The following is a 57,671-nucleotide window of genomic DNA, read 5'->3' as shown; positions in this document are numbered from 1 at the left end:
CTTCGAGGGCTTCGCGAAGATCGCCGCCGAGGTCGACGCGATCCTCATGGCCGACATCGCCCACATCGCCGGCCTCGTCGCCGGCGGCGCGCACCCGAGCCCGGTGGGGCACGCGCCGGTCATCACGACCACGACGCACAAGACGCTGCGCGGGCCGCGGGGCGCGATGATCATGACCGACGCCGACCACGCGAAGGCCATCGACAAGGCGGTCTTCCCCGGGCTCCAGGGCGGCCCGCACAACCACACCACCGCGGCGATCGCGGTGGCGCTGCGCGAGGCGGCCCGCGAGTCGTTCCGCGGTTACGCGGCCCAGATCGTCAAGAACGCGCAGGCGCTCGCGACGGCCTTGAGCGACCGGGGCTACGACCTGGTCTCGGGCGGCACGGACAACCACCTGATCCTGGTCGACCTGACCAGCAAGGAGATCGGTGGGAAGCCCGCGGCGAAGGCCCTGGACGTCGCCGGCATCGAGCTGAACTTCAACACGGTTCCGTTCGACCAGCGCAAGCCGTTCGACCCGTCGGGTCTGCGCATCGGCACCGCCGCCGTGACGACGCGCGGCATGACCGAGGGCGACATGGAGCTCGTGGCGAACTGGATCGACCGAGCGATCAACGCCGCGAAGGCCGAGAAGGACCCCGAGCTGGACGCGATCGCCGGCGAGATCCGCGAGTTCTGCAAGGCCTACCCGATCCCGGGCTGGCACGCCTAGAACTTCTGCGACTGAGGGGACCGGCCTGCGGCCGGTCCCCTTCACTCTCTCCGGCGCGGACCGATCGGTCCGCTCCCGCGACGTGGTCCTCCATGCGGGACGGTTTCGGCGACTCGGCCGCGGCGACCGGTGCGGCGGTCTACCGTGGTGCCATGTGCACTCGCGTCCTGTGGTCCGGCGATGAGCGGGCGGTCCTGGTCGGTCGCAATATGGACTGGGGTATCGAGATGGACACCCGGCTATGGGTCATGCCGCGGGGAGCCGCTCGGACCGGACTGCCGGGGGACGCGAATCCGCTGCGCTGGACCGCCTCTTATGGATCGGTCATCGCCTCCAGCTACGACCTGGCGACGAGCGACGGGGTCAACGAGGCGGGACTGGCCGCCCACCTGCTGTGGCTGGCGGAATCCGACTTCGGGCCGCGTGAAGCCGATCTACCGGCGCTCGCGGTGTCGCTGTGGGCCCAGTACCTGCTCGACACCTGCGCGACCGTCGCCGAAGCGGTCGAACTGATGCGCTCTTCGCCCTTCCAGCCGCGCCCGGTCTTCGACGACCAGACCAGCAGGTACGCGACAGTTCACCTCGCGCTCGACGACGCGAGCGGCGATTCGGCGATCGTCGAGTACCTGGACGGTCGGCCCAGCGTCCATCACGGCGAGCGGCATCGGGTCATGACCAACTCGCCGCCGTTCGACGAGCAGCTGACCCACCTCGAACGCTACGTGGGTTTCGGTGGCGAGCTGCCGCTGCCGGGAACCACCGATGCCGCCGACCGGTTCGTCCGCGCCAGCTACTACCTGGACCGGCTGCCTCGGCCCGAGACCCTGCCGTCGGCATACGCCGCGCTGCTCAGCGTCATGCGCAACGCCGCGCAGCCGTTCGGCGCGCCGGATCCGGACAGTCCCAACATCTCCAAGACGATCTGGCGGACGCTGACCGACCTGACCAACCTGGTGTACGCCTTCGAATCGTCGACGCGCCCGGACATCGTCTGGGTCGAGCTGCGAAGCCTCGACTTCTCTCGGACGATGTGCATGGACCCGGCCTCGCTGCCGATCGGCGGCGCGATCAACGACCGGTTCGCTCCCGCGGAGCCGTTCGAGTTCGCCACCGCCTGACAGGAGGGTTCGCCCTCCCGGCCCCGGACAAGGCGAAACGCGCCGGCCCTTGTCGGCTCAGCGCGTCGCGTCTTCTGCTTTTGAGTTGTCCAGTCACGGCCGGCACCTTGTGGGTGCGCTTACACCGTCGCCTTGTCAGGCGGCGCGGGTCAGGGCGCCGCGCTCGACCCGGTCGGCCACGCGGCGGAGGACGCCGGCGGTCGAGAAGCGGACCTTGTCCTGCGCCGTGGCGCCGGCAACGTACAGCTTGTTCTCGCGGCCGTCGTCGACGACCGGAGCGTTCGGCAGGGCCGAGGTGGCGTTGGTGTTGGCGGCGTCGACTGCGAGGTATGCACCTACGAACTCGTTCATGATCTGTTCCTTCCCGGCATGGTGTGCCGGATAGTGAATTTCTCAGGGGATGAACCGCCCGTCGATGACGCCTTTGTCGACGGCGGCGGGCCAATGCTTCGCATTGGACCGGGGGTTCGAGCCTTCGATCGGGATTGCCGCTTCGTTGCTGTCGCCTCCCGGCTTCACTGACAATGCTATGGCCTCCACGTCCGAGAAATCCAGGGATTTCGCGTGGGTCACATGTATCCCGCACCACTGTCCACTGAGATCTGATCATCCGTTCGGTTACAAGGACGGCCGGGGGGTTGCCGCCAGATGGCGGTAGTCTGTCGGCATGCGGGACTTGGGCGTCCGGGTAGGCCATTGGACCGGTGAGCGCACCGGCTGCACGGTGCTGCTGTTCGAGCGGGCGGCCCTCGCCTCCGGCGAGGTCCGGGGCGGGGCGCCGGCCACCCGGGAGATCGAACTGCTCGATCCGATCAGGTCGAACGCCGGGATCGACGCGGTCCTGCTCACCGGCGGTTCGGCGTTCGGGCTGGCCGCCGCAGACGGGGTCATGCGCTGGCTCGCCGAGCGCGGCCGCGGGGTCGGCACTCCCGGCGGCGTGGTGCCGATCGTGCCCGCGCTCGGGCTGTACGACCTCGACGGCTCGGAAATCGTTCCCGAAGCGGCGCACGGTTATGCGGCATGCGAGGTCGCGAGCGGGGATACACCCCTCGACGGTGCCGTCGGCGCCGGTAGGGGCGCGACGGTAGGGCAGTGGCGCGGGGTGACGCTGCCGTCCGGACTCGCGTCGGCGACCCTGCGGAGCGGAGAGCTCGTCGTGAGCGTCGTCGCGGCCGTCAACGCCTTCGGCGAGCCCGGGCCGCTCGACCGGGCTCGACTCAGGCCGGAGGGCTTCCCGGTCGCATTCGGACGCAACACCACCATCGGAGTCGTCGCGACGAACGCCAGGCTCGACAAGGTCGAGTGCAAGCTGCTCGCCGAGGGCGCGCACGACGGTCTGGCGCGGGCGGTGAGCCCCGTCCACACGCGGATGGACGGCGACGCGTTCATCGCCGCCGCGACCGGGACGGTGGAGGCGTCTGCCGACGTCGCCAGGGCGCTCGCCCTCGAGGCGGTCGCCGATGCGATAGGCGCGATGCGGTTACCGATCCTTCGCGGCGCACTGGGCGGCCGAGCGGTGGCGGGACCCCCGCGGCTCGACCAGGCGGTGGCGGCCGAGCCCTGGACGAGCCGGACCGATCTGGCCGCCGCCTGCGCGCTACGGCGACGGAGGCTCCTCGGTTTTGTCACGACTGTGCAACTTGATGGAGCCGGCCGTCCCCGTGAGTTACTTTCAGTGTCACAATCAATCCATAGCGTTGATTTTGGGGGTCCTCAGGGGCGCGATATGCGGAGACGCTTCTGATCCTCTTTGGAATTGGTTGCAATCCCATCGCAGAGAACACCCCCAGGATCAGCATCGATATAACGAGTGTCCCTTTTTGCGAAGGGCGCTGACAACAGCCAATCGAACAGGAATGCCGCAAACTTCCGGCCGCGTGCCCACGGCCGATGGATTCAGGGGTTCTATTGCGACTCCAGCCACTGTATGATCAGCGTCATTGCCCGAAAACCTTCGATTGTGAGGTACTCACATGGTCGATCTATCGGCCCCGATCATCACGACCTTCATCTTCTATCTGCTGGTCATGGTCGCGATCGGCGTATGGGTCTACAGCCGCACCAAGACGCTCTCCGACTTCGCGCTCGGCGGCCGCACCCTGAATGCTCCGACCGCCGCCTTGTCCGCCCAGGCCTCCGACATGTCCGGTTGGCTCCTCCTCGGCCTTCCCGGCGCCGTCTACGCGTTCGGCATCGGTGAAGCCTGGATCGCCGTCGGCCTCGCCATCGGCACCTACCTGAACTGGCTCTTCGTCGCTCCGCGCCTGCGTACCTACACCGAGCGCGCGCACAATTCGATCAGCCTCTCGGCCTACTTCGAGTCCCGGTTCGAAGACAAGACGAACCTGCTGCGGATCGTCTCGGCGCTCATCATCGGCGTGTTCTTCACCCTGTACGTCGCCTCCGGCCTCGTCGCCGGCGGCCTGCTGTTCGAGACCATCTTCGGCGTCGAGCCGACGGTCGCCATCACCGTGGCAGTCGTCGTCATCGTCGTCTACACGTTCCTCGGCGGCTTCCTGGCGGTGTCCTTCACCGACTTCATCCAGGGCGTGCTCATGTTCCTGGCCCTCGTGATCGTCCCGATCCTGGCCATCGGCGCGGTCGGCGGCTTCGACGCCGTGTTCGGCGACGTCCGGAACACCAGCCCGAACCTGCTCAACTGGATCGACGAATCCGGCTTCACGCCCGGCGAAGGCTGGGCCGGTTCCAACACGCTGAGCTTCGTCGCGATCGCCGGGCTCCTCGCCTGGGGCCTCGGCTACTTCGGCCAGCCGCACATCCTCGCCCGCTTCATGGGCATCCGGTCCGCGAAGGATGTTCCCGTCGCCCGCCGCATCGGCGTCACCTGGGTGCTCGTGACCCTCGCCGCCGCCGTTCTCATCGGCCTGGTCGGCATCTCCTACATCGACGCGCCGCTGGAGAACCAGGAGACGGTGTTCCTCGTCCTCGTGCAGGACCTGTTCAACCCGTGGATCGCCGGCATCCTGCTCGCGGCCGTCCTGGCCGCGGTCATGTCCACCGCCGACTCCCAGCTGCTGGTCGCCTCGACCGCCGTCACCGAGGACTTCTACCGCCGCTACTTCCACCGCGAAGCCCGCGACGCCGAACTCGTGTGGATCGGCCGCGCCGCGGTCGTCGCGGTCGCGATCGTCGCCTACTACTTCGCGCTGCAGGGCGGCACGGTGCTGGAGATCGTCGCCTACGCCTGGGCCGGCTTCGGCTCGGCGTTCGGACCGATCGTCATCCTGTCGCTGTACTGGTCCCGCATGACGTGGCTGGGCGCGCTCGCCGGCATGGTCACCGGCGCGACCGTCGTGGTCACGTGGGAGCAGCTCGGCTCTCCCGGCGGCGTCTACTCGATGCTGCCCGGCTTCGCCGCCGGTCTGCTCGCCGCCTGGATCTTCGGCATGATCGGCAAGCGCCCCGAACGCGAATGGGTCGGCAAGTACCGCCCCGAAGAGGAGGTCGAGCCCGCGGCTCAGTAAGACTTCCGATCCCGCTTCATCTGGTACATGGCCTGGTCGGCAGCCCACAGCGTTTGCGCGGGGTCGCCGCCGGGCACCAGCCGGGCCCAACCGATCGAGACGTCGACCGGCGTGCCGGGAACTGAGTACTCCCAGTTCTCGGCCGCCACGGCCACCCGGATCCGCTCCGAGACCGCGTCGGCGTCGAACTCGGTGGCGCCCGGCAGCACGAGGATGAACTCGTCGCCCCCGGTGCGCGCCAACAGGTCCCCTGAGCGCACCACGCTCGACAGCAGCGCGGCCACCCGCTGGAGGATCGCATCCCCGGCCTGGTGGCCGTGCGTGTCGTTCACGGCCTTGAAGCCGTCGAGGTCGAGCACCGCGATCATCCCGTCCCCGACGACCTCGACCAGGAACGCATCCAGCCTGCGCCGGTTCGGCAGACCCGTCAGATCGTCGGTGTTCGCCTGGTCCGCCCAGCCCGCCACCGCGCGGCGCAACTGGTCGTGGTCGACCAACGCCGCCGCCGAGTCCAGGTAGATCGTGTGGAACTCGTTGATCTGCTTGTAGAGCGCGTACGTGGTCTGGTGCGCCGCCAGAATCGACTCGGCGTGGTCGCCCTTCGCCACCAGCGCCAACGAGCGCAGGTGCTGCGGCTCCATCACTCCGATCGTCTCGCTCCCGATCACGCGCGTATCCAGCGTCTCCAGTGCCTCGTTGCCCCGCCCCTGGGCGATGAGCCGCGAGGCGAGCGCCAGCGCGCGCAGGTCGAGCGCCTCGGCAGAGGAGGTCGTCTCCGGCAGCATCTGCTCGACCGACCACTGCTCTGAGAAGCCGAGCAGCATGAGGCGCCCGAGCGCGTAGTGGACCCATTCGAGCTCGCGCTTGTCGAGCACGTGAAGGTGCGGTTTGACGCGCCGCAGCTCCTTGCGGAGCAGGCCTATGCAGGCGTGCGGGTCGCCCGTGTAGTAGCGGAGCAGGGCGTCGCGGACGAGGATCTCCACGCCCTCGACCGAGGAGCGCGGGACGCCGATCCGCTCGGCGAGCATGTGGCACTCTTCGAGCGCCGCGGTGGACTGCTGCTGGTAGCCGCAGTTGCTCATGACCACTGCCAGGTCGTACCAGGAGTCGACGGCGGCCTGGCTCGCCTCCTGCATCGAGCGCAGGGCGCGGGAGGCGAGGACGAGGTGCTGGGCGGTGAAGTGGAGGGATTTGACGTGGTGGTGGTGGTACCAGGCGGCGAGGGCGTGGAACTCGCCGGTGAGCCGGTAGTCGCGGCAGCGGCGCACGGCCGAGTCGGACTGGTCGAGGGTCGTGGGGATCTCGGCGATGGCGCGCTGGTTGATCTGGCCTTGGAGGATGAACAGCCAGGCCTGGGCACGCCGCTGCGCGGTCGGTGCATTATACGCGATGGTGGTGGCGTTGTCGACGGCCTCGGCTACCCGCCCCGATCCCATCAGCCTACGCAGGCGCCGGTACTCATCGGCATAATCACACGCAGGTGTGGTCTCCCTCCGTGGCGTCACAGCACTATCCTGCCACCCCGAAGCGGATATATCCAGAGGAGGCCTCGGCTTTCGCGCCACACCGGCGGCTCGATGCGTTTGAGCGCGAAGCGTTCTCCGCGCTGGTCGTCGCCCGTGCCGGGCGGGGCCCGCGGGACCGGCGCCCGTCGCGAGCCCTGCGGCGCGCGGCGCGGCGCTAGAGTGGATCGGGGCCCGATCAGAAGGAAGGTGTGGAGGACTTGTTCTCGAAACTGCGCGGCGAGTTCGTCGACATCGTCGAATGGCTCGACGATTCTCGCGACACCATGGTGTGGCGGTTCCCCCGCTACGACAATGAGATCAAGATGGGCGCCCGGCTCGTCGTGCGCGAGTCCCAGACGGCGGCGTTCGTCAACGAGGGTCGGCTCGCGGACGTGTTCGGCCCGGGCACCTACACGCTTGAAACCCAGAACCTGCCGATCCTGTCGACCCTCAAGGGCTGGCGGCACGGGTTCAACTCGCCGTTCAAGGCCGAGGTGTACTTCGTCAACTCCCGGCAGTTCACCGACTTCAAATGGGGCACGAAGAACCCCGTGATGGTGCGCGACCCCGAGTTCGGGCCGGTGCGCATCCGCGCGTTCGGCGCCTACAGCGTGCGCGTCACCGATCCGGCGAAGCTGCTGCGCGAGGCAGCCGGGACCGACGGGCGATTCCGCACCGAGGAGATCGAGAGCTGGCTGCGTGAAAAGGTCGTCGCGGCGTTCGCGCCCGCGATCGCCTCGTCGGGCATCCCCGTGCTCGACATGGCCGTCCACCAGGACCAGATCGGCGAGCAGCTGCGCGGCACCGTCGCGAGGCAGCTGTCGTCGCTGGGCCTGGACGTGCCGGCCTTCACGATCTCGAACATCTCCCTGCCGAAGGAGGTCGAGGAGGCGCTGGACAAGCGCACGTCCATCGGCGTCGTCGGCGATCTGAACCAGTACACGCAGTTCCAGGCTGCGAACGCGCTGGAGGAGTCCGCCGGCCACGGCGGCGGGGCCGCCGACGGCCTCGGCCTCGGCGCGGGCATGGCCGTCGGTCAGCAGATGGCCCAGAACATGAACAGCTCGCAGCCGGCCGCCGCGGCGGCCCCGCCGCCGCTGCCGAGCACCGGCCAGTGGTATCTCGGGATCGGCGGCAGCCAGGCGGGGCCGTTCGACGAGCAGGCCCTGCGGCAGAAGGCGGCCTCCGGCGAGCTGACGCGCGAGACCCTCGCATGGCGGGCTGGGCAGGACGGCTGGAGGGCCGCCGGCGAGATCCCCGAGCTCGCGAGCGTCCTCGGGGCGGTGCCCCCTCCCCTGCCCCCTCAATAGGAGCCCCCAGTGACCGAACAGTCCGCCGGCCAGACCTACCCCTGCAACACCTGCGGCGCCCAGCTCGAGTTCAAGCCCGGTTCGAGCGCCCTGACCTGCCCTTACTGCGGAACCCATCAGCAGATCGAGCTGAAGCGGCGCCGCGTCGTCGACCGGGACTGGGCCTCGCTCGCCTCCAAGCCGAGGCGGCCGCGGTCCGAGGTGCCGGCGAACCTGTTCGTGTGCACGCAGTGCGGGGCCCACACCGAGTCCGACACGTGGTCGGACGTGTGCCAGTTCTGCGACGCGCCCGTCGTCGCCGACGAGTTCAACCCGGACCTGGTGCCGCCGGAGGGCGTGCTGCCGTTCCAGGTCGACCGGGCCGCGGCCCGCGAGCGGCTGCGCGAGTGGGTGCGCAGCCGGTGGTTCGCGCCGAACAGGTTCAAGCACGTCGACGAGGCCGAGTCGCTCAAGAGCACCTACCTGCCGCACTGGACGTGGGACGCCGATACGCGTTCGCGGTACACCGGCCAGCGCGGGGAGCACTACTACGTCGAGGACTCCAACGGGAACCGGTCGCGGCGCACCCGCTGGCACCTGGCGAGGGGCACCGTCTCGCGGTCCTTCGACGATGTGGTCGTGCCGGCCACGAACCACGTCTCGCACGCGTACCTGGAGAAGCTCGGCGAGGACTGGCCGACGGGGCAGGCGCTCGCCTACCAGCCGGAGTTCCTGTCCGGGCACCACACGCAGCGCTACGACATCGAGCCCGAGCAGGGGCTCGGGCACGCCAAGGAGAGGATGGCGCGCGTGATCGAGCGGGACGTGCGCCGCGACATCGGCGGTGACGAGCAGCGCGTCCACTCGATCGACACGTCGTACTCGAACATCAAGTACAAGCTGCTCCTGCTGCCGGTGTGGCTGGTGGTGTACCTGTTCGGGGGCAAGTCGTGGCAGGTGCTGGTGAGCGGCCAGACGGGGCGGGTCACCGGCGAGCGGCCGTGGAGCGCGTGGAAGATCGCGTTCGCGGTGGTCATCGGGCTTGTAGTGGCGGCCGTCGCGGTGTATTTCATTGTTCTGTCCGATTCTTCGGGCGGATCCCCCACGACCGGCGGAGGGGTCGGCGGATACTGATCTTCGGTGTTCTAGGGTGCTGCTAGCACCCCCTGACGCAACCCCGCCAGTGAGCTGCGCGTGTGAGTCGCAGACAACGGATTTCCCCTGGGAGCAGTAGTGAGCGAGCGGATGAGCCATGCGGCGAAGGCGTCGTCCCCGTGGTGGGCGAAGGCGATGGTCATCTCCGGTGCGATGGTGATGGTCGTATCCGGCGGTGCCGCGATCGCGACGCAGGTGAGTCTCAGCCTGGTCAACAGCGCCGTCGAGACGCAGGACCTCCTCGGCGACCAGCGCGTGGAGACCGAGGGCGAGGATATCGAGGGGCCGCTGAACTTCCTGGTCCTCGGCACCGACGAGCGGGTGGGCGCGGGCGGTCTGGCCCGCACCGACGCCGACATCATCGTCCACGTCAACGAGGACCTCTCGCAGGTCACGATGGTCTCGCTGCCGCGGGACCTGCTGGTGAGCGTCCCCAGCGGCGTGCCGGCTCAGCAGACGAAGCTCACCGAGGCTTTCGCGTTCTCGGAGGACTGGGGCGAGTCGTTCGGGAACACCGCCGAGACCGTCACGCATCTGACGGGCGTCAACTTCGACGGCGGCGCGATCGCGAACTTCGAGGGCTTCCTGGACATGGTCGAGGAGCTGGGCACGATCGAGCTGTGCCCGTGGCACGAGATCACCTCGATTCACACGAACGTGACCTATCCGGGCGGGTGCGCCGAGTACGACAAGGACGGGGCACTGGACATCGTCCGGCAGCGGTACGTGTGGGACTGGGACGAGGACTACGCGAACGGCACGTGGGGCGACTTCGGGCGCCAGAAGATGCAGCAGCAGGCGATCAAGAAGATCCTGGAGCGCGCCAAGGAGGAGGGCTACGCCACGAACCCGACGAAGGCCGTGGACCTGCTCAACAGCTTCGGTGAGGCGCTCACGCTCGACGTGGGCAACTACTCGCTGATCGACATGATCACGCAGATGAGGGACATCGACCCGGGCGGGATCATCTCGATCGGCGTGCCGTCGTCGGCCGAGGAGATCAACGGGACGTCGTACGTGGTCACGCACGAGGGCGAGGAGCAGATCGCGGCCGAGTCGCTGTACCAGGCGATCCGTGACGACACGCTCGAGGAGTGGATCTGCCGGTACCCGGAGTGGACCAACGGAGACGCCGACCCCGACTGCGGCGGGGCGGGATCCGAGGTCGCGGACGAGGCCACTGAGCCCGCCGAGGACTGACGCGGCGTCCTCTGCAACCGCGCGGCTTCCCCGAAGCGTCATGTCTAGCGGAATGAGCTGACGGACCTCGTAGGAGCGCCGATGACCGGCAAGACCCATGCCCCCTGGTGGGCGCACGTGATGCTGTACGCGGGCGGGCTGACGACGGTGGTCGCCGGGGGCGCGGCGGCCGTCGCGCAGTACGGGCTCGACACAGCGAACGGCGCTGTCGAGCACGAGGACATCCTCGGTGACAACCGCGCCGAGGTCGACGTGGAGAACCTCGCCGGGCCCCTCGACATCCTGGTGCTCGGCGTCGACGAGCAGGGCGGGTCGACCCGGTCGGACACGATGATCATGGTTCATGTCAACGAGGACCTGACCGACGTGGCGATGGTGTCACTGCCCCGCGACCTGCTCGTGCCGATCCCCGACTGCGGGCCGGACTGGGGGAACGGCCCCTGCGAATACAAGCTCAACCACGCCGCCTCCATCAGCGACGACTGGGACGTCACGCGCTCGAACGTGGTGGAGACGATCGACGACTTGACGGGCGTGCAGTTCCACCTCGGGGCGACGGTGAACTTCGAGGGATTCCTCGACCTGGTGGACATGGTCGGGGAGATCGAGTTGTGCCCGTGGCACGAGATCACCTCGATCCACGGCGACCGGCGGACCTTCCCCGAGGGCTGCGCCTACTACGACAAGGACGAGTCGCTCGACCTGGTGCGCCAGCGCAAGGCCTGGGGCCGGCCCTCTGACTGGGAGAGCGGCCGAGGCGGCGACTACGGGCGCCAGGCGATGCAGCAGCAGGCCATCAAGTCGCTCCTGCGCGAGGCTAAGGCGCAGGGCTTCCACAAGGACCCGACGAAGCTGACCGGACTGCTCGACGGCTTCGGCAGCTCGCTGAAACTGGACCTGCCTCCGGGGCTGGAGGTGACGGACCTGGTGGTCAACCTCCGCGATCTCGACCCCGACCACATCGACTCCATCCGCGTTCCCGCGTCCGGCGAGAAGATCGACGGGATCGACTACGAGGTCACCCATGTCGGGACCGAGGAGCAGATCGCGGCCGACGCGCTGTGGGAAGCGCTGCGGAACGACACCGTGGACCAGTGGATGCTCCAGTATCCTGAATGGGTCAAGTCCGACACCTGATTCTCAACGTTCCCTCAAGATCTTCCCAGATCGGGTTCGGACGCGGTCGATACTCCTGAGGCATGATCGATGCGTCTTCGGACAAGCCCCGGATCCTCGTCGTGGACGACGAGGGGAACAACGGCGTACTGCTGTCGGCCGCGCTGCGGCTGACAGGCTTCGAGGCGGTGTTCGCGCGAGACGGGGCCGAGGCCCTGCGCTACGCCGAAGACTTCGCTCCCGACCTCGTGGTCCTGGACGTGGCGCTGCCCGACATCGACGGCCCCGAACTCGTGGAGCGGCTCCGCGCCGGCGGCCGGGACCTCCCGGCCCTGTACCTGGCCTCGCCGGGTGCCGCGCGCGACCGGTTCGCGGGGCACGAATGCGTCGCCAAGCCGTTCGACCTCGAAGCTGTGGTGCTGCGGATCCAGGCGGTCTTGCGGCGTGCCGGGGCCGACATGCCGACCGAGGAGCAGTTGCTGCGGTACGCGGACCTGGAGCTCGACGAGGCCCGTTACGAGGTGCGGCGGGCGGGGCGGGCGATCGAGCTGTCCCCCGTCGAGTTCCGGCTGCTGCGGTACCTGATGATCAATGCGGGCAAGGTGGTCAGCAGGGACCAGATCCTCGACCGGGTCTGGCAGTACGACTTCGGCGGCAACAACCGCGTCGTAGAGGCGTGCGTTCACTATCTGCGCAGGAAGATCGACGTGATGGACCCCCCGCTGATCCAGACGGTCCGCGGCTTCGGCTACGCGCTGCGCCGGCCGGGTCCCGCTCGTTGAGGCAGCGCGCGGGCAGGGCCGGAACGCCCGGGGAACCGATGGCTACTGGTCGGTAGCCCCGGACCCCGCGGGCGTCCGAATCCGCGTACGATTTCGCAACGCGCACACATTCGGGCGTTATACCGTGCCCCGCCTGCCGCGAACACAGAGAGGTGATCGGAATGCGCACTCCCGCAAGAAGGTCGGCCGTCGCGGCCATGACTACGGCGACGGTCTTCGGGCTGGCCGCGTGCACCGAACCGAGCGACGAGGGCACCCCCGGGGTCACCGACGACACGGTGACGATCGGCACTCACCATCCCCTGACCGGCCCGGCCGCGGCCGGATACTCGACGATCTCGGCGGCGACCTCGGCCTACTTCGAGTACGTCAACGACAACGGCGGCATCCACGGCCGCAGCATCGAGTACCTGGTCGAGGACGACGAGTACGACCCCTTCAACACATTGAATTCGGTGACCGAGCTCGTGAGCGAGGACGAGGTCTTCGCCATCGTCAACGGCCTGGGCACGCCCACCCACTCGGCGGTGCTCGACTACCTCGACGAGGAGGGCGTGCCTGACCTGTTCATCTCCTCGGGGTCCCGCATCTGGAACGATCCGAGGGTCTACCCGAACACGTTCGGCTTCAACGCCGAGTACGTGACCGAGGGAGCCGCGCTCGCCCAGTACGCGGTCGACCAGGACCCGGACGCGTCGATCTGCGTGCTCGGGCAGGACGACGACTACGGCGAGGGCATCCTGGAGGGCGTCGAGAGTGTCGTCGGCGGCAACGAGATCACCGAGATCCAGATCTACTCGACCTCCAAGGAGGACGTGACCCCGCAGATCGCCGCGATGATGGAGGCCGGCTGCGAGGTGAACATCCTCGGCACGATCAACGGGTTCACCGCATTGTCGGTCGGCACGGCCGCGCAGCTCGAATGGTTCCCCCGGTGGTACGTCTCTTCCTCCGGCGCCGACTACCCGACGCTGGTGGAGTACCTCGGCGCCGAGAACGGCCCGGCGCTGCTGCAGGGCATGGTCAGCGTGAACTACCTGCCGTTCAGCCCCGACGGCGAGTGGGTCGAGCTGTTCAAGCAGATCAACGACGAGTACAACGGCGGCGCGCCGTTCACCGCCAACACCGTGTTCGGCATGAGCGTGGGCTACCTGTTCGCCGAGGCGCTCGCCGCCGCCGGGGAGGAGCCGACCCGCGAATCGCTCATCGAGGCGGTGGAGTCGGGCGAGCTGCTCGGCAACGGGATCGTGCCGGTCTCGTACAGCGACGGGAACCACGCCGGCTACAGCACCGTCGGGATAGCGAGCGTTGACCAGGGCGTGCAGGACTACGTGGGCACCACCTACAGCGTGACGATCGGGCGGGTGGAGGAGGTCGAGGCCGACCCGGTCCCGCTGGAGAACGGCGGCATCCCCACCGGCTGAAGGCCCGGCCCGTTCAGGCCAGGCGATCCTCGACGCCCTCAGACGTCGGCTGCTCGCCCGATCGGCTCGGCGGTCACTCCCGGCCGGGTCTGCGGGCGGCCAGACGCTCGATCAGGCCGGCCTTGAACCGGTCGTGGGCCTCGATCGACAATCCGGCCGCCAGGACGTGCCTGATCGGGCGGCGACGGAAGTACTCGCCGCCGATCCGGATCGAGCCGATTTCGATGAGCGCCTGCACCGCGCGGATCCACCGCGGCCCGGCCACCACGTGGTCGGCCAGCAGCAGCAGTCCGCCGGGGCGCAGCACCCGCACCATCTCGGCCACCGCCCGCCGGTCGTCGGGGACGGCGCACAGCGAGAACGTGCAGACGACGGTGTCGAACGATCCGTCGGGGAAGTCGAGACGCTGGGCGTCGCCGGTGCGCAGGTCGGCGTCGCGCCCGAGTTCGCTCGCCCGCCGCTTCGCCCCGTCGAGCATGCGCGGGCTCAGATCGATTCCGGTCAGCTCCACGCCCTCGGGGTAGTGCTCCAGGTTGAGGCCGGTGCCGATCGCGACCTCCAGCGTCCTCCCCTGCGCCCGGCCGGCGATCCAGTCGCGGGTGTCGTCGAAGAACCGGCGCTCGGCCCAGGTCATCGACCGGTCGTAGTGGTCGGCTTCCTTGTCCCAGCGCCGCCGCAGGTCGTCGAGGGTCTTGACACGTGCCATGGATCGATCCCCTTCCGCGGGCATTCCCGTTCCCTCCCCACGCTACTCATCGTTGAGGAGTCTCCATGTATGGTTGAGCGCCATGCGCTACTATGTCCAGTTTCCGGCCGGTACGAGTGCGCTGGTCACAGAATCCATCGGGACATATGTTCACAGGCCGTATGTCGTCTACACCGACGACGGCTCGATGATCTTCGAGACCGATTCGAAGCGCTCGAATATCGAGAAGATCCCCTTTGTGAAGAACTCCTTCACCGTCATCGCCGACGTACTCCGGCGCGGCGTCGAGACGGGAGTCCTGGATCTGTCGGAGACCATCGAGTCCGGCCGCCTCGACAGTTACGCGAGCACGTTCCGAGTGATGTGCCATGTCGACGGCGAGCTCGTCTCCATCGATTCGCGCGTCAAGAGCGACCTCGAGTCGACGATCGCCGCCGCGTCCGGCAGGAGAGTGGCCGCGCGCGGTCTGGGCGAGGAGTACTGGCTCGTCGGCAGGACCGACTTCGACCGCCTCATGCTCTGCCGCCGCCACAGCAGGCGCGAACGTCCGGCGAAGGCCCGAGAATCTCAGGGACGGCTTTCCTCCGGCGCTGCGGGAGAGTCGGCGAGTCGCATTCCTGGCCGACGACGCCTTGCGCCTCCCCTCGATCGAGGACCACGGAGTGGACGTCATCGTCACCGATCCGCCTTGGGGCGAATACGAGCAGATCGACATGGCGCTGCCTGAGTTCTTCGGCGCGATGGCTCGGGCCTTCGACAGAGTCCTCGATCCTCGCGACGGGAGATTCGTGACCCTGGTCTCCAGGAAAGCCGGTGAGACGGTCGAGGAAGCGCTGATCAGCAACGACCTCCGGATCTCCTCGACCCACGAGGTCCTCGTCAACGGGCATCCGGCGACGGTGCTCATCGGAGGCCGTGCATAGCGACCGGACACGGCGATCCCGGCGTCGCGGTCAGCGGCGAGGAGGCGCGGTGGACTCCCGCACCACCAGCTGGGGTGCGACCACCGACGCCTTGAGGTCTACCTCGCCGTCGAGCAGTCTGGACAGCATGTGGAACGCCCGCGCACCGAGGTCCTCGAAATCCTGGTCGATCGTGGTCAGCGAAGGACGCCAGAGGGAGACGAGAGGCTGGTCGTCGAAGCCGACCACCGAGACATCGACGGGGACGTCGAGTCCGCGGTCGGTCAGCGCCCGCATGACACCGAGCGCGATCTCGTCGTTGCCGCAGAAGACGGCCGTGACATCGTCGCGCCCGGCGATCCTCTCACCGCACTGGTAGCCCGAGACGGCGTCCCAGTTCGCATGCAGGACCTCGGGGACGGCGGCACCTGCGTCCCGCAGTGCGGCACGCCAGCCCTCGGTCCGGCCGGAGGACTTCCCCTGCGTCGGGCCGGCGACGTGGTGGACGGTCTCGTGGCCCAGGCGGATCAGGTAGTCCGTCGCCTGGCGGCCCGCGGCATGCTCGTCGAGGAGGGCGGCCGCCATGCCGTCCACACGCTCGGATCCGCCGCCGGCGACGACGACCGGCAGGCCCTCGGGCAGTGAACGGGCCGCTCCTATGCCGGCGCGATCGAACTCCAGGACGATGGCGCCGGCCGTGGGCTGGGAGAGCGCGAGGTCGATCGCGCTCACCAAGGACTCGTCGTCGTCCGACTCCATCACGGTTATCGAGACCGACATCCCCGCGTTCCGGGCCGCGGTCTCGATGCCCTGAAGGGTGTGGGCCGGACCGTAGTTCGACGTGGCCCCGGCGAGGATCGAGACGAGGGTGCGCTGCTTGGACCGAAGCGAGCGTGCGGCGCTGTTGGGGCGGTAACCGAGTTCCTTCACCGCGGCCTGCACCCGCTGGGTCAGCTCGGGTGCGACGTACTTCGATCCGTTCAGCACGCGGGAGACGGTGGGCACCGAGACCCCTGCCGCCCTTGCGACGTCGGCGAGAACGGGGGCGCGGTACGGCTTGGAGGAACTCATGGTCTTGAGGATACGAGGCTCGGCATCGGCCGGGTCCAGACCGACGCTCGTCGGCTCGGGCAGATCGACCCCCGGAGCGAAGTTCGACTTCTGCCCGGGTTCGACGGGACCGGCCAGGTCGTGGTCCAGAACATCCCCTACGGCCGTTCGACGTGCCTGTCGCACACGCTTCTGGAGGACGAGGACCGCCTGGTCGAGGTGCTCAACGTCCTGGACTACATCTCCGCGCCCTACGGGTCGGAAGAGAACCTGTTCGTCCGCAACGGCATCGAGTGCCACAACCGCGGACTCGCCGAGTGACCGATGAGGAAAGGGGCCGTGTGCGACACGGCCCCTTTCCTGTGACGCGTCAGCAGTCGCCCAGGCGCTCCCAGACGCCGGCAGTGCCGGGTTCCTGGTTGCGCGACCACCACCGTGCCCGCCAGCGCACCCCGTCGTGGACCGCTTCGTCGCCTTCTTCGTAGACGGTCGAGGGCGTCCACCGGGTCAGGCGGTCGCCGCCGCAGAACAGCGCCTCGCCGACCTCGGCCCAGGCACTATAGGGCGACTCGCCGGGGACCTGACCATGCGTCGACCACTGGGCCACGTAGACCGCGCCCTCGTACTGCACGCGGGCTCCGGCGGTGTACTGGGTCGGTTCGTCCCAGTCGGGAACGTTCCAGACCAGGGCGCCGATCGCGGCGTCGAGCGCGTCGGCCGCCGCGTCCACATCGCTCTGCGTCGCGGCATCGTCGGCGGCGAGCGATTCGCCGTCGGTGACGGCGTCCGCGAGCGCGCCCCACGATTCGGGCGTCCAGTCGGCCTCATTGAGGAGGGCGGCGCGATCGAGCAGCAGGTCGATCAGGGTGTCGTCGACGGCGCGCTCGATGAACACGAGTTCGGCGACGTTGGCGTGCCCGTTCGGCGTGTAGTACCGCAAGTAGCGGTACTCGGTGGTGCTCTCGATGGGGACGGCGCCCCATTCGGCGGCCGTCACCCCGGAGATGGTCGCGAGGGCCTCCCAGGTCTGGCCGTCGTTCGAGCCCAGGATCTGCGCTCCGTTGGCGCGCAGATGGTTCCCTGACCGCGGCAGGAACTCGACGGCCGAGAGCGCGACGGCACCGTCCTCTCCGAGGTCGGCCTGGACCCAGCCCTCCGCGGTCTTGGTGTCCGGAGAGGTCGCCGGGTCGTCGTCGAAGGCCCGCCGGCCGTTCCCGGCCGCGTCGACCGAGTCGTCCCAAGCGACGCTGGACGCGACCACACCGGCCGGGTCGACCTCGACCTCGGGGAACAGCGTCGACTGCGGCACCAGCAGTGCCGCGGCCGCGAGCAGGTCGTTCAGGAGTGCGATGCGGTCGGGGTCTTCGGCTGCGAGGGCCTCCCGGATGCGGGCGACCTCCTCCTCGTAGAGATAGGCGCTCGCGCGGGTGGAGTCGCCGGTGTCGCGCACCTTCGCCTCGAGGTAGGCGTCGTCGTACGTGAAGTCGCCGAAGAACTGGGCCTCGCTGAGGTTGCCGTGCCAGCGGTTCGGGTTGATGATCCTCAAGTAACGGTAGTGCGCGTCGCCGGTGACCGCGCTGCGGGACCAAACGCCGCTGACGGGGTCGCTCAACGGCTCGGTGAGGTCGGTCCAGGTCTGGCCGTCGTCGGAGCCTTGAACGATGGTGCCCTCGGCCCGTGAGACGCAGCAGTCGCGCGGCAGGAGGAACGCCTCGTCGAGACGCACGGACGCGCCCTCACCGAAGTCCACCGTGTAGTAGGAGCCTTCGCCGGTGACGAGGTCCCCGGCCGTCTCGGCGTCGCCGTCGAACAGCAGGTATCCGACCTCATCGGCGCTGAGTCCGTTGCCGGGCCACTGCTTGTCGGAGGCGGTCACGGTGGCGAGGTCGGCGACGTCGATCCAGTGGTCGCGGTCGCCGCCGACGTAGAGGCTCTCGTCGTCGGCGGTGCCGTAGTAGGTCGGACCCGGCTGCCCGTTCGCGTCGGTGTAGTCCACGGCGAGCGAGACGGTGCCCGGCTCGACGTCGTCGAGGACGACCGGGGCGATCCAGTTGACGCCGTCGTCGGAGGTGGCCGCCGCCGATATTCCCTTCACGTTCACCGAGAGTGAGTCGATCGGCTCCTTCGTGGTTGCGGCGACGGTCACGGTGTCGCCGATGGCGATCTTCCCCGCGACGGCGTCATCGGAGGTGATCGTGGCCGACTCGATCAGGTTGCCGATCTCGTGGCGTTCGCCGTAGATGCGGAACTCGGTCATCTCGAAGAGTCCCCGCACGGTCCCGTACAGGACGTCCGGCAACGGTTCGAGCATCTTGACCTTGATGTACCGGAAATGATCGTCTGTGAGCTCCGGGTCCACTTCGAGGGTGTGGAAGTCCTGGGTGAACTCCGTGACCTCCGGGGTGAGCCGGGTCCAGTCGGTGCCGTCGTCGGAGCCGAACACCGCCGAGTTGGCGAGCCGGTCGGAGAAGATGTTGCTCTGGAACCCGAACTCGCTGGCCGAGACCCGGAAGTCGGGGCCGAAGTCGAAGGTGTGCGACAGGTTGACGGCCTGGCCGTACCAGACGCCGGTCTGATTGTTGCCGTCGGTCAGGAGTCCGATGCGGCCCCCGGCGGTGGAGGACTCGACGAGCCCCGCGTAGTCGAGACCGCCGTCCAGATCGGACGTCGGCGAGATCAGGCGTAGACCTTCGACGGCCGCGACCAGGTCGGCCAGCGCGGCCAGGTACTCCGCGTCGGAGCCTTTCTTTCGCAGGTCCTCGGCGGTCTCGTGCGCGGCGGTGAAGGCGGCCTCGGTCGCGGACTCGTATCCGTCTTCGAGGTCGAGGCCGTCCTCGGCGAGCCCGATGGCGCCTCGGCGGTCGCCCGCGACGGCGAACGTCACTCGGCGGGCGGCGGCGTTGGTGCCGTCGTCGGCGGCGACGGTGACCGCCCAAGTGCCGGATCCGTCAGGAGTCCAGGTCAACGCGCCCGTATCCGGGTCGAGATCGGCGTCCTCGGGGAGGCCGGTCGCAGTGTAGGTCGTGCCCTCCGCGGCGGTCGCCGAGAGGTCTGCGGTGACATCGGCTCCGGACCAGGTGACGACCCGGTCGGCCGCGTCCGCGGCGAAGACCGGCCCGGTGAGGTCGGCCTCGGCGTCGATGTTGATGTGGTCGATGTCGACCGTGGCGCCCTCGGTCTCGATGAACAGGATGTCGCCCATGGATCTGTCGGCCGTGACATAGCGCCATTCGCCGCCGGTGTCCGGCACGAGCAGCGTGCGGTCGCGTTTGACGGTGTCGTCGTGACTGGCACCGCCCAGGTGGATCACCGCCTCGCCTTCGGTGCGGACGAGGAAGCCCAACTTCGGGCGGTTGGTCGCGCCGCTGAGATAGGCGATCTTCGAGCCGTCGGCCATGCTCACGTAGCCCTCGCCGGTCTCGACGTCCCCGGCCAGATGGGTGTAGCGCTCCTCGACCTCGTGGATGTCGGGGTCATCGCCCAGCGGCGGAGTGGAATCCCCGGCCGCCTCGGCGGGTGCGAACAGCCACGAGTCGCCCTCGCCGTCGTAACCTCCCCAGGCGTTGCCCAACGCACCGCCGCGGTAGTACAGCGGGCCAGGGCGCTTGGCGTAGGCCTCGGCTAGGAACGGAGCCGTCGCATCGAGGTCCATGCCGCGAGTGAACTTGTAGTGGTAGTAGATCTCCCAGAAGCTCGCGGTCGCATACCGGCCGCGATAGCTGTCGGAGATGTGGTTGTAGGTGTCGCGGATCGTGCCGTCGGGCGAGATCGCGTACCCGACCGGGGTCCACTCGGGGTCGTGGCCGAGCATGAACTGCCAGAAGTAGTCGGCGGCTCCGAGGATGCGGTCGTCCAGGAACTCATAGGGCCCCACCGCGTCCTCGGCGGTCGAGACCGTGCCGTCGACCGGGTCCACCTCGGTGCCCTGGGCGAGCAGCATGCGGGACAGGACTGCGAAGTTGGTGAGGTCGCCGCCGCCGTGCGCCTGGTCGCGGCCCATCTCGACGTGCTGCACGTGCGGGTCTTCGATGGGCTCGCCGGTCTGGTCGTTCTTGTCGACCCACCGGAGAAGCCACTTGATGGAGCCGTTGAACCCTCGGTCCTCGGCGGTCGAGTTGACGGTGAACCACTCGACCTTCTCCTCGTAGAGGGCCTTGTCGTCCATGAAGATCGCCCCGGCCATGGAGCCCATCAGCGGGTAGTTGTGCTGGTTCATGAAATGGTCCGGGGAGGACATGAACGTCGCGATGCTCGGCAGGATGAGGTTCTCGGTGAGGGCCTGGGTGTCGGCGTCGGTCCACGGGTAGGCCTCGTCCTCGCCGCAGCTGGTGTAGCGCAGCAGCTCGGCGGCGGACGCCATGCGGAAGAGCGGGACGCCGGTGTGGATGTGCGAGTCGGTGAAGTACTCGTACTTCGCGGGGTCCATCTGCGACCAGATGCGGAGGATGCCCAGCGCGTTCTCGCGGTGGACCTCCTTCCCGGTGAGCACGTACATGACCGCCTGCGTGTAAGCCTTCTGGCCGTCGGCCCTGAACCGCCCGTTGAAGCCCTGGCTGTTGAACGCGTCCGAGGCCGGCTTGGTCGGATCGGACCCGGCGTTGGACGAGCCCACGTTCTCGCCGGCTGCGGAGTGGCTCTTCAGCGCCTCGAACGAGGACGCCCACGGCTCGGCTCCGGCCGCGAGCTGGTCGCGCACGTTCTCCAGGATCGGCTCGGTGAGTCCGACGCCGGGGTGGTTGAACCCGGCCTCGCTTGTCGTGGAGTGGATCTGCACCTCACAGGCGGCGGTCTCCTGGGCCGTGACGGGCTTCGCGGCGCCGGGCGCGAACTGGAGGAGTCCGAGTGACAGCGCGAGGGCCGCCGCGAGCGCCAGGGCCCGTTTCGGGATGCTGGAGGGGCCGCGCAGAGCGGCCCGGAGGGGAATCATGATCGGTACCTTCTTCGTTGAGGGTGGATGCGGGCATACAGGGTTCCGAGACGCAACATGCCGGGGCGGTGTCGCCGTTGCGCGGCAGTCGGATCCGGCGTGTACGGGTGGGGGATCGACTCAATTCACCCTGGATATCGTTATCCATTTACAGATAACGATATCTAAGGTCGCGACACGAATCAATGCCCCCGCACGCCTTTCTTCACTCGCATCCAGCGTCACTGGGGAACAGAGGCCCGCTCGCGTCACCACTTGCGGCGCAGATTCAAAGACAGCTTCCAAGCGTCGAAGCCGCCCGAGTTGACGCTGTAGGCCCCCGGGCCCGAAGCGCCCCGCCGCTTTCACGTCCGGTTCAGGCGATGCGGTGCAGGTGCCAACGCTGCTGCGGTCCGCCGTTGTCGCTCCACTGGATGACGCCGTCGCCGTCCGCCTCGCCGTTGCCGTTGTCGAGCACCATGCCGGAGCGTTCGCAGGTGAGCTTGACCGCTCCACCGCCGACGTCGGTGATGCGCCAGCGCTGCTGCGGGCCCCGGTTGTCGGTCCACTGGATGACCCGAGCGCCTTCGGTCGCGGTGTTGCCGTTGTCGAGTGCCTTGCCCGAATGCTGGCAGAGCAGCCGATGGTAGCCGCCGCCGACGTCGTTGATGTACCAGCGCTGCTGGGTACCGCCGTTCGCGCCCCACTGGATCATCCGCTGGCCGTTCTCGGAGGAGGCGGCGTTGTCCAAGACCTTCCCCGAACGCTCGCAGGTGAGCGTGTAAACCCCTCCTGAGACGACGGCCGGGGTCGGCAGCGTGTTGGCGAGGGTGCCGAAGCCGAGGGCGTCGAAGCCGCCGGAGCTCGAGTTGTAGTCCCCGCCGCCCCCTTCGGGTCGCAGGGAGGCGGCCATCCGAGCGACGTTCGGCATCTTGAGCCCGCGCCGCACGCTGTAGTGGTTGTAGACCATCTCCCACACCGGGCGCTGCTCACCGCGGCCGCCCTCAGAGATGGCGGTGTGCTCACGGTAGTCGCAGTTGTGGCCGAACCCCCAGCTGTAGGTGGTGAACGGAACGTCGTTGTAGCCGAGGTTGTAGCGGGCGACGTACTCTGCGGCCTTGGCGAAGGCGTTGTCATTGGCCGAGTACAGGTCGAGGCCCTGATTCCAGGCCATCTCCATGAACGCGGCCATCAGGCCGATGCCCATGATCGAGTGCGCCTGGTCGCGGCCGGACTCCTGCCACTGAGCGAGGCCGTCGTCGTAGACGAACGGGATCGCGTTCTCGATCGAGCCGTTGCCCTCACCGTTGTGGAAATAGTCCACCGCCTCGTCGAACTGGGCCTGGTCGTCGCGCAGGATTCCGATTGCGATGATCGAGGCCATGTTGCACAGGTCCCAGTTGGCCCAGTAGTGGCTGTCGCAGGTGTCGTTGTGCCTGGCCAGGAAGTCGCTGTTCAGCGGGTAGAAGACGTTGTGCATCATGTCCTGGAACCGAGCCAGGTCGAAGCCGTCGTAGTCGCGGATGAGCTCGCCGACGTTTGCGAACTGGTAGCCGTAGATGCCTGAGGCTAGACGGGAATCGGAGTGGGTGGGGTCAATGGACCTCAGCGTCTGCGACCACGCGTTGCAGATGTCTCGCGCGGCATCGCCGTGGGCGGTGTCCCCGGAGATCTTCCATCGCAGCGCGTTCTGGTAAGCCGCAGCGATGTCGAGGTAGAGCTGCGCGTAGTTCTCCTCCTGGCCGCCACCGCGTACGACCACTTCCACCGGGCGGGGCTCCCAGGTACTGTGCGAGCGGCCGTTGGCGACCAGCTTGTCCCAACCGGAGGTCCACGGCTCGGCGCCCGCGTCGACCTTTTCGGCCATGCGGTCGAGGTCCGCCTCGGTATGGAGCATCCCGGGGTGGGAATTCTGGAGCACTCCGGCCGGCTGGCCTTGGGCACCGGCGATGCCGACGGAGCCGGCGCCGGCCACCGCCAGGCCCGCCGCGCCGATCGCCCCTTGGAAGAGGCGCCGCCGTCCGACGCTCGCGCGCTTCGACGGCGTGCGCGGTCGTTCTGTGTCATGTCGTTCTGACATGGTGCTCCTTTGCTCCATGCGGTGTGCGATGCGGGAACGCAACCATCACCTTGAGATATCGTTATCCCTCAATTTCAACAGTACTCACAACATCTATGTATGTCAATACTCTGATCGCAACCTGCGGTTCAAGTGGAACACCCACCACCCCAAGGCCGAAAAGCCGGGCCGGCACCGTCGGCGAGCTTGCCCTAAGCCCAGAAGATCGGCCTCGACATTCCGGTTCGACCCCTTAGGACAGAAATCGTTATCCCGTGTCCGCCCGAGCACCTCCCCGCCCCTCAGCCACACCGCGATCGACCCCGCAACACTTCGGAGGGAGGCATGAGCCCGGGCTGCTCATGCCGATTCGCGGCCGAGTTCGACGGCTTCGGCCGCCTGCTCTCACCGGGGGACTCACGATCGAGGGACCCGCCTGGACCTGTGGTGGGCCCCGACCGGCAACGACCGGATCGGCTGGTTCGGTCCGAACGCCGGACCATGGCGCTCGATCGGCCTGCACCGCTTGGGGCACCAGCTGGTCGGTCTATACGAAGAGGACAGATGCACGGTGGTACGCACCCGCGTCGCCCCGGCCGTGACCGACCTCGGCAGTCGAGCCGAGTCGTCGTCCGGCATCGAGGCTCTTGACTTTCTCTATGGGTTGTCGTTAGCCTCGGACCATTGATCCTCGGTCGTTCCCACACTGGATCAGCCCATGTTATCGGTACCACTCGGTCCGCGCCCGTTCGAGCCTGGCGCCCCGAACCAAGGAGATCACCATGCCCAGAATCCGCTCCATATGCTCCGCTCTCGTGTTGGCGCTGGCCATCGCGTTGAGCGGAGCCTCCCCCGCCGCGGCCGATCACCATCTGACCGACGGGACGTCGGTCAACCTGATCGCCTTCCACTCGGACAAATGCGCCGACGTGATCAGCGCATCCACCGCCGACGGCGCAGAGATCGCGCAATACGACTGCAACGACGGCCTGAACCAGCTGTGGCGCATGAACGACCTGGGCGACGGCTACGTCGAGCTCACCGCTCGCCACTCCGACAAGTGCCTCGACGTCACCTCTGCCTCGGACTCCAACGGCGCCAAGGTCATCCAGTGGACCTGCAACGGCGGAGCCAACCAGCAATGGCAGATCCAAGACGCCGGGAACGGCCAGGTGCAACTCATCGCCCGCCATTCCGACAAGTGCCTCGACGTGCCCAGCTCCTCGACCGACAACGGCGCACGACTCCAGCAGTGGGACTGCCACACCGGCGACAATCAGAAATGGGAGCTGAACCTGGTCTCGAATCCGGCTCTGCCCGGCCTGTTCGCCGACCCGAACATCGTCGTCTTCGACGACACCTACTACCTCTACCCGACCACCGACGGCTTCGCCGGCTGGTCGGGCACCCAGTACCGGGCCTTCTCCTCCACCGACCTGGTCAACTGGACCGACCACGGCGTGATCCTCGACCTCGCGACCGACGTCTCCTGGGCCGACAACTCGGCCTGGGCGCCCGGCATCGCCGAGAAGAACGGGAAGTACTACTTCTACTTCTCCGGCGGTCTGGCCAGCGGCAACACGGCCAAGCACCTCGGCGTGGCCGTCTCGGACTCACCGACCGGCCCGTTCACCGACGCCCTCGGTGAACCGCTGGTCCCGGCGGGCACCTACTCGGGCCAGGCGATCGACCCGGCCGTCTACACCGATGACGACGGCCAGTCCTACCTGTACTGGGGAAACGGCCAGGCGCAGCAGGTGCCGCTGAACGAGGACATGATCTCGTTCGACCCCGACCAGGTCGCCATCTACGACCCGCCCGGTTACAACGAGGGCGCCTTCGTCGTCGAACGCGACGGCACCTACTACTTCATGTGGTCGGAGAACGACACCCGAAGCGAGGACTACCGCGTCGCCTACGCCACCGGTTCCTCGCCGACCGGCCCGTGGAGCGATCGAGTCGGAGTGATCCTCCAAAAGGACCTGAGCCAAGGCATCAAGGGCACCGGCCACCACTCGGTCGTCCAGGTCCCCGGCACCGACGACTGGTACATCGCCTACCACCGCTTCGCCATACCCGACGGCGACGGCACCCACCGCGAGACCATGATCGACCGCCTGTACTTCGAGCCGGACGGCTCCATCCGACCGGTCGTCCCGACCCTCGAAGGCATCGCCCCGATCTAGGCCCCCGACCTCGACGCGACGCCGTCCGACATGGATGGATCCGATCAGCTCCACGGAGCATTTCGTGGAGCTGATCGGCAGACCGCGCCGGACTGGGGACCTCCTTCGAGCACACCACGGTGTGCGGGAACGACCTCCAATCGAGCTCTTCTCCGACCGACGGTTCTAGATCGCGCCGACGAGTTCGGGCAGTGCGCCGTTCCGAGTGAAGACCGGGATGCGGTCGAGCGGGGCGTCGACGGTGAGCCACTGGCCGCCTTCGTGCCCCGTCCCGGTGCGCAGGTCGGTCCACTGCGCGCCTGCGGGCAGATAGACGCGGCGGCTGGTCACGCGCGGCTCGACCACAGGAGCGACCAGCAGGTCAGGGCCGTACATGTACTGGTCGGCCAGGTCCCAGCAGACTTCGTCGGCAGGGAACTCGTGGAACATGCCGCGCATGACCGGCTGGCCGTCGGTGTGGGCGTCTTCCATCAGGCGGCGGGTATACGGCCGCATCGCCTCCCGGAAGTGGACGTAGCGAGCGAGGATCTCGTAGACCTCCTCACCGAAACTCCACAGCTCGTTGGGCGCGCCGGTGGGGTTGCGGGCCGAGCCGTCCGCAGCCCGGACCTCCTCGCTCGGCTGCCTGTCACCGTGCATGCGCATGACCGGGCAGAACGCCCCGAACTGGAACCACCTGACGAGCAGGTCGCGGAAACCGGGGTCGTGGATGTTCCCGCCGCCGAAGCCGCCGATGTCGGTGGTGAACCACGGGATGCCCGCGACGCCCATGTGGATGCCCGCGGTGATCTGCTTTCGGAAGTCCTCCCAGCTCGAGTGGATGTCCCCGGACCACACGAGCGCCCCGTAGCGCTGGCTGCCGGCCCAGGCGCAGCGCACCAGGTTCACCACCTCGTCCTGACCGGCCTCGCGCTGTCCTTCGTAGAACATCCGCGAGAACGCCTGGGGGTACACGTTGCCGACCTCGACGTTCGGACCCGCGTGATAGCGGTAGTTGTCGAAGTCGTAGACGCCGTACTCGGGTTCGGCCTCGTCGAGCCAGAAGACCTTGATGCCGAGGTCGTGGTAGTTGCGCCTGACGATGTCCCAGACCTCGGAGCGAGCGCGGGGGTTCGTGGCGTCGAGGAACATGCTCGGACCTTGGAAGCCCATCTGGACGTCCAGGCCCCTTTCCGTGCGGACCAGCAGGTTCTCCTTCTTGAGCCTCGCGAAGTTCTCCGACTCGAGCGAGACCTGGGGCCAGACGGAGACCATCAGCTCCACGCCCATCTCCTTGAGCTCGGCGACCATCGCGGCCGGGTCGGGCCAGAACTCCTCCTCGAAGCGGAAGTCGCCCATCTTGGGCCAGTGGAAGAAGTCCGCGACGATGACGTCGAGCGGCAACCCACGCCGCCTGTGCTCGCGCGCCACCTCGAGCAGCTGCTCCTGGTTCCAGTACCGCAGCTTGCACTGCCAGTACCCGAGCCCGTACTCGGGCATCATCGGGGCGTGCCCTGTCGCATCGGCGTACGCGCCGCTGATCTTCGCGGGCGTCGTACCGACCGTGATCCAGTAGTCGAGCTGTTCGGTGGCTTCGGCGACCCACTCGGTGCGGTTCGCCGCGAACGTGGCCGCCCCGATGGCCGGGTTGTGCCACAGGAACCCGTAACCTGCGCTGGAGACGACGAAGGGGACGCTGGCCTGGGAGTTGCGGTGCGCCAGTTCGAACGTGGATCCCTTGACGTCGAGGATCTCCTGCTGGTACTGCCCCATCCCGTAGAGCTTCTCCCCCGCGACCGGCTCGAACGCGGCTCGCAGGCGGTGCGCTCCACCGGCCTGCGGCCGGAACTCGCGCGCGGCGAGCTTGAGAGCGCCTCCACCGCCGAGTTCCTTGAGCACGGTTCGCCCGTCCGCGTCACGGAACTCCAGCGAGCACTTGAAGACGTCATAGCCGGTCTGATAGTCGAAGCCGCCCCAGGCCCTGAGCACGGCTGTGATGGCGCCGTTCGTGAGCGTCGCGGTCTCGCCGTCCACCTCGATGGCGACCTGAACCGGCTCGGGCTCCAGCAGCGCGAAATCCGTGTCGCGCACGTCGCCCGACGGCGAACTGCGCACCCGCAGCGAATCGCGGCCCCACGCCTGGACCACCAGCGTCTCACCGTCGCCGCGCCAGGTGATGGAGTCCTCGGTCGTCTCGAACGTGTTCATCAGGTTGTCACTCGTTTCCTCTAGTTCTTGACCGCGCCGGCGGTCACGCCGGCGGCCACGTATTTCTGTGCCACGACCAGCAGCACCGCCGCCGGGATCGAGGCGACCACCGCGGTCGCCATCATCGGGCCCCACTCCTGGTTCTGGGCTCCGATGTAGTTGTATATGCCCATCGTGATCGGCCGGAGCAAGCCGCCCTCGCGATTGAGGGTGGAAGCGAAGATGAAGTCCGACCACGCCCACAGGAACGCGAACAGCGCCGAAGTGATGATCGCGTTCCGCGAGACCGGCAGCACGATCGACCGGAACGTCCGCCAGTGCGAGGCGCCGTCGATCTGGGCCGCTTGCAGCAGTTCACGGGGAATGCCGGACATGAACGCGGTGAGGAGCAGGACGGCGAACGGGACCGCGATCGTGGAGTCCGCAAGGATCAGGCCCGGAAGCGTGTCGAGCAGCCCCACGGTGTTGTAGATCGAGTACAGGCCGAGCGACATGACCACGGCCGGGACCATCTGCGCCACGATCAGCGCGAAACCGAGGACGCGGCGTCCCGGCACGGCCATTCTGGCGAGCGCGAACGAGGCCGGCGCCGCGATAGCGAGCGTGAGCACCACCGTCCCGGCGCCGATCACGAGGCTCGTGCCGAGGTACGGGAGCTGATCGCGGAGGACGACCGCGTAGTGGTCCAAGGTGAAGTCGACGGGCAGGAGGTCGCCGCCTCGGATGCTCTCGCGCCTGGTGAACGAGACGTTGAGCATCCAGTAGAGAGGGAACAGCATGAGCGCGGTCACGACGACCGCGACGGGGTTCTTCCACCAGGTGCGGGCCATGTCAGTCCTCCTGCTTCCGTTGGGCCGCGATGTAGATCAGGCCGAATGCGAGTGCGGCCAGCAGCAGTATCGTCCCCACGGCCGAGGCTTCGGAGTAGCGGATGATCGCCGAGGCGCCCTTGCCGACGGACATGCCGTAAGCCCACGTCGCGAGCGTCTGGGACGTCCCGGTTCCGAGCGTCATGATCCAGATGATGTCGACGACCTTGAGCGTGTACACCAGGCCGAGGAGCAGGGTGATGAGGGAGACCGGACGCAGCATCGGGAGGGTGATGCGCCAGAACTGCTGCCAGGGAGTGGCGCCGTCCATCGACGCGGCCTCGTAGAGCTCCTTCGGGATGCCTTGGAGTCCTGAATAGAGAATCACCAGGTTGAACGGTATGCCGAGCCAGATGTTCGCGATCGCCACCGACATCAGGGCGTTGTCGGCGCTGAGCCACCACACCGGATCGGCGCCGAACAGGCCGATGAACGAGTTGAGGATGCCGTCGTCCGGGTTCATCATCCACTGCCAGGTGGTGCCCGAGACGATGATGGGCAGGAGCCACGGGACGAGGAACATGGCGCGAAGCGGCGCCGCCAGCCGGAACCCGCCGCGGTGGAAGAAGACCGCCAGCGCCAGTCCGATCAGGTACTGGAACACGAGCGAGGCGGCGGTGAACACCGTCGTCTGCCGCACGATGGTCCAGAACCGCGGGTGTTCGACCACGTCCTGGTAGATCTCGGTGCCGACGAACGGGGCGCCGCCGTTGATGAAGGTCCCGCGGTCGAAGCGGTGCAGGCTCATCGACAGGTTCTGGGCGAGCGGGTAGGCGTAGAAGAGGAGGAGGTAGATCACCAGCGGGGCGACGAACGCGACGGCCGCCCAGCGAGCGCCGTGCCGTCTCGGCTTCGAGGTCGCCCGTTCCTGAGTGGTCGGCGCTGCCGTTCTCGTGGTCAGAGTGGTCATTCGGGTACTGCTCCGATCCGGGTTGCCGGATCGGTCGGCCCGCCCGAGGGCGGGCCGACCGACCGTCAGAATCCGCCGGCGTCCTGGAACGCGGCCTCGACGGCTGCCTGGTCGCCCTCGGCGTTGATCGCGGCCTGGATCGCCCCGGAGAGCGAGGCGGACACGTCGACGTACTCGCTGCCGAGTTCGGTGGTGCGGCCCTGGGCGCCCTCGACTGCGGACACCCACGGCTCCCACAGGGGCGACTGGTCCGCCTGGTCGGCGCGGACCTCGGGCTTGGCGGAGAGGTAGCCGAGCGTCTCGTTGGTCTGGAACGCGGCCTCGCCTTCGGTCAGGCAGGCGATCACGGCCGACGCGTTCGCGTAGTGGTCGGAGGCGTCCTCGGTCTGGATCGGGGCCACGGCGAACTCGCCGCCGGTCGGCACCGGGGCGACGCCGCCGTCCTTGGCCGGGATCGGGATGACGCCGACCTCGAAGTCCGCTTCGGCCGCGGCCGAGGCGAACCACGAGCCGTTCTCAGCGAAGGCGTACTCGCCGGTGAGGAACAGGTCCCAGGCCGCCGACTGGTTGTCGGTGGCCGCCGAACGGGGGGCCAGGCCCTCACCGATCCAGTCCGAGAGGAGCTGCCCGGCCGCGACGGCCTCGTCCGAGGTGATGTCGGACAGGTCGGCTCCGGCGCCCCAGAACCAGGGGAGGAACTGGAAGACGCCCTCTTCGCCGGTGACGCCGGAGAAGGTGATGCCCTTGCCGCCGTCTGCGGCGACCTGCTCCATCGCTGCGGTCAGGGAGTCCCAGTCGGTGATCGAGGCCGGGTCGACGCCGGCTTCTGCCAGCAGGTCGACGTTGTAGTACAGGCCGAGCGCGTTTGAGCCGAACGGCACGCCGTAGGCGGTGCCGTCGACGACGCCGGGTCCGATGAGGTTCTCGTCGACGCCGGTGGTGTCGATGCCCGCCTGCTCGGCGGTCGCCAGCATTTCGGCGCCGACGGCTTCGGGCATCATCGGGTTGTCGAGCAGGACGACGTCGGGGGCGCCGCCCTCCTTCACTGCGGTGGTGAGCTGGTTGAACAGGTCGGTCTGGGGCGCGCTGGTCCGCACGATCGTCGATCCGTCCGGGGCGCAGGACTTGACGTGCTCGTCCCAGGCGGAACCTTCGGTGTGCTGGGGGTAGGGGTCCCAGAAGGCGATCTCGGCGGTCGTCGAGCCTTCGCTCGCGTTGCCGCTCTCTCCCGGTTCGGGCGTGCCGCCGGAGCAGGCGGCCAGGGCGCCCATCGTGACCGCGGCGCCGGCGGCGAGGCACCGGCGCATCGTCTTGTTCGTCATTTCATCGGCCTCTTCGTCGAGTTGGGATCACCGGTGCCTCGCTGACTCGAGGGATTCCAATAGTCAGCGAACCGGTTCGCTGCCGATCATGCCAGCACGGATCCGCATTCGTCAAGGCGAACCGGTTCGCTGATTCTTGAGCTGCCCTGATACACCCTCGTCACGGGCCTATGCGACAGTTTCGACGCTCGCTCTGGGCTCCAGGTGCGGCATGATGAGGCGCTTGTGCACGGGACTGTCGGGCGAAGCGATCCGCTTCCCGAGCATCTCGACCGCGGCCTGGGCGACGGCGACCGGCTCGGACTCGACCGACGTGAACGACAAGACGTAGAGTCGCGCGAGCTCTGCCGCGTGCAGCGAGACGACGCTGCGGTCGGCGGGCACTTCGAGCCCGAGATCGCCGAGCACGAACGGGAGCATCGCCACGGCGGCGTCGTTGTGGATGAGCAGCGCGTGCGGGTTCTCGGGGTTCTCCAGCGCGGCGCGCAGGGTCGTGCGCACCTGCTCGGGTCCCACCGGGACGGAGACCGGAACGAGTCGCAGGTCGCGCCGCTCGGCCCTCTCTCGCGCCGAGCGGTCGAACCGGGTCGCGTAGGTGCTGCCCGAGGAGTACAGCTCCTCGGGCCATCGGACGAACATCGCCTCGCGGTGCCCGGCGTCGGCGATGTGGTCGACCAGCATCGCGGCCGCCGCGGCGAAGTCGAGGTCGACCGCGTCGACGCCGCGTGCGTCCTGCGGCATCCCGATGAGGACCGCGGGGTAGCGGGCCTGGCTGATCGGCTCCAGCCGCGGGTCGTCGTCGACCACGTTGAGCAGGATGAACCCGTCGACCTGGCGGCCGGAGATCGCCCGCCGCACCGCCTCCGTGCCGTCGGGCTCGGTCAGCAGCACGACCGAGTAGCCCTGCTCGCGCGCCGCGTCGGACAGCGCGATGAGGTACGCCGCGAGCGCCGGGCTGAACTCGGCCTCGTGGAAGCGGACGACGACGCCGAACGTCATCGTCCGAGAGGTCGCCAGCGCCCTCGCTCCGGCGTTGACCGAGAAGTGGAGCTTGGCGACCGCGGCGTCGACCTTCGCCCGGGTCTGGGGGCTGACGTATTTGCGGCCGGTGAGGACCGAGGAGACGGTACTGCGCGACACCCCGGCTTCACGTGCTACATCGCCGATCGTTGCCACGTTGTTCCTTCCACTCCTCGCTCGGACATGATCGAGTGTACCGGTTCGCTCTACAGCGGACCTCGCCCGAGAGGCGGCCGCCGGCTGGGCCGGCGGCCGCCCGGACTGTTGATCAGACGCTGACGCAGAAGGTGGAGTCGGCGCGGCCGGTCTCGTCTTCTATCGGATCGAGCTGCAGCTCGAAGCCCGAGTGCCGGACGTGCTGGTCAGGGAAGTTGTACGACTGGTACGACGTACACCACTCATCGGCCAGACCCTCGACCATCCGGAACGTCGCGTCCTCGTCGAACAGCGCCGTTCCGTCGTCGGGCGCCAGCACGAGCTCGAAGAACGAGTGCCGCAGGTACTGGCCCGGGTTGTTCACCGATTCGAACGACACGTACCCGGTCGAGCCGTCGGCCAGGCCCGGCACCATCCGGAACCGCGCGTCCTCCGCCGGGCTGGGGTTCGCCTCCAGGCGGACGTTGGAGTCCGTGTGCCGCACCAGCCGGTCCGGATAGTTATGCGATCGCAGTTCGCGCCAGTCGACGTCGGCGAACAGCGGGGTGACCGCGATCCGGTCGAGGTTGGGCGCGAAGCGCGAGCGCAGCAGTACGTCGGGCCAGGTGTCCGAGGCGTAGGTCGTGCCGTCGAACTGCGGTTTCTCCTCACCGCGCACGACGATCGAGTTCGCCCCCGCCTGGAGGTCGACCGGCACGGTCAGCTCCCAGAAGTTGTTCTCGTGGAACGAGTGCGGGAAGATCGCGCGGACCGGGTCGGCGCCGTTGACCGACACGAGCGCGTACCGCGCCACCGGGTCGGGGTTGTAGTGCGTGGCGGGCGACTGCTCTTCGTTGGAGTACCGGAAGGTCAGCGCGTAGCGGCCGGCTTCGGGAACCTCGACGCCGTCGAAGGTCAGGGTGTTGCCGTTGCCGGGATCGCCGCCGATGCCCGTCACCGCGGCCCCGCCGGAGGCGAGGGACAGGTTCGTGACCTCGGCGGTTCCGGCGACGACGCCGTCCTCCGCCTCGTAGAGGGCGGAGGCGTCGGCTCCGACGGAGGGCGTGACGGCGAGACGGTCCACCTCGAGCCCCTGGGCGCCCTTCACGGTGACCTGGTTGATCCCGCCGAGCAGGAAGGCGTCGACGATGCCGCCGTGCCCGGTCGTCACGGTCTCGCCGTTGACTTCGAGCTCCACCTTCCGGTCGCCGAGCGAGGCGACGTCGAGGCGGGCGGGTGCGTCGTCCGGGGAGTAGACCCAGAAGGTCGCCTCGCCGCCGGCCGGCACGGCGGCCGCGCCCGGGCCCGAACCGTTGTGTCCGGTCGGGTAAGTGGGCTCCGCACCGCCGCTGAACTCGGCGAATTCGGCCTCGTACACGTCGTCGCCGTAGTCGGGGTGGGGCAGCGACAGGTCGATCTTGTCGAGGATGACGTCGCCGGTGATGGCGCCGGTTCCGTCGAGACTGCGGGTGGCCAGGGTGATGACGTGGTCCCCGGCGGTGAGTTCCACGGTCGTGTCGGTGTGGTCCCACACCACCCACCTGTAACCCAGGGTCAAGAAGAGCTCCTGCTCGGTGGCGGCGTCGCCGTCGACCCGCAGGAACATGTTCGTCGGGCCCTGGTCCTGCACTTCGGCGTCGGTGTTGAGGGAACTGGCGAAGACACTCAGGTCGTAGACGCCGTCCTCGGGAACGCTGACGTTGAACTCGATCGCGTTATCCGAGCCGGTGCGCATACCGCCGACGTTGTAGCCGCCGGAGGTGTAGAACTTGGACACGCTCGACGGGGAGCCCTCGGGGCCGTTGCGGTGCAGGCCATCGCCGATCCAGGTGGCGTCCTCGGCCTCGTATGTCGCCTCCCACGACGACTGCGGCACGGCGGTCTCTCCGGGGGAGACGCTCGGGGTCACGATGACCTCGTAGGCGGACTCCGCGTCGAGTTCCGGCAGTCCGCCGGAGCCGAAGGCGAGTTCGGCGGTGCCGCCTGAGACGGCCACGTCGAGCTCGGCCACCGTGTCCGGTTGGCCCGAGTCGCCGATCTGGCCGCTCCAGCCGATCTCGCGCACGACCGCGTGCACGTTCTGGCCGAATACGTCGGACGGGACGTTGTCGAACGCGAGCGTGTTCGCCCCGCTCGCGCCGCCGATCAGAGCGCGGGCCTGCCGCTTGCCGGTGTCGATGGTCGCGACGCCCTGGAGGGTGTAGCTGACGCCGGGCCGAGGCGGCGTGACCTCGACGGTCTGGCCGCCGCTCATCTGGCTGTAGGCGTGCAGCAGCCACCACTGGCCGTTGGCCCGGTTGGCCTGCACGGCCGAGTCGGACAGGTTGCCGTCGATGTTCCAATAGGCGATGTCGCCGTATACTTTGGAATCTTCGAGCGCGGAGACCCACTGGATCATCTGGCCGGGCACCGAGGTGTGGTAGCGGTAGGCGTATTCGGTGATGTTGATCGGCAGCTCGGTGCCCTCATATGCCGTGCCGGCGAAGAACTCCGCCTCCCAACCGCGGTACTTGTTGACATTGGTGCGGATCTGGGCCGGGTTCGACAGCTCGTGCCACGCCATCGTGTCCGGTACCGTCCCGGCTGCGATGGCGTGCTCCATGAAGCCGTAGACCTGGTTGTAGAGCACGGTGGTGTTCGGGCCGCCGATGCGCGCGTCGGGCAGTACCGAGCGGATGGTCCCGTGTGCCCGGTCCCAGGCGTCGAAGAAGTACTGGGGGTCGTCCAGCCAGCTGATGCCGTTGTAGCTCCACGTCCCGGTGCCGAACATGTTCCCTTCGGGCTCGTTGTACGGCATGAAGACTATGTTGTCCTGCTGTTCCGCGGGCAATGTGGCGACCTGCTCGGCCTGGACGCGGATCTTGTCCAGGTAGGTGTCGAGCTTCTCTTCGGGGGTGTCGCCGGGCCACTGGTAGGGGAACCCGCGGTGGATGTCGGTCATGTAGATGTAGACGTCGCCGTTGGAGGCCTCCACCAGCGGGCCGAGGACTTCGAGCCCGTCGGCTCCGGGGTGCTGGGGCCCGTCCTGGGCCTTGGTGGACACCGAGGTGAGATCGATGCCGTCCACCAAGTTCTCGGACGGCAGCCCCTCGTCATAGAGGCCGTACAGCGTGCCCGAGGCTCCTCCGAGGAAATCTCCGGTGGTCTGGCCGAGGTCGACCCTGATGACATCCGCTTCCTGGCCGGCGGCGGGCACCGCTGCCAAGGGGATGATCGCGAAGGCTGCGACCGCGCTGCATATTCGCGCGGCCCGCCTTGTTCGTACGTTCATTTCGCCTCACTCTCATCATTGAGAGGTCCGCCCCTCGCCCGCACTCCGGGACAGTGCATCAGAGCGAACCGGTTCGCTGCATACCGTACCGACCTTGAGCAGCGTAAGCAAGAGGCCCGTAGATCGATTCGCATTTTCTCGACGACGCACAGCTCGCCGTCCATCGGCTAGGCGAGATTGAACGAGGCAATGGGCAAGGCACACCTCGAACGGCTCGAACGCGTCCGCGGTCTCCTGTCGAGCCGCTTCGACACCGGGCAGGCGAAATAGGCGCTGTGCGGCGGAACCGGGTTCACCGAATCCATGCACTGGCCGAACGAGAGGACGTGGTCCTGATCGGACTCAACGATCGCTGCGGTCGACGGGGAAGCTCCTGAGCGAATGAGCGCCGACCGCTATGGGGACCTCTTCACCCCCAGAGGCGTCGCTAGCCGCCTCGGCCGCGAAGTCATTCATCCGTCTCGTGGCCGGTGGAGGCGATGAACCGGCCGTGCCAAGTGTGGTACCAGACGTCGCCGGTATCGGCGTGGACCGAAAGCATCCCCGCGGTCCGGCCGGACGCGTCTTCAGTGTGGATCGTGTAGTAGCCGGGGAACGCCACGACCTCGGCGGTTTGCTCGCCTGACCGGTGGTCGGCGAGCCACTCGTCGGCGATCGCCCGTGCCTGGTCCTCCCCGAGCGCTGTGCCTTCCGGCGCGTCGAAACGGTGCGGTCCGTAAGCGGTGTTCCACATCATCGCCGGCCCCCATTCGATCCGGACCGCGCCACTGCGAGGGTCGATGACGACTTCGGTGGCGCCCGATCCATCGGGCTCGGTCAGGACCGCGTAGAAACCGTCGTCGAACTCCATCACTTCACCGACACCCAAGTCCCATCGCTCGGCGAAGCCGTTCGCAGCCCGCTGGGCCCCGTCGAGGTCCTCGACGGGGCCGGCGCTGTAGCCCGGGCCTCCCATGTGCCCCGGACCCCACTGGCCGGGTCCCGCTTGACCCGACATGCGGCCCGTCGCGACCCACGCGATCGAGGCGACCAGCAGGAGGCCCGCCACCACGAGGACCACCAGCGGCAACAGGCGGCCTCCGGTGCGGGTCACGGCCGTCCGCCTTTCGCGAGGCGCTCGCTCATCCGCTGGTAGGTCTCCTCGTCGATCTCGCCGGAGGCGTAGCGCCGGTCGAGCACCTCCTTCGCCGACTCGGCACGCGCCGAAGCGTCTCGGTGGCCGCCTGGATGCGCCAGGCGCACCACCGCCCACACGATCGCCCCGATCAGGAGGATCCACAGCAGCGGCATCAGCATCATCCAGCCCCAGCCCCAGCCGCTCCAATCCCCGTCCATCATGACGACCACATCCCCTCTCACAAGAGTGCTTTCACGTTCAAATCTCCGCCGAACCGAGGGGTGCATCAAGGGACCAAGGACCCGGCCGGCAACGCCGGGTGCGCGATCGCACACGCTTCTCGAGTGACCGGTTCCGTCGTCTCACAGGTGCTGCTCCGGCTCGGTGACGAGGACCAGCAGGCTCAGCACGATGAGCAGGAGCACGACCAGACCGACCGCCGCGATGACGAACGGGCGCCGGCGCCATTCACGCTCGGGGCCGCGGTCGATGAAAGGCAGCAGCACGAGCAGGACACCGAGCCCGACGCTTGCCCAGAGGATCGCCCGCAACCCGAACCAGTTCTCCAACGTGTACAACCACCAGAACATCCACGGCGGCCTGGTGACCTCGATGCCCTCGACCGGAGTGGCGCCGATGATCGGAGGGATCAGCACGGACAGCAGTCCGAGGAACCCCAGCAGGACCAGCCCGAACGCGCCGACGCGGCGCAGATGGTGGGTGAACGGCTCGTCCAACTCGCGGGACCGGCCGGGAATCGACGGGTGGGCGGAGATCCCGTGCCGCTTGACCAGTAGTGCGTGCAGGACCAGCAGCACGATGATCAGCCCCGGTACGAGCATCAGGTGAGCGGAATAGAGCCGCACCAGGATGGGGAGGTTCGCGGCCGCCTCGGGGGTGAGCCAGAACCCCAGACCGCCGAGCAGGTAGGCGACCTCGATGTTGTGCAGGAGCGCCTCGAAGCCCTCCTGGTCCCACTTGAGCACCGTCCCGGTGAACATACCGCCGATGACCAGAGCGAACATCGTCACGCCCACCAGGAAGTTGCCCTCGCGGGGACGCTTGTACGACCCGTGCAGAACCACCCTGAGCAGGTGCAGGATGACGAGCAGCACCATCGCGTTGGCCGACCAGAAGTGCAGGGAGCGGGTGAACTCGCCCAACCAGACATCGGTCGATATTTCGCGGACCGACTGGTTCGCCGCCTCCGGCGTCGGATTGTAGAACTGCGCCAGGTACACACCGGTGACCAGCAAGATCACGAACGTGAACGCGGTGAGGCCGCCGAGGCTCCACCCGAGATTGTTGGCGTGCTCGGGCACCGGGTAGCGGAGGGCGTCGACACCGAGTCGTTCGTCGACGGCGCCGATAAGGCGCCGTCCCGGCCCTCGCCGGCGCTGGGGAACCGGTGCGGGTACGTCGCGGTCCTCCATCATTCCTCCCGGCCGGTTCGGGCTCCGCGGCGCAGCGAGCGGATCGTGTCGGCCGGTCGGAACCGCCAGGCCAGGAGAGCCCCGACGGCGACGGCGGCCGCCGAGGCGGCCAGGAGGACCCAGTCGCCGCCGTCGAGCGAACGGCTCGGCCGGAACTCCTCGAGCACGAGCGGCGGCTCCGACTCCTCGGGGGCAGGAGTCGGCTCGGCGTCCTCCTCATCAGGGGTCGGCGAGGGGTCCTCCTGCATCATGGATCCCATGCCGATCGCTCCTTCGAGCAGTTCCCTGGCCCGACCCATGTCGCCCTCATCGAGCGCTTCGGCGGCCTGCGCGACCAGGTCCATGTCCGCTCCGCCGGTGTCCTCGGCTTCGAGGGCCTCCTCAAGGCGGTGGGTGACTGACTCGTGGTCGTCGGGGGTGTTGACCATCAGCGCTATGGTCTGCTCGACGAGGTCCGCAGCCGATGCGGGCGTGTCGGACTCACCTCCGTGGGCGAAGGCCTCACCGGAGGACAGGCCGATCACGACCAGGGCAGCGAGAGTCGACAGGAAGGCACGCAGAAGTCCCGTCAAGGCCCCTCCCCCGGTCGGCGGCGAATACTTCTATGTACCCACGCTATGTCCTGCGGCGCCTTCAGGCTCGATTTTGACCGCAGCCCGCCCGTGCCGGTACCGAGAGCCTTGCCGGAGTTGCGGTCGATGAAGCTGTCGAAGCCGTCCGAGTGCTCGCTCACCGACCACTGCTGGTCGTCCACGTGTCGGCCCATCGGCCGACCGAAGCCGAGGACGTCGTTGGGGCTGGAGGCCACCGCGGAACAGGCTCGCCTCGCCGGGGCCGGTGACCTCGATCCGGCCCTGGATCACTCGCGGAGAATCTGGGCATCAGCTGCCCCGCAATGCGTCCATGGAATGATGCCGCCGGCCGCCGACCAGGGTCAATGGCAACTCGATAGGACCGCACCGCAAGCAGGGAGACGAGACCAGACGGGAACGGCTGATATCGGAAAAGGAAGAAAGCCCGTCGACGCTGAATTGACGCAGGTCAACGGGCTGTTTGGCAGAGGATGGGGGATTCGAACCCCGACCGGTTTCATCCGGAACCCGCTTAGCAGGCGAGCCCGCCACCGGTTGTGATCAGTCAGATTCCATCCAGGTAAAGATCCTCGATGCCGACGAGATGGAGGCGCGGGTTCGATGCGGCCGCCGCCTGGACTTCTTCGGTGAAACCCGCTGCGCTGAAGAGCATGAGGTGGGCCTCGGCGGTGTCGAATTTCCGTTCGTTGAGGAGCCATTGGGCTCTGTGAAGTCTGTCGAGGTGACCGGTGCTGATGACTTCGCCCCATTTCGCCTCGCCCAAGGCTAGAACCCGGCGTCGCGCTGTCGACTCGGCGGCGGTCACCGCCACGTCGATCTCGATCTGGGTGCGAGAGCCAGGGTCGTTGACGACGGCGTTTCCGACCCGATCCGCGAACTCTCCAAGGATCTCCAGGTCGTGGTCTCGAACATAGGCGCGGCAAATGCCCTCGAAGTGCGGTCCCAGAACCTGGGTCTTGAAGGTGTGCTGAACCGATTCCCAGACCTGGGCGGCCCGGCCGGACTCCAATGCCGTCCATCGAGTCCGCATGATCGCCTCATAGAACGTGATCAATGGTTCGCTGATATGGTATTGGACTCGTTTGGCGCCGAAGGTGTCCGGATAACGCTCGATGAGACCGCAATCCTCAAGCACTCGGAGCGGGTGGGCGATCTCGGCGGACTTGCGGCCGACGTAGTTCGCGATACCGCCGTTGGTGCAGTTGCCTGCGGCGATGGCGGCCAGCACTGACTGGTAGAGAGCGAGGTCCCGAATATCGGGCTCCTCGGAGAGTAGGTAGCGAGCTTCGCGGAACAGAGGCACCTGCGGATTGAGCACGGTACGGGTGACCCACGCATCGAAGTCCTGCAGTCCAGCCGGTACGTCACCGCGGTTGAACTCATACCGGTATGCAGGGGTGCCGCCGACGACCGAATGCACGAGCATTGCCAGGCGCGGGTCGCCGATGCCCCAGAACTCGGCGGCGTCGCGGTAGCCGAATGGTCTAATGATCAGCTCTAGGCCGACGCGGCCACGCAACGGGGCGGTCCCTGACAGGAGCTTCCCCATGACGGAGAGCGCAGAGCCGCAGAGGATCAGGCGTGCGCTGCTGTCGGCACCGGAACCGCCCGGTCCGAGTTCCCGTTGCAGTATCGAAGGCAAAGCGGGCGAGGCGGCGGTCAGGAACGGGAACTCATCGATCACTACAGGGCGGGGGCGGCCTTGAACACTGGCGAACATGTGGCGAACCGCCTCGTCCCAGGTGTGGACATCGGCTTGGGGAACGTGGCCGGTCTGCTGGGAGATGCCTCGCGTGAACTGGCGGATCGACTCAGCTTCAGTGGCCTCGGTCGCGCCGAAGTACACGCCCTGGGCCGCCTCGGCGAGGGCCCGGAGCAGGTAACTCTTGCCTTGACGGCGACGACCCGAAACGACGCCAAGCGTCGCTCCTCCCGCCGCGGACCCCGTTGCCGGGAGAAAGGTCGTGAGCCCGGCCCATTCCTGGTGCCGATCGAACACGGACGCCGGCTTCTCCATGACAGCTCCCCTCTCACTAAACCACAGTTTAGTAATCTGTAGTTTAGTGGAGACTGGGCCAGTGTGGTCGAGCGACCCGCCGACCGGTGTTTCCACCGCCTGCCTGACCAGCTCGGTCGGTTTACGGAATAAATCGATTCGCGGCCCAGAGTTCTTCGGCCCCAGGAAAGAACGACCGTTTCCGAAGTCGAGATAGGGTGCCTGGCAATGCAACGGCACAGGTTCCACCCACATTGGCGGAAAACCGGCTGTCAACCGCTGGACGGAGCTGGAGATGCAAAGTTCGACAAGCAGCGTTTTGGCAGGTCAGAGTCCTCGAATGTCGAATACTCGTACATATCGACGGAAGTTCGATCCGACCACGGGGACACTGTCCTTTGTCTCAGTGTTCCCGCAGGTCATCGGCATCTATTCGTGAGGTTGTGGCGGAGGATGGGGGATTCGAACCCCCGATCGGTTTCATCCGGAACCCGCTTAGGGAGGCGGGTTGCGGGTTCTTCACTCGAACATCCGACCACCTGCGAAAACTCGGCGGCCACAGATGGTCGAACAGGCTCGACGAGGGACTTGCGGGCATCGGCCATTGGTGGTGTCGGCGGCCTGGAGGCCGCCGCAGACCTCGCTCACCCACCTGACCGGGAGACCCTGATCTAGCCGCCCAGCATCGCTCGTGGAACCACCCGTTGCCGTCAGAGGCCAGTGACGCTTGCGTAATATGGGAGTCGACACGCGGGTAATATGACCAGAGAGTAGCGCGTAATCTGGGTATCATTGTCGCATGCAGCCCGAATACCAGCCAAGACTCATCGACGACCTGCTCAGCCAGCGACTGCGACATCACGGCGCCATACTGCTGGTCGGCCCGCGTGCTAGCGGCAAGACCACCACAGCCGCCAGATTCTCGAAAACGGTCATCCGCCTCGACGAGCAACGCCAAGCCGCCGTGGCCGAAGCGGATCCGGACGCACTGTTGCGCGGCTTGCCCGAACCAGTTCTGATCGACGAATGGCAGCTCGCACCACAGGTCCTCGGAGCAGTCAAGCGCGCAGTGGACACCGATCCGCGCCCCGGCCGATTCATCGTAACCGGCTCGGTCCGCGGCGATCTCGACGCCGAAACCTGGCCCGGAACCGGCCGCCTACTGCGGATTCCGATGTACGGAATGACAGTCGCCGAGATCCAGGGCAAGCTGCCTGCCGTACCTCTGCTCGACCGGCTCGCGCGCCAAGGCGTCGAAGGGTTCGCCACTCCAGGCAACGGCGAAAGATTGGACCTGCGCAACTACGCCGAACTCGCTGCGACTGGCGGCTTCCCGCTGCCAGTGCTCCGCCTGCCGGCCTCCGAACACGGCCCATGGCTCCAGAGCTATATCGATCAGCTCCTCACTCGCGATGCCGCCAGCGTGGGAGAACAGCGCGATCCGCACCTGCTTCGCCGCTATTTCGAGGCGTTCTGCCTCAACACCGCCGGAGTCGTCGACCAGACGGCGATCGCTGAGGCCGCAGGTGTCAATCGCAAGTCGGGCGATGCCTACGAGGGCCTCCTGCGCAACCTCCTGGTAGTCGATACGGTGCCGGCATGGTGGACCAACCGGCTCAAGCGCCTGGCACGGGCACCGAAACGCTACATCGTCGACCCCTCCCTCGCGCTCGCCGCACTCCGTGTCGATTCCGACGGCCTGCTCACCGATGGCGACCTCCTGGGAAGGATCATCGACACCCTCGCCATGGCACAGCTGCGCTCCCAGCTCTCCTCCTGCGAGAGCACCCCGCGCCTGTTCCATCTGCGCCACGACGCCGGCAGACACGAGGTCGACCTCATCGCCGAATACGGCGGCGGCCGAATCTTCGCCTTCGAGATCAAGGCCAACAGCGCGCCGACCCGCCGAGACGCCAAGCACCTCATATGGCTTCGCGACGAATACGGCGATCGTTTCATCGGAGGTGCGGTCCTGCACACCGGACCGCAGGTCTTCACCCTGGACGAGAAGATCGCGGCGGCTCCACTCGCGACACTCTGGTCCTGAGCCCCGCCATTCGTCGCTTAACGGGTGGACAGTTCACCGCAGGGTGCGGCGATGCGGCCGCCGGTCGAACGGCAACCCAGTGCTCGGGCGCGTTCGATCATCGCCTGCGCCAGGCCGAGTTTGGTGATCGTCCCGGCCGCGACGCAGCGTGCCCGCGGAGGTGTCGACCAGGCAGGAGTCTCATCGCGATCCTCCCTTCGAACGGATCGGCTCCGGCGCGTCCAGGAGCTGGAGGGTCCCGTCGTCGAGCTCCTCGTAGACGATGAGGTCCAGGTCGGACCCCCGTTCGCGGCTGCCTCAGACCGTTCGAAGTTGTTGTCTCACAGAGTTATTCACGAATAGTCCGATTCCGCTAACCTGATTTCATGAGCCCCTCGGACTGGATCGCAATCGCCTCAGTCGTATCAGCGACCGTTCTTACCCTTCCTGGGGCGGTTCTGGCATGGAAAGCGTTGCGGCGTAAGGATAAAGAACGTCGACAAGGGGAAATCCAGCCGAGCTTGAAGGAGCCGTCGCCGTGCTTTTGGCGGATACCGTCTTCGACACCGCCGACGATCCCGAGGACGACCTGGCCGCCGACCCCGGATCGGCCCAGAACGACGACACGGCCGACCCGGCACCGGCGGTCGACGAGGAATGCGTCGACTACGAGGAATACGGCGTCTTCGACGCAACCACGGTCATCATGGCAGCCGAGATGACCGCCGATGAGGCCGTCGATGATCTTGCGCCACCGGGCCCGTTCGGCATCGGACAACCCCAGCAAGTCCACGATCCGCTCCTCGCGCAACCGCTCGATGAGCGCAGCGGCGTCACGCTGCCGCTCACCGGCTGCTGCCGGCCGCTTCAACGCAGGCGGCCCATACCGGGGACTCGCCCTGGACGCGGCATCATCGGCACAGTCGGCACGCTGTCGTGGCGTCCTATCCGCTGCTGTGGTTGGGAGCATGGCCTCGGGGTGAACGCCGTGCTCGAGGTAATAGTGCCCGGCCTCGGTGATCTGGGCCTGCCATCGGCCACTGCGCCTGCTGACCGAGACCAACCCGCGCGACTGCAGCGCCCTGGCGGTGTTCCGAAGCCCCACCGAAGCATCACCGCTGAGGTCATCGCCACCACCGACGAGACCGAGAACCTTGAGCTGATGTTCGTTCAACGGACGAGTGCGCTCCACCTACGATCCTCCTAGCAGCAGTTGCGATCAGCAACGGCCAACGGAGGGCCACCAGATCGAATGCGGCCATCCCTCAGCGAGCACGATGATCATCCGGCTCGTCGCCACGGTCCACCCCACCGCTGCCCGGCATCAAGCCGGAACGCTCCCGCCAGTCGCGGTCTCTGACCGACTGGACCGGCCCCACCCGGTCATCGCCCGGCTCCGGGACGACAGTGAGCGGATGACCATGCCGGGCGACGTACGCCACCGCGGTCTCTGCATTCTGCAGGGCCTCGCCCAGGCCGCAGTCGAACGCGGATGGGAGGTCGGCGACCAGTCCAGTCACGGAGTCGCCATCCAATCGGAGACGCAGCAGGTTCGCCTCACACGTGAAGGCGTGGTCCGGGTCGCGATCGACGATTGCATTTATGCGGTCACGATCGACCAGAAGTCTCCGCGGACGAATGATCAGGTTAAGGCCGGACATCTCAAGATCACGCTCCCCCAGTCGCATACCGACCTGCAGCGGAAACAGGTGCAAGGGCCGCCCATCAGGAAACCCGGGAAGCAAGCGCCACCCGCAATCGAGCACAGGCAGTTCAGGCCTTCCTAGGAAGCGAACTCGACCGCCAAGCCCGGGCGTTGGAGCGGTGGCGCCTGCTCACCGCCTATTGCGACCAGCTCGAAGCGCACATCGAAGCAGCGGATCCTCAAGCAGCCCAAACCGAATCTGCTCGCGCATGGCTCGCCTGGGCCCGCGCCCATACTGCCTCCGTCAACCCGTTCAAGGAGCTGCCGGGCATGCCCGACGTGCCGGATGACCTCACCCGCTTCGAAGGAGCAAAAGATTCCCGTGACCCGATTCCTGATGTTTCTGCTGGCAGAACGCCCACATATCCAAGTGGTCTCAAACTATGGGATACAGGTCGGAGATTTCATCATAACGTGAAGGATGCCGAACAACGGTCGCCTTCGCTGCAAAACTTTGGCGGGTATTTGGCGGAAACCTGACTGGCGACCACTGGACGGCGCTGTACACAACTGGCGACGAAGAGTCAGACAAGCAGTGTTTCAGCAGGTCAGAGGACTCGAACGTCGGCGTTTCGTATACAGTCGCGGATGTTCGAAGACGACTGCGGGAACACTGTCCCTTGTGACAGTGTCCCCGCAGGTCATGTACGTCGCTACACGCAAAAGTGGCGGAGGATATGGGATTTGAACCCATGATCGGGTATCACCCGAAACCCGCTTAGCAGGCGGGCGCACTAGGCCACTATGCGAATCCTCCGGGACATGCCGATACCTGTCGGTCTTGGCACGTACCGAGAAACGAGCATACCGGCACCGGTCGAGGTCGGCGAGGCGGGCTCCGGTCCGTCAGAGCCAGCCCACATGGGGCGCGACCAGGAGGTAGCCGACGAAGGCGGCGATGTCGAGGATCGTGTGGGCCACCACCAGGGGACCGGTGCGTTTCCAGCGCAGGAAGGCGAGGGCGAAGACCGCGCCCATCACCGCGTTGCCCACGAAGCCGCCGATGCCCTGGTAGAGGTGGTACGTGCCTCGGAGCAGCGAGTGCGACACCACGATCGCGACCGGGCTCCAGGCCAGTTGGCGCAGACGCGTCACCAGATACCCCACGCCGATGACCTCCTCGACGAGGGCGTTCTTCACGGCGGCGAGGACGAGGATCGGGACCGCCCACCACACATCGTTGAGGCTCGCGGCCGCGATCGTCGCGTTCAGGCCCAGTGCCTTGGCAGTGAGGTAGAGGGCGATTCCGGGGATGCCGATCGCGGCGGCGAGCGCCGCACCGCCGGCGAGGTCGAAGGCCGGGCGCGTCCGGTCGAGTCCGATGAGGCGGAACGGAGCACCCCGGTCGAGGCTGAGCAGGTGCAGCGCGAGCGCCACTGGGGCCATCGCGACGGCGAGGCGCACGAGCTGCATCGTCAGGTCGAGCCAGGGGCGCTCAGGCTCGGCGAGCGAGCCGTTCATGGACTCGGTCGCCTCCGCGAGGCCGCCCGGCTGCGTCAGCGTCCCCATGATGTCGACGACCGCCCAGACCGCCGAGGCGCCCAGCGACAGCGCGAGCACGATGATGATCTCGCGGCGCAGGACTCGCGGAGTGAAGACGGGCCGCGAGGTCGCTTCGGTCTCGGTGCGAGTGGTCATGGGAGTCAGAGTGCCAGATTCTTCGGAGAACTCCCAGTTCGGTCGCACAGCGCGTGCGACGGTCGGCACCGTTTCGAGCGCAGAATCGAATCGGAGAGGCGAGGTGCTGTGAAACTCATCCCACTCGGCGACGCTCACCGCTGCAGCACCTCGCTTTTCTGTCTCCCGCTCTCGATTCGCCTGTCGGCTCCGTGACATTCGGCGGTTCGAGTCAGGTAAGGTTAGCCCAGCCTTACTTGAGAGGGGTCGCAGATGGATGCCGAGGTCGTGACGTGCTGAGCGCCGCCGTCGATCTCCAGCGCCCCGGCCTGCGGGGACTCGTCCCGCGACACCCTTTCTTGCCGGACCTGGCCGCGCCGTTGCGCACCGCCGCCGACCACGTCGAACGCCTCCACGGACCGCGACCGCTCATGGGTCTGCGCCCCTGGCTCGACGGCGGCACCGTGGACGGCGTCGAGTTCTCCGGCGCCGAGCTGTCCGACGGCAGCCGTGTCACCGAACTCCTGGCCGGCTCCGCGCGCCTTTGGGGCGGTTCACCGCACGCCTCGGCCGCGCTCGCGTGGAAGACCTACTGCTACTGGGTGGTCCTCCCTGCGGTCCTCGGCTACATCGCCGCCCGGCGCGTGCCGTTGCTGGAGGCCGAAAACTTCGTGTTCACCGTCGCCGAGGGCGAGCCGATGTTCTCAGGAAGGCAGCTCCGCCCGAGGTTCCTGGTGCTGGACCACGACGCGACGGCCACGGCACCCGGCGTCGAGGTCGCCGCCGACGAGGCGGTCCTGCTGGAGCGCATGCGCGAGTCGCTGTTCGATCGGCACCTCGACCCGGTCCTGGAGTCGATCCGGCGCGAGGTCCGCATCGGGCGCCGCACCCTGCTCGGCTCTCTGGCCTCGGGGATCGCCTACGCCACCGCAACCTGCTCCAGCGCCGGCCGCGAGCCGGCCGAAGTCGTAGCGAAGAATCTCCTTGAGGCCTTCGACGTCGCCGACCTGGTCGACATCGCCACCGACGCCGACGGCCGCCTGGTCTACCAGCGCCACACCTGCTGCCTGGCCTTCACCATCGACGGGTGCGGCACCTGCGCCACCTGCTGCGTGCAGACCGAGCACCGCTGACCGTTTGGTAGATTTGCGGTTGCCCTGAGGGCCTGGAGGGGTCGCATAGTGGACTAGTGCAGCGGTCTTGAAAACCGCCGTAGGCGTCAAAACCTACCGTGGGTTCGAATCCCACCCTCTCCGCAATTCCAGCGAAAACAGCTCTTGGCCAGGGGAAACCTTGACCAAGGGCTGTTTTTGGACTGTCTCGGGAAATCCGGTTGAGTCCGACCGGGGAGGGCCGATTCCGGCTCGCCGGTCAGAATTCCTTGCTGTCTTCGCCCTGTTCGTCGGGGTCGTCGGAGGGCGTCATTTCGAGGATGCGCTTCATAGGCTTCGCGCTGCCGTCGATGCACTTCGAGTAGATCCGCGGCAGCGTCTCGATGCTGTGCCCGGCCCACTGGCGACCTGTGCTGGATCACCGCCGCCACAACAGGCGGTGAGGAGAAGTCTCCGGAAAAGATAGAGGGACTCAGCACCCCGGCACGGTGCTGAGTCCCGGCACCTAGAGTAGCTGAATGCCGCAACACTCTTCACTCTCGGGTCGGGATGTTCACAAGATCGTTACCCTTGCGCTCCGGTGCGTCGAGGTCGACGACATCGAGCCGTTCAACGAGCAGACGACGCTCGCGCTCCACCGTCCCCCGTCTCCAGAGTTCAGACATTTCATTGCGCCCCATGATGAAACGATCATCGGCTATGCCGGTGTGGAGATCGTCGGGGAGGCCGCAGGAGTGGAGTTGGCGGTCGATCCGGACCATCGCAGGCGTGGTGTGGGGCGCGCGTTGCTGCGGGAGGTCGTCGCTTCACTTGAGGCGGAAATCACTTCACTGAAGGTCTGGGCACACGGCGATCTGCCCGCTGCGACCGCTTTGGCCACTTCGGAGGGTTTTATCCGCGACCGAGTGCTCTTCAAACTCAGTCGCGATTTGGAGGGCTTCGAATGGCCCTCGTCGTGGCCCTCGAGCACGGCCGGGAACTGGCCGCGGGGCACCGGCCCGGCGGTGAGCCTGCCCGCAGGGGTGTCGTTGCGGGACTTCGAGGTCGGTGAGGATGAGGACGAGTGGCTGCGGGTCAACGCCGCCGCGTTCGCGCACCACCCCGAACAGGGGCGCTGGACGATCGAGGATCTGCGGGCCCGCCAGGAGGAGACCTGGTTCGACCCCGAGGGGCTCCTCGTCGCCGAGGACGCCGACGGGCTGCTCGGCTTCCACTGGACGAAGATCGAGGGCGGCGTCGGCGAGATCTACGTCCTCGGCGTCGACCCGCGCGCCCAAGGCACCGGGCTCGGCAAGACCCTGACGCTCGCGGGCCTGGCGCATCTGGCGACTCACGGGATCCATCAGGTCGAGCTGTACACCGACGAGTCGAACGCCCGCGCCGTCGAGCTGTACCGCTCGCAGGGCTTCGGGATCGCCCGGTCCGACGTCCAGTGGGCGAAACGGCTCGGTTAGCTCAGAGGTGCGAGAGGGACGCCTCCGGGTAGCCCTCTTCACCGGGCAGCACGAGGCGCGGGTGGTCCCATCCGGTGCCCAGCCGCGGCAGGATCGGCGACATGTCGCGCTGCTCGGCTGCGGCGAAGACCTCGCCGACGGTCGAGTAGCGGCTCAGTTCCGCCAAGGTGGTGGCCTCCGGCATCGACATCTGGCCGCCGTACTGGCAGACGGCCTGCTCAGGGCCGATCCACGTCATGTATTCCGGTTCGCGCGCGCGGATGCGCGGCTGGAAGCCCTCGGCGAGGGTGGCGACATAGATCCAGGCGTCGAAGCGCACCGGCTCGTACTCGGGGGTGACCCACCTCGACCAGGCACGCTGGAGCGCCACCATCGCGCCGGTCTCCTCCTCGACCTCGCGGACGCCGGTCATCGCCACGTCGGGGTCGTCGGGTTTGAACCGCCCGCCCGGGAAGCCGTAGCGGCTGCCGCGCCGATGCCGTTCGCCTGCGGAGCCGTAGTCCGCCTCGGCGTCGGCCCAGCGTTCACGCACCGTCTCGAGCGGCGCGTGCTCGCCTTCGGCGACCGCGCCGAACGGCTCCTTGGCGGTATGCCGCAGCAGGAAGACGCGCAGCGGCGCCTCTCTCAGGAGGACGACCGCGGCGGCGCGCTCGGGCTCGGCCGGCGCGCCCTGCTCTTGGAGACGGGCCCGGGCCCGGGCCGCGGCATCGCGGTCGACCGCCCTGAAGTCCCACTTCCCGTAGCGCTGGATGGACATAGCCCCACGCTAGCTGAAGCGTGGGGCCGGGCCTAGAGCATTCTGCGAATCTAGAAGATCCAGCTGACGGGGAAGTACATGAGCGCGCCCACGATCCCTGCTGTGGGGAAGGTGAGGATCCACGCCATGACGATGGTGCGCGCGACGCCCCATCTGACGGCCCGCTTGCCGCCGGTCGAGCCGACGCCCATGATCGAGGAGGTGATGATGTGCGTGGTCGAGATCGGCGCACCGATGAGGGTGTTGCCGAACAGCACCGCGGAGGCCACGGTCTCGGCGGCGAAGCCCTGCGGCGGGTGCAGGTCGATGATGCGGCGCCCGAGGGTCTTGATGATGCGCCATCCGCCGGCGTAGGTGCCGAGCGCGAGCGCGACCGCCGAGACGATGTACACCCACTCGGGGATCTCGGTGCTGGAGTCCTGGTATCCGCCGACGTACAGGGCGAGCACGATGATGCCCATGGTCTTGGCCGCGTCCTGCATGCCGTGTCCGATGGCCATCGCGGCGGCCGACACGGACTGGGCGTGGCGGAAACCGCGGTTGAGCTTGTCGGGCCGGCCCTTGCGGAAGACCCAGTAGACGGCGAGCATCACCAGGAAGCCGAATCCGAAGCCGACGAGGGGCGAGACGATGGTCGGGATCGCGACCTTCTCGAGGAAGCCCATCCAGATGACCTGGGCGCCGCCTACGAACCAGCTGGCGGCGAGCGTCGCGCCGGCGACGCCGCCGAGCAGCGAGTGCGAGGCGGAGATCGGCCAGCCGAACCACCAGGCGACGTAGTTCCAGCCGATGGAGCCGAGCACGCCGGCGATGACGATGACCAGGCCGGTCATCGAGACGGGGAGGTCCACGAGGCCGTCGGCGACGGTCTTGGCGACGGCGGCGCCGAGGTGGGCGCCGACGAAGTTGCCGACCGCGGCCATCGCCAGGGCGGTCCGGGGTTTGAGCGCCCGGGTGGAGATGGAGGTGGCGATGGCGTTCGCCGAGTCGTGGAAGCCGTTGGTGTAGGCGAAGAGAAGGGCCGCGGCGATAGCCACGACCACTGCTATGAGATTGGCGTCCACGTCAGGATTCCTTGACGTACACGGCTTCGATCACGTTGCTGACGTGCTCGAAGGAGTCGCAGGCGGCTTCGAGCTCGTCGGCGACCTCTTTGAGCTTCATGACGGTCAGGGTCTCGTACTCGCCGGAGTAGAGCCGAACCAGCAGCATGCGGTAGGCGCGGTCGCCGTCGTTCTCGAGGCGGTTGCACTCGACCCAGAACTCCTTCATCGAGGAGTTGAGGCCCTTGAGCTTGGGCATGTACTCGGCGAGCAGGTCGGCCTGGGAGTCGAGGACCGTGATCTGCTCGATCATCTCGCGGGGGATGGCCGGGAGTTCGGACAGCCCGTAGAGGTAGACGAGGTTGGCGGCGGCCTCGACGTGGTCGAGGACGTCGTCGAGCTTGCCGGCCAGCTCGTGCATGTCGTTGCGGTCCATCGGCGTGACGAACGTGGAGTTGATCTTGTTGAACAGCCGGTGGGTGAGCTGGTCGTTGTCGTGCTCGACGTCGACGAGGCGTTCGGAGATGGATTGGAAGTCGGGCTTGTCGTCACCCAGCTCGGAGAGGATCGTGACGCCGCGCTTGATGTTCCCTGCGGCTTCGGTGAAGAAGGCGTAGAACGCGCCTTCTTGAGGTTTCAGAGAGAAGCGCACTGGGCACCTCGGTCTTTCAGTCGTCGGGCTGTCCTCACTGTACCGATTCAGTCACAGGAGGGCTGGAAATCGTCCAGCCGAAGGTAACACCCTGGTGAACAGAACCCAATAGGTCGAATGAAGCTGTGTGCAGGTACACGTAACCGCTCTAAGCTGCGGTTACACTTCAATTCACTATGAATTCACCTTTTGTTCACCTTGCTTTTCCGCGAGACGTCCGAGCGCGCCCATGACGGAGTCGGACTTCGTCGTGTACCACATCGGCGGCAGCGAGTCCCTCAAGAAGCGGCCGTAGGAGCGGCTGGTCTCCAGCCGCGAGTCGAGGATCGCGACGACACCGCGGTCGGTGGTGCGCCGGATGAGCCGCCCGGCCCCCTGGGCGAGCCGGATGGCCGCGGACGGCACCGAGACCTCGGCGAATCCCGAGCGCCCGGCTTTGTCGGCGGCCTCCGCACGGGCGGCGGTCAGGGGCTCGGTCGGGCGCGGGAACGGGATCCGGTCGACCACGACCAGGCGGCAGGTCATGCCGGGCACGTCGACGCCCTGCCACAGGCTCATGACGCCGAGCAGGCACGTCGACTCCTCCTCCTTGAAGCGCTTGACGAGGCTCCCGAGCGTCTCCTCGCCCTGGAGGAGGATGTCGAAGTCGACGTGGGCGCGCAGCAGCTCGGCGGCGGCCTCGGCGGCGCGCTTGGAGGAGAACAGGCCCAGGGCTGCGCCCCGGCTGGCCTCGACCAGGCGCAGCAGCTCCTTGCCGGTCTCCTCGGACAGCCCCGAGGCGGTCGGCCTCGGCAGCCCGGAGGCGACGTAGAGGATGCCCTGCTTGCGGTAGTCGAACGGGGAGCCGACGTCGAGCGAGGTCCAGTCCTCGCCGTCGTCGGGCAGGCCCAGGCCGCGGGCGACGGTGTCGAACTTCCCGCCGAGCGTGAGCGTCGCCGACGTGGCGACGACGGTTCGATCCTCGTACAGCCGCTCCGAGAGCATGCCGCCGACCGACAGCGGCGCGGCCACCAGCTGCGGGCCGTTCGGCTCGGCCCAGATCACGTCGTCGGCCGAGGGCGCGGCGCAGCGCCCGGCGGTCGTCTGCGTCTCGGTGAGCCCGGCCTTGAGCTGCTGCGTGCTCAGATGCTTCTTCGTCTCGGCGTCGAGGGTGCCCAGGACGGTCGTGGCCTTGACGCAGGCGCTGTTGATGAGGTGGAGCGACTCCGTCAGCGGCGCGGGCAGCTCGTCGGGGAACCGCCGCTCGCCGGCCATGTTCAGCGCGTTCTCGAGCGACTCGGCGGCCTCGCGCAGCTGGTCGGCCACGTCGGCGTCGATCAGGCGCCGGCCGCGCTGGGCCAGCCAGCGCAGACGCGCGGGGCTCAGCTCGGCGCGGGCCGCGGAGGTGACCCGGTCGACCAGTTCGTGCGCCTCGTCGACGATGAGCACGGTGTGCTCGGGCAGAACCGTGCGGCCGTGCATCATGTCGATCGACAGAAGCGCGTGGTTGGTGACGACGATGTCCGCCTCGCGTGCGCGCGAGCGGGCCAGCTCGGCGAAGCAGTCCGAGCCCTGCGGGCAGTTGTTCGCGCCGACGCATTCGGTCGCCGAGGTCGATCCCTGGCGCCAGGCGCGGTCGCTCACGCCCGGTTCGAGGTCGTCGCGGTCGCCGGTGTCGGTGTCGTTGGCCCAGTCGAACAGCCGCTGCACCTGCTTGGCGAACGACTTCTGCTGCCCGGCCCACTTGAGTTCCTCAGTGCCTTCGAGGGCTCCGTCGTCCTCTTCGTCGTCGCCGGCGATCTTGTGCTTGCACACGTAGTTGTGGCGGCCCTTGAACAGCGCGAACGTGGGCTTGCGGCCGAGGATCGGGGCGACGGCCTCGACCAGGCGCGGCAGGTCGACGGCGACGAGCTGGTGCTGGAGCGCGAGCGTCGCGGTGGAGACCACGACCGTCTCGCCGGCCGCGAGCGCGGCGCACAGGTACGCGAGGGACTTCCCGGTGCCGGTGCCGGCCTGGACGAGCAGGTGGCGGCCCGACGAGATGGACTCGGCGACCGCTTCGGCCATGGTTCGCTGGCCTTCGCGCGAACTGCCGCCGGGGGTGGCGGCTACGGCCGCGTCGAGAACTTCAAGGGCTGTGCTCACCGTCGTTCCACCGACTCCTCGCCGGCGTCGATCGAGTCCTCGCCGCTGTCGGACTCCTGGGCCTCGATCTCGCGCTGCCTGGCCCTGAAGCGGTTGAGCGCGCGGACCGTGCCGTTGACGATGGCCAGCAGCGGGACGGCTATGAGGGCGCCGACGATCCCGAAGGTGAAGCCGCCGCCGGTGACGGCCAGGACGATCGCGAGCGGGTGGAGCTTCACCGCGCGGCTCATCAGGACCGGTTGCAGGAGGTTCGACTCGATCTGCTGGACGACCAGCACGATGCCGAGCACCAGCAGGGCGTTCACCAGGCCGTTGTCGGTCCCGACGAGGGCGACGACGACGGCGACGGCGCCGGAGACCGTGGCGCCGACGATCGGGACGAACGCGCCGAGGAACACCAGCGTCGCCAGCGGCAGTGCGAGCGGGATGTCGAGCAGCCACAGGCCCAGGCCGATGAAGATCGCGTCGACCGCGGCGACGATCACCATGGTGCGCATGTACTGCACGAGCGTCGACCAGCCGGCGCCGCCGGCGTAGCGCAGCGGCTCGCGCGCGGCCCGCGGCATCATGCCGGTCAGGAAGTGCCAGATCTTGTGGCCGTCGCGCATGAAGAAGTAGGTGCTGAACAGCACCAGGAACAGACCGGTGAAGAAGTAGCCGAGGCCCGAGGCGGTCGAGCCGGCGATGTCCAGGCCGCTCTGGACGAGCGTGTCCTGGTTCTCACGGAACCAGTCACCGATGTTGGTCTGCATGTTGGCGAGGATCTCGGCCATGTCCTCGCCGTCGAGTCCGTACGGGCCGCTCTCCAGCCACTCTTGGGCTTGGCTCAGGCCCACGGTGATCTGTTCGTAGAAGTCGGGAATGCCCCTGATGAACTGGTCCACCACGAATGTCAACACGGCGCTGACGACGGCGAGTCCGGCCACGAGTACGAGGATCGAGGCCAGCGACCTGTTCCAGCCGTGGCGGATCAGCCAGCCCGCCATGGGCTGGAGCATCGCCGCCAGCAGGAACGAGACCGCGATGGGGATGACCACTACGGCGACGTGGCTGAGCAGCCACAGCACCGCCGCGACGGCTATCGCGATGACGAGCATGCGCCAGGACCAGGCAGCGCCGACTGCGAGGCCGGTGGGGACGTATCGGGGTTCGTCGGCCTCACCGTTGGTCTCGGCGATCTCGGGGGGCAGGTCGCCTGCGGACGGCATGGGGATGTCGGGCTCGTCCTCGTCGCGGCCGTCCCCCGCGCGTTCGGCGTGCGGTTTGAGGCGCATGCCGATCCACATTCGTCGCGCTCGTTCGGTGGTTCGGCGGAAGCGGCTCACCTTGTCTCCAAACAACACTAAGTTCACGGCTTCGCAAGCGTCGCCGCCGACGCGGGTGTGACGTCTCCAGTACGGTACCGGCTCCGCGCGAACCCGGACAGACTGACCGGGGCGTGGCCGAGCCCAAACGGGCTCCGCTCGCGCGGAGCGAGCGGCACACGCAGGCGGTAGGCTCATCCGTTGTGACCGATACACCGTTGGACTCAGAGACCGGGCTGCCGATCCGGCTGCTGCACGACCGGCTCCTGGTGCGGCAGGATCCCGAATCCGAGCGCCGCTCCTCGGGCGGCATCGTCATCCCCGCGACCGCCGTCATGGGGCGCCGACTCGCCTGGGCCGAGGCCGTCGGGGTCGGCCCGCTGGTCCGCTCGGTCGAGGCCGGGGACCGGGTGCTGTTCGACCCCGAGGACAAGTCCGAGGTCGAACTGCAGGGCCACATGTACATCCTGCTGCGCGAGCGGGACATCCACGCCGTGGCCGCCAAGCGCGTCGACGACGGCGACACGGGGTTGTACCTGTAATGCGCGTCGCGGTCCTGGGACTGGGGCTCATCGGCGGGTCCGTGGCGCTCGCGCTAGGCGAGAAGATGCACGGCTCGGACCACGAGGTGATCGGCTACGACCCGGACCCCGGCGTGCGCGCGGCGGTGGCCGGGAGGTTCACCGCGGTCGCCGATCCCGCCGAACTGCTCGACAGCGACATAGCGGTCGTGGCGACCCCGTACGAGCACGTCGAGGCCGTCGCCCGGGACGTCCTGCCGGCCGAGACGTACCGCGGGCTGATCACCGACGTCGCGTCCGTGAAGGCCGCGGTCCGCCGGCGCTTCCGCGGCCATGCGCGCTTCGTCGGTGGACACCCCATGGCGGGCAAGGAGACGGCGGGATTCGCCTCGGCCGAGCCGGGTCTGTTCGCGGGCCGCAAATGGGTGCTGTGCATCGAGGAGGACACCAAGCTGCGCGACTGGGTCGCGTTGGCCCGGTTGTGGATCGCGATCGGCGCGACGGTGGTGCCGACGACCGCCGCCGCCCATGACGCGGCCGTCGCCAAGTCCTCGCACATCGAGCACATCGTGGCAGCTGCGCTGACGCTCAACGCGGCAGACCCGCTGACCCGCACGCTCGGGGCCGGGTCGTTCCGGGACGCCACCAGGGTGGCGGCGAGCGCGCCCGAACTGATCGAGGGGATGGTGGCCGGGAACAGGCTCGGAGTCCTCGAGGCCCTGCGCGAGTTCGAACGCTCAATGGACGCGGCCCGGACCTTGATCGGCCGGTCCGCCGCGACCGACATGGCGGGCCGGGACAGCTCGCTGCGGGGCTGGCTGTCGCGGGCCAACGAGTTGCGCGCCTCCTGGCCGCCGGAGCCGGGCGAGCCCGAGCGGATGGAGCTCACCCGCGATGGTCTGCTGGCGCTCGGCGAGGCGGGCGGCTGGGTGGAGTCGATCCAGGACAACGAGGTCGCCATGGTACGGCGCCCTCGCGTAAAGTCCACTTCATGAGAAAAATCGATCAGATCGCTGACAAATACGTCGATGACGTCTTGGCGCGCAGCCCGATGATGGCCACCTACATGGGTGTGCCCGGTTCTGACCACCTGCTCGACGACCTCTCGCCCGGCGGCATCGCGGAGGAGGCCGAGTTGGCCCGCCGGGCCATCGCCGACGCGGAGGCCGCCGAACCGGTCGACGAGCGCGAGCGGGTGGCCAAGGAGGCCATGCTCGAACGGCTGCGGCTGGAGGTCGAGCGCTACGACGCGGGCGACGCCTACCTCTCCCTCAACGTCCTGACCTCCGGCGTCCACAGTGTGCGTCAGATCTTCGATCTCATGCCCGTCGAGGGCGAGCAGGCCGCCGAGAACATCGCGAAGCGCCTCGCGGCCGTCACCAAGGCCTACGCCCAGTACACCGAGACACTGCGCTCCGAGGCCGCCGCCGGGCGCGTCGCCTCCAAACGGCAAGTCCTCGAAGTCGCCAAGCACTGCGACAACTGGAACGGCGCCAACGGCGACGACTTCTGGCAGGGCCTGATCAGCCGCGTCACGGTCGACGGCGAGCCCCTCACCCGAGGCAGGCTGAAGATCGACTTGGGCAACAGCGCGGCCTGGGCGCGGGCGGCGACGACGAAGTTCGCCCAGTTCCTGCGCGAGGAGCTCGCTCCGCAGGCGCCGGAGAAGGACGCCGTGGGACGCGACCGGTACTCGCGGGCCTCGCGCTACTTCATCGGCGCCGAAGTCGACCTGGCCGAGACCTACGAGTGGGGCTGGAAGGAGCTGGCGCGCATCGAGGGCGAGATGGCGGCCGTGGCCGAGGCCATCAAGCCGGGCGCGACGCTCGAAGAGGCGATCGCCCAACTCGACGCCGACCCCGAGCAGAACGTCGCCGACAAGGAGGCGTTCCGCGACTGGATGCAGGAGCTGGCTGACCGCACCGTCGCCGAGCTCGCCGACAAGCACTTCGACATCCCCGAGCAGATCCGCCGCATCGAGTGCATGATCGCGCCGACCGAGGACGGGGCGATCTACTACACCGGCCCCAGCGAGGACTTCTCGCGCCCGGGCCGCATGTGGTGGTCGGTGCCGAGCGGGCAGGAGACGTTCGCGAAGTGGCGCGAGGTCACGACCGTCTACCACGAGGGCGTGCCCGGTCACCACCTCCAGATTGGACAGACGCAGGCGCGCTCTGAGCTGCTCAACCGCTTCCAGCGCACGATGATCTTCTCCTCCGGCCACGCCGAGGGCTGGGCGCTGTACTCCGAGCGGCTCATGGACGAGCTGGGCTACTACGACGACGACCCGGCCGGGAAGCTCGGCATGCTCGACGCGCAGGCGTTCCGGGCCGCTCGCGTCGTCGTCGACATCGGACTGCACTGCGAGTTCGCGATCCCCGAGGACAACCCGTTCGGCTGGCGGCCCGGCGAGCAGTGGGACGCGGACAAGATGTTCGAGTTCATGCGCGCGCACTGCCGCATCGAGGACGACATGCTCCAGTTCGAGTGCAACCGCTACCTCGGCTGGGCCGGGCAGGCGCCGTCGTACAAGGTCGGCGAGCGCCTGTGGATGGCCGCCCGCAACGACTACGCGGCCCGCAAGAGCGCGGACTTCAGCCTCAAGCAGTTCCACACCGACGCGCTGAACCTCGGCTCGATGGGCTTGGCGCCCTTCGCCGACGCCCTCAAACGCATCTGATCCCGCCGACCTCCTCGGGCGACACGGACATGTACCCCGGTGACGGCAGGGGCGACCTGCCACCGCAGCTCCGTGTCACGATCGGCCGCCGCAGGAACTCAGTCGCCTGACAATCCCGGAAACGAGGGCCGCGGTCGGACACCCGACCGCGGCCCTCATGCTTTGAGCGAGCCGTCAAGCATGGTCGAGACCGAGCTCCATCTCGTCCTTGCCGTACCAGGCGCG

The 57,671-nt window shown here is 67.8% G+C and carries 49 protein-coding genes and 2 tRNA genes (2 of these 51 cut by a window edge); 22 read left to right on the top strand and 29 right to left on the bottom strand.

The annotated features are described in order from the left end of the window. Both glyA and L0U85_RS01055 read left to right on the top strand, forming a co-directional pair. Nucleotides 1-715, top strand: the 3' portion of a protein-coding gene (glyA, locus tag L0U85_RS01060) for a serine hydroxymethyltransferase (RefSeq protein ID WP_241375755.1). It extends 560 nt beyond the left edge of the window; only the last 715 of its 1,275 coding nucleotides appear in the window; its start codon lies off the left edge, out of view; it ends in the stop codon at nt 713-715. Nucleotides 716-867: 152 nt separating this feature from the next. After that, nucleotides 868-1,833: a linear amide C-N hydrolase gene (locus tag L0U85_RS01055; protein ID WP_241375754.1), complete on the top strand. Its 966-nt coding sequence runs from the start codon at nt 868-870 to the stop codon at nt 1,831-1,833. Nucleotides 1,834-1,968: 135 nt separating this feature from the next. On the opposite strand, the gene L0U85_RS01050 is transcribed toward L0U85_RS01055, so the two are convergent. Further along, nucleotides 1,969-2,184 (bottom strand): hypothetical protein, encoded by a 216-nt coding sequence (locus L0U85_RS01050; protein ID WP_241375753.1) that lies wholly within the window; start codon nt 2,182-2,184, stop codon nt 1,969-1,971. Between the two features lie 42 nt (nt 2,185-2,226). Further along, nucleotides 2,227-2,358 (bottom strand): hypothetical protein, encoded by a 132-nt coding sequence (locus L0U85_RS20385; RefSeq protein WP_277605195.1) that lies wholly within the window; start codon nt 2,356-2,358, stop codon nt 2,227-2,229. 142 nt (nt 2,359-2,500) lie between these two features. Between L0U85_RS20385 and L0U85_RS01045 the strand changes: the two genes are divergently transcribed. Together L0U85_RS01045 and putP are read left to right on the top strand one after the other, a co-directional pair. Next, nucleotides 2,501-3,577: a P1 family peptidase gene (locus tag L0U85_RS01045; RefSeq protein WP_241375752.1), complete on the top strand. Its 1,077-nt coding sequence runs from the start codon at nt 2,501-2,503 to the stop codon at nt 3,575-3,577. A gap of 229 nt (nt 3,578-3,806) precedes the next feature. Further along, entirely contained in the window at nt 3,807-5,318 is a 1,512-nt protein-coding gene (putP, locus tag L0U85_RS01040) for a sodium/proline symporter PutP (RefSeq protein WP_241375751.1), read from the top strand. Here the strand turns inward: putP and L0U85_RS01035 are convergent. Continuing rightward, the gene (locus L0U85_RS01035; protein WP_241375750.1) at nt 5,312-6,754 is read right to left on the bottom strand and encodes a GGDEF domain-containing protein; all 1,443 of its coding nucleotides are present in this window, start codon (nt 6,752-6,754) and stop codon (nt 5,312-5,314) included. The genes putP and L0U85_RS01035 overlap by 7 nt on opposite strands. Before the next feature lie 287 nt (nt 6,755-7,041). Between L0U85_RS01035 and L0U85_RS01030 the strand changes: the two genes are divergently transcribed. The 6 genes from L0U85_RS01030 to L0U85_RS01005 all read left to right on the top strand — a co-directional run bounded on the left by L0U85_RS01030 (nt 7,042) and on the right by L0U85_RS01005 (nt 13,789). Beyond that, nucleotides 7,042-8,133 carry an SPFH domain-containing protein gene (locus L0U85_RS01030; RefSeq protein ID WP_241375749.1) on the top strand — a complete coding sequence of 364 codons (1,092 nt, stop codon included), beginning with the start codon at nt 7,042-7,044 and terminating at the stop codon, nt 8,131-8,133. Nucleotides 8,134-8,142: 9 nt separating this feature from the next. Continuing rightward, entirely contained in the window at nt 8,143-9,246 is a 1,104-nt protein-coding gene (locus L0U85_RS01025) for a hypothetical protein (protein WP_241375748.1), read from the top strand. A 99-nt stretch (nt 9,247-9,345) separates the two neighbouring features. Beyond that, entirely contained in the window at nt 9,346-10,467 is a 1,122-nt protein-coding gene (locus tag L0U85_RS01020) for an LCP family protein (protein ID WP_241375747.1), read from the top strand. A gap of 81 nt (nt 10,468-10,548) precedes the next feature. Further along, complete coding sequence (locus tag L0U85_RS01015) at nt 10,549-11,604, top strand: LCP family protein (protein WP_241375746.1); 1,056 nt, start codon at nt 10,549-10,551, stop codon at nt 11,602-11,604. Between the two features lie 62 nt (nt 11,605-11,666). Next, nucleotides 11,667-12,365, top strand: coding sequence for a response regulator transcription factor (locus L0U85_RS01010; RefSeq protein ID WP_241375745.1), 699 nt, complete (start codon nt 11,667-11,669; stop codon nt 12,363-12,365). Between the two features lie 161 nt (nt 12,366-12,526). After that, nucleotides 12,527-13,789 carry an ABC transporter substrate-binding protein gene (locus L0U85_RS01005; protein WP_241375744.1) on the top strand — a complete coding sequence of 421 codons (1,263 nt, stop codon included), beginning with the start codon at nt 12,527-12,529 and terminating at the stop codon, nt 13,787-13,789. A gap of 73 nt (nt 13,790-13,862) precedes the next feature. On the opposite strand, the gene L0U85_RS01000 is transcribed toward L0U85_RS01005, so the two are convergent. Together L0U85_RS01000 and L0U85_RS00995 are read right to left on the bottom strand one after the other, a co-directional pair. Then, a complete protein-coding gene (locus tag L0U85_RS01000; protein WP_241375743.1) occupies nt 13,863-14,495 on the bottom strand; it encodes a class I SAM-dependent methyltransferase in 633 nt (210 codons plus the stop codon). 46 nt (nt 14,496-14,541) lie between these two features. Beyond that, on the bottom strand, nt 14,542-15,168 hold the full coding sequence (locus tag L0U85_RS00995; protein WP_241375742.1) for a hypothetical protein: 627 nt from the start codon (nt 15,166-15,168) through the stop codon (nt 14,542-14,544). Here L0U85_RS00995 and L0U85_RS00990 point away from each other — a divergent pair. Further along, nucleotides 15,158-15,418, top strand: coding sequence for a hypothetical protein (locus L0U85_RS00990; protein ID WP_241375741.1), 261 nt, complete (start codon nt 15,158-15,160; stop codon nt 15,416-15,418). The genes L0U85_RS00995 and L0U85_RS00990 overlap by 11 nt on opposite strands. A 30-nt stretch (nt 15,419-15,448) precedes the next feature. Here the strand turns inward: L0U85_RS00990 and L0U85_RS00985 are convergent, their stop codons facing one another. Continuing rightward, complete coding sequence (locus L0U85_RS00985; RefSeq protein ID WP_241375740.1) at nt 15,449-16,468, bottom strand: LacI family DNA-binding transcriptional regulator; 1,020 nt, start codon at nt 16,466-16,468, stop codon at nt 15,449-15,451. A gap of 120 nt (nt 16,469-16,588) precedes the next feature. On the opposite strand from L0U85_RS00985, the gene L0U85_RS00980 reads away from it, so the two are divergent. Continuing rightward, complete coding sequence (locus tag L0U85_RS00980) at nt 16,589-16,768, top strand: hypothetical protein (protein ID WP_241375739.1); 180 nt, start codon at nt 16,589-16,591, stop codon at nt 16,766-16,768. Between the two features lie 49 nt (nt 16,769-16,817). Here the strand turns inward: L0U85_RS00980 and L0U85_RS00975 are convergent, their stop codons facing one another. Together L0U85_RS00975 and L0U85_RS00970 are read right to left on the bottom strand one after the other, a co-directional pair. Beyond that, on the bottom strand, nt 16,818-21,374 hold the full coding sequence (locus L0U85_RS00975; RefSeq protein ID WP_241375738.1) for a discoidin domain-containing protein: 4,557 nt from the start codon (nt 21,372-21,374) through the stop codon (nt 16,818-16,820). Nucleotides 21,375-21,729: 355 nt separating this feature from the next. Beyond that, a complete protein-coding gene (locus L0U85_RS00970; RefSeq protein ID WP_241375737.1) occupies nt 21,730-23,433 on the bottom strand; it encodes an RICIN domain-containing protein in 1,704 nt (567 codons plus the stop codon). Nucleotides 23,434-24,194: 761 nt separating this feature from the next. On the opposite strand from L0U85_RS00970, the gene L0U85_RS00965 reads away from it, so the two are divergent. After that, nucleotides 24,195-25,598, top strand: a complete 1,404-nt coding sequence (locus L0U85_RS00965) for a family 43 glycosylhydrolase (protein WP_241375736.1) — start codon at nt 24,195-24,197, stop codon at nt 25,596-25,598. A gap of 165 nt (nt 25,599-25,763) precedes the next feature. On the opposite strand, the gene L0U85_RS00960 is transcribed toward L0U85_RS00965, so the two are convergent. From L0U85_RS00960 to L0U85_RS00905, 12 genes are all read right to left on the bottom strand, one after another. Further along, nucleotides 25,764-27,785, bottom strand: coding sequence for a TIM-barrel domain-containing protein (locus L0U85_RS00960; RefSeq protein ID WP_241375735.1), 2,022 nt, complete (start codon nt 27,783-27,785; stop codon nt 25,764-25,766). Nucleotides 27,786-27,805: 20 nt separating this feature from the next. Beyond that, nucleotides 27,806-28,615: a carbohydrate ABC transporter permease gene (locus L0U85_RS00955; RefSeq protein WP_241375734.1), complete on the bottom strand. Its 810-nt coding sequence runs from the start codon at nt 28,613-28,615 to the stop codon at nt 27,806-27,808. A gap of 1 nt (nt 28,616) precedes the next feature. Continuing rightward, nucleotides 28,617-29,564 (bottom strand): sugar ABC transporter permease, encoded by a 948-nt coding sequence (locus L0U85_RS00950; protein WP_241375733.1) that lies wholly within the window; start codon nt 29,562-29,564, stop codon nt 28,617-28,619. Between the two features lie 65 nt (nt 29,565-29,629). Further along, nucleotides 29,630-30,886: an extracellular solute-binding protein gene (locus tag L0U85_RS00945; protein ID WP_241375732.1), complete on the bottom strand. Its 1,257-nt coding sequence runs from the start codon at nt 30,884-30,886 to the stop codon at nt 29,630-29,632. 168 nt (nt 30,887-31,054) lie between these two features. Beyond that, entirely contained in the window at nt 31,055-32,062 is a 1,008-nt protein-coding gene (locus L0U85_RS00940; protein ID WP_241375731.1) for a LacI family DNA-binding transcriptional regulator, read from the bottom strand. Between the two features lie 112 nt (nt 32,063-32,174). Then, a complete protein-coding gene (locus L0U85_RS00935) occupies nt 32,175-35,312 on the bottom strand; it encodes an AbfB domain-containing protein (RefSeq protein ID WP_241375730.1) in 3,138 nt (1,045 codons plus the stop codon). Nucleotides 35,313-35,760: 448 nt separating this feature from the next. Beyond that, entirely contained in the window at nt 35,761-36,405 is a 645-nt protein-coding gene (locus L0U85_RS00930; RefSeq protein ID WP_241375729.1) for a hypothetical protein, read from the bottom strand. Next, the gene (locus L0U85_RS00925; protein WP_241375728.1) at nt 36,402-36,650 is read right to left on the bottom strand and encodes a hypothetical protein; all 249 of its coding nucleotides are present in this window, start codon (nt 36,648-36,650) and stop codon (nt 36,402-36,404) included. The genes L0U85_RS00930 and L0U85_RS00925 overlap by 4 nt, the downstream gene beginning before the upstream one ends. A 141-nt stretch (nt 36,651-36,791) precedes the next feature. Next, a complete protein-coding gene (locus tag L0U85_RS00920) occupies nt 36,792-37,862 on the bottom strand; it encodes a cytochrome b N-terminal domain-containing protein (RefSeq protein WP_241375727.1) in 1,071 nt (356 codons plus the stop codon). Further along, a complete protein-coding gene (locus tag L0U85_RS00915; RefSeq protein ID WP_241375726.1) occupies nt 37,862-38,434 on the bottom strand; it encodes a hypothetical protein in 573 nt (190 codons plus the stop codon). Before L0U85_RS00915 ends, L0U85_RS00920 begins: the two co-directional genes overlap by 1 nt. Then, a complete protein-coding gene (locus L0U85_RS00910; RefSeq protein WP_241375725.1) occupies nt 38,431-38,616 on the bottom strand; it encodes a hypothetical protein in 186 nt (61 codons plus the stop codon). The genes L0U85_RS00915 and L0U85_RS00910 overlap by 4 nt, the downstream gene beginning before the upstream one ends. 383 nt (nt 38,617-38,999) lie before the next feature. Then, complete coding sequence (locus L0U85_RS00905; RefSeq protein WP_241375724.1) at nt 39,000-40,700, bottom strand: ATP-binding protein; 1,701 nt, start codon at nt 40,698-40,700, stop codon at nt 39,000-39,002. A gap of 550 nt (nt 40,701-41,250) precedes the next feature. On the opposite strand from L0U85_RS00905, the gene L0U85_RS00900 reads away from it, so the two are divergent. After that, nucleotides 41,251-42,498: a DUF4143 domain-containing protein gene (locus L0U85_RS00900; RefSeq protein WP_241375723.1), complete on the top strand. Its 1,248-nt coding sequence runs from the start codon at nt 41,251-41,253 to the stop codon at nt 42,496-42,498. A gap of 517 nt (nt 42,499-43,015) precedes the next feature. Continuing rightward, nucleotides 43,016-43,684, top strand: a complete 669-nt coding sequence (locus tag L0U85_RS00895) for a hypothetical protein (RefSeq protein ID WP_241375722.1) — start codon at nt 43,016-43,018, stop codon at nt 43,682-43,684. Nucleotides 43,685-43,742: 58 nt separating this feature from the next. Here L0U85_RS00895 and L0U85_RS00890 read toward each other — a convergent pair whose 3' ends face one another. After that, the gene (locus L0U85_RS00890) at nt 43,743-44,192 is read right to left on the bottom strand and encodes a hypothetical protein (protein ID WP_241375721.1); all 450 of its coding nucleotides are present in this window, start codon (nt 44,190-44,192) and stop codon (nt 43,743-43,745) included. 101 nt (nt 44,193-44,293) lie between these two features. On the opposite strand from L0U85_RS00890, the gene L0U85_RS00885 reads away from it, so the two are divergent. Continuing rightward, nucleotides 44,294-44,662, top strand: a complete 369-nt coding sequence (locus L0U85_RS00885; protein ID WP_241375720.1) for a hypothetical protein — start codon at nt 44,294-44,296, stop codon at nt 44,660-44,662. A gap of 186 nt (nt 44,663-44,848) precedes the next feature. Here the strand turns inward: L0U85_RS00885 and L0U85_RS00880 are convergent. Further along, a tRNA-Ser gene (locus L0U85_RS00880) sits at nt 44,849-44,939 on the bottom strand. Nucleotides 44,940-45,028: 89 nt separating this feature from the next. Beyond that, nucleotides 45,029-45,820 carry a CPBP family intramembrane glutamic endopeptidase gene (locus L0U85_RS00875; protein ID WP_241375719.1) on the bottom strand — a complete coding sequence of 264 codons (792 nt, stop codon included), beginning with the start codon at nt 45,818-45,820 and terminating at the stop codon, nt 45,029-45,031. Nucleotides 45,821-46,092: 272 nt separating this feature from the next. On the opposite strand from L0U85_RS00875, the gene L0U85_RS00870 reads away from it, so the two are divergent. The 3 genes from L0U85_RS00870 (at nt 46,093) to mshD (ending at nt 48,365) form a co-directional block, all read left to right on the top strand. After that, nucleotides 46,093-46,932, top strand: coding sequence for a ferric iron reductase (locus tag L0U85_RS00870; protein WP_241375718.1), 840 nt, complete (start codon nt 46,093-46,095; stop codon nt 46,930-46,932). 34 nt (nt 46,933-46,966) lie between these two features. After that, nucleotides 46,967-47,055, top strand: a tRNA-Ser gene (locus L0U85_RS00865). 374 nt (nt 47,056-47,429) lie between these two features. Further along, entirely contained in the window at nt 47,430-48,365 is a 936-nt protein-coding gene (gene mshD, locus L0U85_RS00860) for a mycothiol synthase (protein ID WP_241375717.1), read from the top strand. A gap of 1 nt (nt 48,366) precedes the next feature. Here the strand turns inward: mshD and L0U85_RS00855 are convergent, their stop codons facing one another. From L0U85_RS00855 to L0U85_RS00835, 5 genes are all read right to left on the bottom strand, one after another. Next, nucleotides 48,367-49,122: an NUDIX domain-containing protein gene (locus L0U85_RS00855; RefSeq protein WP_241375716.1), complete on the bottom strand. Its 756-nt coding sequence runs from the start codon at nt 49,120-49,122 to the stop codon at nt 48,367-48,369. Between the two features lie 50 nt (nt 49,123-49,172). Continuing rightward, on the bottom strand, nt 49,173-50,186 hold the full coding sequence (locus L0U85_RS21005) for an inorganic phosphate transporter (RefSeq protein ID WP_241375715.1): 1,014 nt from the start codon (nt 50,184-50,186) through the stop codon (nt 49,173-49,175). A gap of 1 nt (nt 50,187) precedes the next feature. Further along, complete coding sequence (locus tag L0U85_RS00845) at nt 50,188-50,817, bottom strand: DUF47 family protein (RefSeq protein WP_241375714.1); 630 nt, start codon at nt 50,815-50,817, stop codon at nt 50,188-50,190. 174 nt (nt 50,818-50,991) lie between these two features. Further along, on the bottom strand, nt 50,992-52,941 hold the full coding sequence (locus tag L0U85_RS21000; RefSeq protein WP_241375713.1) for an ATP-dependent DNA helicase: 1,950 nt from the start codon (nt 52,939-52,941) through the stop codon (nt 50,992-50,994). Beyond that, the gene (locus L0U85_RS00835; RefSeq protein WP_241375712.1) at nt 52,938-54,215 is read right to left on the bottom strand and encodes an AI-2E family transporter; all 1,278 of its coding nucleotides are present in this window, start codon (nt 54,213-54,215) and stop codon (nt 52,938-52,940) included. Before L0U85_RS00835 ends, L0U85_RS21000 begins: the two co-directional genes overlap by 4 nt. Before the next feature lie 233 nt (nt 54,216-54,448). On the opposite strand from L0U85_RS00835, the gene L0U85_RS00830 reads away from it, so the two are divergent. Genes L0U85_RS00830 through L0U85_RS00820 form a run of 3 tightly spaced genes read left to right on the top strand, consistent with a single transcriptional unit; the run spans nt 54,449 to nt 57,446 of the window. Beyond that, nucleotides 54,449-54,787, top strand: a complete 339-nt coding sequence (locus L0U85_RS00830) for a co-chaperone GroES (protein ID WP_241375711.1) — start codon at nt 54,449-54,451, stop codon at nt 54,785-54,787. After that, nucleotides 54,787-55,761, top strand: coding sequence for a prephenate dehydrogenase/arogenate dehydrogenase family protein (locus L0U85_RS00825; protein ID WP_241375710.1), 975 nt, complete (start codon nt 54,787-54,789; stop codon nt 55,759-55,761). Before L0U85_RS00830 ends, L0U85_RS00825 begins: the two co-directional genes overlap by 1 nt. Beyond that, the gene (locus L0U85_RS00820) at nt 55,758-57,446 is read left to right on the top strand and encodes a DUF885 domain-containing protein (RefSeq protein ID WP_241375709.1); all 1,689 of its coding nucleotides are present in this window, start codon (nt 55,758-55,760) and stop codon (nt 57,444-57,446) included. Before L0U85_RS00825 ends, L0U85_RS00820 begins: the two co-directional genes overlap by 4 nt. A gap of 174 nt (nt 57,447-57,620) precedes the next feature. Here L0U85_RS00820 and L0U85_RS00815 read toward each other — a convergent pair whose 3' ends face one another. After that, on the bottom strand, nt 57,621-57,671 hold the final stretch of the coding sequence (locus L0U85_RS00815; RefSeq protein WP_241375708.1) for a winged helix DNA-binding domain-containing protein. The gene runs 1,083 nt beyond the window's last position; 51 of the gene's 1,134 nt are visible here — the last part of the coding sequence; the start codon falls outside the window, past its right edge — the gene reads right to left on this strand; the stop codon is at nt 57,621-57,623.

Source organism: Glycomyces sp. L485 (assembly GCF_022548875.1).
GTDB lineage: Bacteria > Actinomycetota > Actinomycetes > Mycobacteriales > Micromonosporaceae > Glycomyces.
Note: the sequence above shows the minus strand (reverse complement) of the source record. Positions and strands in the feature narration are given on the sequence as shown.

Excerpts from the sequence above, each read along its gene's own strand:
- L0U85_RS01055 (WP_241375754.1), top strand. The coding sequence starts at position 868 with ATGTGCACTCGCGTCCTGTGGTCCGGCGATGAGCGGGCGGTCCTGGTC.
- L0U85_RS01050 (WP_241375753.1), bottom strand. The coding sequence starts at position 2,184 with ATGAACGAGTTCGTAGGTGCATACCTCGCAGTCGACGCCGCCAACACC.
- L0U85_RS01045 (WP_241375752.1), top strand. The coding sequence starts at position 2,501 with ATGCGGGACTTGGGCGTCCGGGTAGGCCATTGGACCGGTGAGCGCACC.
- putP (WP_241375751.1), top strand. The coding sequence starts at position 3,807 with ATGGTCGATCTATCGGCCCCGATCATCACGACCTTCATCTTCTATCTG.
- L0U85_RS01035 (WP_241375750.1), bottom strand. The coding sequence starts at position 6,754 with ATGGGATCGGGGCGGGTAGCCGAGGCCGTCGACAACGCCACCACCATC.
- L0U85_RS01015 (WP_241375746.1), top strand. The coding sequence starts at position 10,549 with ATGACCGGCAAGACCCATGCCCCCTGGTGGGCGCACGTGATGCTGTAC.
- L0U85_RS01010 (WP_241375745.1), top strand. The coding sequence starts at position 11,667 with ATGATCGATGCGTCTTCGGACAAGCCCCGGATCCTCGTCGTGGACGAC.
- L0U85_RS01005 (WP_241375744.1), top strand. The coding sequence starts at position 12,527 with ATGCGCACTCCCGCAAGAAGGTCGGCCGTCGCGGCCATGACTACGGCG.
- L0U85_RS01000 (WP_241375743.1), bottom strand. The coding sequence starts at position 14,495 with ATGGCACGTGTCAAGACCCTCGACGACCTGCGGCGGCGCTGGGACAAG.
- L0U85_RS00995 (WP_241375742.1), bottom strand. The coding sequence starts at position 15,168 with ATGACGTCCACTCCGTGGTCCTCGATCGAGGGGAGGCGCAAGGCGTCG.
- L0U85_RS00985 (WP_241375740.1), bottom strand. The coding sequence starts at position 16,468 with ATGAGTTCCTCCAAGCCGTACCGCGCCCCCGTTCTCGCCGACGTCGCA.
- L0U85_RS00975 (WP_241375738.1), bottom strand. The coding sequence starts at position 21,374 with ATGATTCCCCTCCGGGCCGCTCTGCGCGGCCCCTCCAGCATCCCGAAA.
- L0U85_RS00970 (WP_241375737.1), bottom strand. The coding sequence starts at position 23,433 with ATGTCAGAACGACATGACACAGAACGACCGCGCACGCCGTCGAAGCGC.
- L0U85_RS00965 (WP_241375736.1), top strand. The coding sequence starts at position 24,195 with ATGCCCAGAATCCGCTCCATATGCTCCGCTCTCGTGTTGGCGCTGGCC.
- L0U85_RS00960 (WP_241375735.1), bottom strand. The coding sequence starts at position 27,785 with ATGAACACGTTCGAGACGACCGAGGACTCCATCACCTGGCGCGGCGAC.
- L0U85_RS00955 (WP_241375734.1), bottom strand. The coding sequence starts at position 28,615 with ATGGCCCGCACCTGGTGGAAGAACCCCGTCGCGGTCGTCGTGACCGCG.
- L0U85_RS00950 (WP_241375733.1), bottom strand. The coding sequence starts at position 29,564 with ATGACCACTCTGACCACGAGAACGGCAGCGCCGACCACTCAGGAACGG.
- L0U85_RS00945 (WP_241375732.1), bottom strand. The coding sequence starts at position 30,886 with ATGACGAACAAGACGATGCGCCGGTGCCTCGCCGCCGGCGCCGCGGTC.
- L0U85_RS00935 (WP_241375730.1), bottom strand. The coding sequence starts at position 35,312 with ATGAACGTACGAACAAGGCGGGCCGCGCGAATATGCAGCGCGGTCGCA.
- L0U85_RS00925 (WP_241375728.1), bottom strand. The coding sequence starts at position 36,650 with ATGATGGACGGGGATTGGAGCGGCTGGGGCTGGGGCTGGATGATGCTG.
- L0U85_RS00920 (WP_241375727.1), bottom strand. The coding sequence starts at position 37,862 with ATGGAGGACCGCGACGTACCCGCACCGGTTCCCCAGCGCCGGCGAGGG.
- L0U85_RS00900 (WP_241375723.1), top strand. The coding sequence starts at position 41,251 with ATGCAGCCCGAATACCAGCCAAGACTCATCGACGACCTGCTCAGCCAG.
- L0U85_RS00875 (WP_241375719.1), bottom strand. The coding sequence starts at position 45,820 with ATGACCACTCGCACCGAGACCGAAGCGACCTCGCGGCCCGTCTTCACT.
- mshD (WP_241375717.1), top strand. The coding sequence starts at position 47,430 with ATGCCGCAACACTCTTCACTCTCGGGTCGGGATGTTCACAAGATCGTT.
- L0U85_RS00855 (WP_241375716.1), bottom strand. The coding sequence starts at position 49,122 with ATGTCCATCCAGCGCTACGGGAAGTGGGACTTCAGGGCGGTCGACCGC.
- L0U85_RS00835 (WP_241375712.1), bottom strand. The coding sequence starts at position 54,215 with ATGCGCCTCAAACCGCACGCCGAACGCGCGGGGGACGGCCGCGACGAG.
- L0U85_RS00825 (WP_241375710.1), top strand. The coding sequence starts at position 54,787 with ATGCGCGTCGCGGTCCTGGGACTGGGGCTCATCGGCGGGTCCGTGGCG.
- L0U85_RS00820 (WP_241375709.1), top strand. The coding sequence starts at position 55,758 with ATGAGAAAAATCGATCAGATCGCTGACAAATACGTCGATGACGTCTTG.